This window comes from Burkholderia sp. USMB20 (assembly GCF_000949135.2).
Taxonomy (GTDB): Bacteria; Pseudomonadota; Gammaproteobacteria; order Burkholderiales; family Burkholderiaceae; genus Burkholderia.
Genome location: NZ_JTAN02000010.1, coordinates 284,500 through 341,043, shown reverse-complemented (window position 1 = coordinate 341,043; position 56,544 = coordinate 284,500). Strand labels below are relative to the sequence as shown.

General features: G+C 67.5%; 52 protein-coding genes and 3 pseudogenes (2 of these 55 cut by a window edge). 13 read left to right on the top strand and 42 right to left on the bottom strand.

Annotated elements, in window-relative coordinates:
- The 3 genes and pseudogenes from PL79_RS12780 to PL79_RS12770 all read right to left on the bottom strand — a co-directional run.
- On the bottom strand, nt 1-1,150 hold the 5' portion of the coding sequence (locus PL79_RS12780; protein ID WP_044847684.1) for an MFS transporter. It extends 98 nt beyond the left edge of the window; 1,150 of the gene's 1,248 nt are visible here — the first part of the coding sequence; its start codon is at nt 1,148-1,150; the stop codon falls past the left edge of the window.
- A 258-nt stretch (nt 1,151-1,408) separates the two neighbouring features.
- Nucleotides 1,409-1,738: an H-NS histone family protein gene (locus PL79_RS12775; RefSeq protein ID WP_044847685.1), complete on the bottom strand. Its 330-nt coding sequence runs from the start codon at nt 1,736-1,738 to the stop codon at nt 1,409-1,411.
- 366 nt (nt 1,739-2,104) lie between these two features.
- Nucleotides 2,105-2,281: pseudogene (locus tag PL79_RS12770) on the bottom strand (reverse transcriptase family protein); the annotation flags it as partial.
- 237 nt (nt 2,282-2,518) lie between these two features.
- Between PL79_RS12770 and PL79_RS12765 the strand changes: the two are divergent.
- On the top strand, nt 2,519-2,890 hold the full coding sequence (locus PL79_RS12765) for a DUF3564 family protein (protein WP_044847687.1): 372 nt from the start codon (nt 2,519-2,521) through the stop codon (nt 2,888-2,890).
- Between the two features lie 70 nt (nt 2,891-2,960).
- Here PL79_RS12765 and PL79_RS12760 read toward each other — a convergent pair whose 3' ends face one another.
- A complete protein-coding gene (locus tag PL79_RS12760) occupies nt 2,961-3,542 on the bottom strand; it encodes a hemerythrin domain-containing protein (protein WP_044847688.1) in 582 nt (193 codons plus the stop codon).
- Nucleotides 3,543-4,060: 518 nt separating this feature from the next.
- Between PL79_RS12760 and PL79_RS12755 the strand changes: the two genes are divergently transcribed.
- Nucleotides 4,061-4,675, top strand: a complete 615-nt coding sequence (locus tag PL79_RS12755; protein WP_052664811.1) for a c-type cytochrome — start codon at nt 4,061-4,063, stop codon at nt 4,673-4,675.
- A gap of 457 nt (nt 4,676-5,132) precedes the next feature.
- Here the strand turns inward: PL79_RS12755 and PL79_RS12750 are convergent, their stop codons facing one another.
- The 8 genes from PL79_RS12750 to PL79_RS12715 all read right to left on the bottom strand — a co-directional run bounded on the left by PL79_RS12750 (nt 5,133) and on the right by PL79_RS12715 (nt 11,591).
- Nucleotides 5,133-6,077 (bottom strand): dTDP-4-dehydrorhamnose reductase family protein, encoded by a 945-nt coding sequence (locus PL79_RS12750; RefSeq protein ID WP_044847689.1) that lies wholly within the window; start codon nt 6,075-6,077, stop codon nt 5,133-5,135.
- 160 nt (nt 6,078-6,237) lie between these two features.
- The gene (locus tag PL79_RS12745; RefSeq protein WP_044847690.1) at nt 6,238-6,651 is read right to left on the bottom strand and encodes a DoxX family protein; all 414 of its coding nucleotides are present in this window, start codon (nt 6,649-6,651) and stop codon (nt 6,238-6,240) included.
- Nucleotides 6,652-7,102: 451 nt separating this feature from the next.
- Nucleotides 7,103-7,951: an SDR family oxidoreductase gene (locus PL79_RS12740; protein ID WP_044847691.1), complete on the bottom strand. Its 849-nt coding sequence runs from the start codon at nt 7,949-7,951 to the stop codon at nt 7,103-7,105.
- Between the two features lie 41 nt (nt 7,952-7,992).
- Complete coding sequence (locus tag PL79_RS12735) at nt 7,993-8,826, bottom strand: oxidoreductase (protein WP_044847692.1); 834 nt, start codon at nt 8,824-8,826, stop codon at nt 7,993-7,995.
- A 112-nt stretch (nt 8,827-8,938) separates the two neighbouring features.
- Complete coding sequence (locus PL79_RS12730) at nt 8,939-9,556, bottom strand: START domain-containing protein (RefSeq protein ID WP_044847693.1); 618 nt, start codon at nt 9,554-9,556, stop codon at nt 8,939-8,941.
- A 108-nt stretch (nt 9,557-9,664) separates the two neighbouring features.
- Complete coding sequence (locus PL79_RS12725) at nt 9,665-9,853, bottom strand: hypothetical protein (protein ID WP_135801044.1); 189 nt, start codon at nt 9,851-9,853, stop codon at nt 9,665-9,667.
- 41 nt (nt 9,854-9,894) lie between these two features.
- Nucleotides 9,895-10,569: an NAD(P)H-binding protein gene (locus PL79_RS12720; protein WP_044847695.1), complete on the bottom strand. Its 675-nt coding sequence runs from the start codon at nt 10,567-10,569 to the stop codon at nt 9,895-9,897.
- Nucleotides 10,570-10,580: 11 nt separating this feature from the next.
- The gene (locus PL79_RS12715; protein ID WP_044847696.1) at nt 10,581-11,591 is read right to left on the bottom strand and encodes an AraC family transcriptional regulator; all 1,011 of its coding nucleotides are present in this window, start codon (nt 11,589-11,591) and stop codon (nt 10,581-10,583) included.
- Between the two features lie 343 nt (nt 11,592-11,934).
- Here PL79_RS12715 and PL79_RS12710 point away from each other — a divergent pair, with 343 nt between their 5' ends.
- Nucleotides 11,935-13,203, top strand: coding sequence for an alginate lyase family protein (locus PL79_RS12710; protein ID WP_207671170.1), 1,269 nt, complete (start codon nt 11,935-11,937; stop codon nt 13,201-13,203).
- Between the two features lie 225 nt (nt 13,204-13,428).
- Here PL79_RS12710 and PL79_RS12705 read toward each other — a convergent pair whose 3' ends face one another.
- From PL79_RS12705 to PL79_RS12695, 3 genes are all read right to left on the bottom strand, one after another.
- Nucleotides 13,429-14,412 carry a lysozyme inhibitor LprI family protein gene (locus PL79_RS12705; protein WP_044847697.1) on the bottom strand — a complete coding sequence of 328 codons (984 nt, stop codon included), beginning with the start codon at nt 14,410-14,412 and terminating at the stop codon, nt 13,429-13,431.
- A gap of 310 nt (nt 14,413-14,722) precedes the next feature.
- The gene (locus PL79_RS12700; RefSeq protein WP_193759839.1) at nt 14,723-15,844 is read right to left on the bottom strand and encodes a Fic family protein; all 1,122 of its coding nucleotides are present in this window, start codon (nt 15,842-15,844) and stop codon (nt 14,723-14,725) included.
- A gap of 103 nt (nt 15,845-15,947) precedes the next feature.
- Complete coding sequence (locus tag PL79_RS12695; RefSeq protein ID WP_044847698.1) at nt 15,948-16,865, bottom strand: LysR family transcriptional regulator; 918 nt, start codon at nt 16,863-16,865, stop codon at nt 15,948-15,950.
- A 126-nt stretch (nt 16,866-16,991) separates the two neighbouring features.
- Between PL79_RS12695 and PL79_RS12690 the strand changes: the two genes are divergently transcribed.
- Complete coding sequence (locus PL79_RS12690) at nt 16,992-17,717, top strand: pirin family protein (RefSeq protein WP_044847699.1); 726 nt, start codon at nt 16,992-16,994, stop codon at nt 17,715-17,717.
- 61 nt (nt 17,718-17,778) lie between these two features.
- The gene (gene wrbA / locus PL79_RS12685) at nt 17,779-18,381 is read left to right on the top strand and encodes an NAD(P)H:quinone oxidoreductase (RefSeq protein WP_044847700.1); all 603 of its coding nucleotides are present in this window, start codon (nt 17,779-17,781) and stop codon (nt 18,379-18,381) included.
- 166 nt (nt 18,382-18,547) lie between these two features.
- Here the strand turns inward: wrbA and PL79_RS12680 are convergent, their stop codons facing one another.
- From PL79_RS12680 to PL79_RS12655, 6 genes are all read right to left on the bottom strand, one after another.
- The gene (locus PL79_RS12680) at nt 18,548-18,883 is read right to left on the bottom strand and encodes a hypothetical protein (RefSeq protein WP_044847701.1); all 336 of its coding nucleotides are present in this window, start codon (nt 18,881-18,883) and stop codon (nt 18,548-18,550) included.
- Nucleotides 18,884-19,127: 244 nt separating this feature from the next.
- Nucleotides 19,128-19,862: an LrgB family protein gene (locus tag PL79_RS12675; protein WP_044847702.1), complete on the bottom strand. Its 735-nt coding sequence runs from the start codon at nt 19,860-19,862 to the stop codon at nt 19,128-19,130.
- Entirely contained in the window at nt 19,859-20,230 is a 372-nt protein-coding gene (locus tag PL79_RS12670) for a CidA/LrgA family protein (protein ID WP_044847703.1), read from the bottom strand. Before PL79_RS12670 ends, PL79_RS12675 begins: the two co-directional genes overlap by 4 nt.
- Before the next feature lie 275 nt (nt 20,231-20,505).
- Entirely contained in the window at nt 20,506-21,540 is a 1,035-nt protein-coding gene (locus PL79_RS12665; protein ID WP_044847704.1) for an alpha/beta hydrolase, read from the bottom strand.
- 67 nt (nt 21,541-21,607) lie between these two features.
- Complete coding sequence (locus PL79_RS12660) at nt 21,608-22,033, bottom strand: organic hydroperoxide resistance protein (protein WP_011880657.1); 426 nt, start codon at nt 22,031-22,033, stop codon at nt 21,608-21,610.
- Between the two features lie 228 nt (nt 22,034-22,261).
- Nucleotides 22,262-22,828, bottom strand: coding sequence for a TetR/AcrR family transcriptional regulator (locus tag PL79_RS12655; protein ID WP_044847705.1), 567 nt, complete (start codon nt 22,826-22,828; stop codon nt 22,262-22,264).
- Between the two features lie 209 nt (nt 22,829-23,037).
- On the opposite strand from PL79_RS12655, the gene PL79_RS12650 reads away from it, so the two are divergent.
- Nucleotides 23,038-24,891, top strand: a complete 1,854-nt coding sequence (locus PL79_RS12650) for an ABC transporter ATP-binding protein (protein WP_044847706.1) — start codon at nt 23,038-23,040, stop codon at nt 24,889-24,891.
- Between the two features lie 44 nt (nt 24,892-24,935).
- Here PL79_RS12650 and PL79_RS12645 read toward each other — a convergent pair whose 3' ends face one another.
- From PL79_RS12645 to PL79_RS12615, 7 genes and pseudogenes are all read right to left on the bottom strand, one after another.
- Nucleotides 24,936-26,426: an aldehyde dehydrogenase gene (locus tag PL79_RS12645; protein ID WP_044847707.1), complete on the bottom strand. Its 1,491-nt coding sequence runs from the start codon at nt 26,424-26,426 to the stop codon at nt 24,936-24,938.
- Nucleotides 26,427-26,456: 30 nt separating this feature from the next.
- On the bottom strand, nt 26,457-27,872 hold the full coding sequence (locus tag PL79_RS12640) for an amidase family protein (protein ID WP_044847708.1): 1,416 nt from the start codon (nt 27,870-27,872) through the stop codon (nt 26,457-26,459).
- Between the two features lie 46 nt (nt 27,873-27,918).
- A complete protein-coding gene (locus PL79_RS12635; RefSeq protein ID WP_052664815.1) occupies nt 27,919-28,299 on the bottom strand; it encodes a cupin domain-containing protein in 381 nt (126 codons plus the stop codon).
- Nucleotides 28,300-28,349: 50 nt separating this feature from the next.
- Nucleotides 28,350-29,642 (bottom strand): NAD(P)/FAD-dependent oxidoreductase, encoded by a 1,293-nt coding sequence (locus PL79_RS12630; RefSeq protein WP_044847717.1) that lies wholly within the window; start codon nt 29,640-29,642, stop codon nt 28,350-28,352.
- A gap of 26 nt (nt 29,643-29,668) precedes the next feature.
- Nucleotides 29,669-31,234: a DUF3138 family protein gene (locus tag PL79_RS12625; protein ID WP_044847709.1), complete on the bottom strand. Its 1,566-nt coding sequence runs from the start codon at nt 31,232-31,234 to the stop codon at nt 29,669-29,671.
- Between the two features lie 21 nt (nt 31,235-31,255).
- Nucleotides 31,256-32,188, bottom strand: a complete 933-nt coding sequence (locus tag PL79_RS12620; RefSeq protein WP_135801043.1) for an ABC transporter permease subunit — start codon at nt 32,186-32,188, stop codon at nt 31,256-31,258.
- A pseudogene (locus tag PL79_RS12615) lies at nt 32,185-33,069 on the bottom strand (ABC transporter permease subunit); the annotation flags it as partial. The pseudogene PL79_RS12615 and the gene PL79_RS12620, both read right to left, overlap by 4 nt.
- On the opposite strand from PL79_RS12615, the pseudogene PL79_RS12610 reads away from it, so the two are divergent.
- The 6 genes and pseudogenes from PL79_RS12610 to PL79_RS12585 all read left to right on the top strand — a co-directional run.
- A pseudogene (locus PL79_RS12610) lies at nt 33,061-33,699 on the top strand (TOBE domain-containing protein); the annotation flags it as partial. The pseudogenes PL79_RS12615 and PL79_RS12610 sit on opposite strands and share 9 nt — an antisense overlap.
- A 10-nt stretch (nt 33,700-33,709) precedes the next feature.
- Nucleotides 33,710-34,696 carry an ABC transporter permease subunit gene (locus PL79_RS12605; RefSeq protein ID WP_044847898.1) on the top strand — a complete coding sequence of 329 codons (987 nt, stop codon included), beginning with the start codon at nt 33,710-33,712 and terminating at the stop codon, nt 34,694-34,696.
- Nucleotides 34,693-35,532, top strand: coding sequence for an ABC transporter permease subunit (locus PL79_RS12600; RefSeq protein ID WP_044847895.1), 840 nt, complete (start codon nt 34,693-34,695; stop codon nt 35,530-35,532). Before PL79_RS12605 ends, PL79_RS12600 begins: the two co-directional genes overlap by 4 nt.
- A 102-nt stretch (nt 35,533-35,634) precedes the next feature.
- Complete coding sequence (locus PL79_RS12595) at nt 35,635-37,209, top strand: DUF3138 family protein (RefSeq protein WP_044847894.1); 1,575 nt, start codon at nt 35,635-35,637, stop codon at nt 37,207-37,209.
- Between the two features lie 112 nt (nt 37,210-37,321).
- Nucleotides 37,322-38,626, top strand: coding sequence for an NAD(P)/FAD-dependent oxidoreductase (locus PL79_RS12590; RefSeq protein WP_044847893.1), 1,305 nt, complete (start codon nt 37,322-37,324; stop codon nt 38,624-38,626).
- A gap of 25 nt (nt 38,627-38,651) precedes the next feature.
- Nucleotides 38,652-39,953 (top strand): NAD(P)/FAD-dependent oxidoreductase, encoded by a 1,302-nt coding sequence (locus PL79_RS12585; RefSeq protein ID WP_044847892.1) that lies wholly within the window; start codon nt 38,652-38,654, stop codon nt 39,951-39,953.
- Nucleotides 39,954-40,100: 147 nt separating this feature from the next.
- Here the strand turns inward: PL79_RS12585 and PL79_RS12580 are convergent, their stop codons facing one another.
- From PL79_RS12580 to PL79_RS12540, 9 genes are all read right to left on the bottom strand, one after another.
- A complete protein-coding gene (locus tag PL79_RS12580) occupies nt 40,101-40,775 on the bottom strand; it encodes a DUF799 domain-containing protein (protein WP_044847891.1) in 675 nt (224 codons plus the stop codon).
- A 10-nt stretch (nt 40,776-40,785) separates the two neighbouring features.
- Nucleotides 40,786-41,226 carry a DUF4810 domain-containing protein gene (locus PL79_RS12575; protein ID WP_044847890.1) on the bottom strand — a complete coding sequence of 147 codons (441 nt, stop codon included), beginning with the start codon at nt 41,224-41,226 and terminating at the stop codon, nt 40,786-40,788.
- Nucleotides 41,227-41,281: 55 nt separating this feature from the next.
- The gene (locus PL79_RS12570) at nt 41,282-41,953 is read right to left on the bottom strand and encodes a CsgG/HfaB family protein (RefSeq protein WP_182670311.1); all 672 of its coding nucleotides are present in this window, start codon (nt 41,951-41,953) and stop codon (nt 41,282-41,284) included.
- A gap of 451 nt (nt 41,954-42,404) precedes the next feature.
- Nucleotides 42,405-43,760, bottom strand: a complete 1,356-nt coding sequence (gor, locus tag PL79_RS12565) for a glutathione-disulfide reductase (RefSeq protein ID WP_044847889.1) — start codon at nt 43,758-43,760, stop codon at nt 42,405-42,407.
- 244 nt (nt 43,761-44,004) lie between these two features.
- Nucleotides 44,005-44,229, bottom strand: coding sequence for a hypothetical protein (locus PL79_RS12560; RefSeq protein WP_014895816.1), 225 nt, complete (start codon nt 44,227-44,229; stop codon nt 44,005-44,007).
- 375 nt (nt 44,230-44,604) lie between these two features.
- Nucleotides 44,605-45,726, bottom strand: coding sequence for a porin (locus tag PL79_RS12555; RefSeq protein WP_044847888.1), 1,122 nt, complete (start codon nt 45,724-45,726; stop codon nt 44,605-44,607).
- A gap of 360 nt (nt 45,727-46,086) precedes the next feature.
- Entirely contained in the window at nt 46,087-46,878 is a 792-nt protein-coding gene (locus PL79_RS12550) for a YoaK family protein (protein WP_044847887.1), read from the bottom strand.
- Nucleotides 46,879-46,936: 58 nt separating this feature from the next.
- Nucleotides 46,937-47,464 carry a chromate transporter gene (locus PL79_RS12545; protein WP_044847886.1) on the bottom strand — a complete coding sequence of 176 codons (528 nt, stop codon included), beginning with the start codon at nt 47,462-47,464 and terminating at the stop codon, nt 46,937-46,939.
- Nucleotides 47,461-48,075, bottom strand: a complete 615-nt coding sequence (locus PL79_RS12540) for a chromate transporter (protein ID WP_044847885.1) — start codon at nt 48,073-48,075, stop codon at nt 47,461-47,463. Before PL79_RS12540 ends, PL79_RS12545 begins: the two co-directional genes overlap by 4 nt.
- A gap of 96 nt (nt 48,076-48,171) precedes the next feature.
- On the opposite strand from PL79_RS12540, the gene PL79_RS12535 reads away from it, so the two are divergent.
- Nucleotides 48,172-49,056: a transcriptional regulator GcvA gene (locus PL79_RS12535; protein WP_044847884.1), complete on the top strand. Its 885-nt coding sequence runs from the start codon at nt 48,172-48,174 to the stop codon at nt 49,054-49,056.
- A gap of 635 nt (nt 49,057-49,691) precedes the next feature.
- Here PL79_RS12535 and PL79_RS12530 read toward each other — a convergent pair.
- From PL79_RS12530 to flgJ, 5 genes are all read right to left on the bottom strand, one after another.
- Nucleotides 49,692-50,999: a solute carrier family 23 protein gene (locus PL79_RS12530; RefSeq protein ID WP_044847883.1), complete on the bottom strand. Its 1,308-nt coding sequence runs from the start codon at nt 50,997-50,999 to the stop codon at nt 49,692-49,694.
- A 233-nt stretch (nt 51,000-51,232) separates the two neighbouring features.
- Nucleotides 51,233-52,471, bottom strand: a complete 1,239-nt coding sequence (gene flgL / locus PL79_RS12525; protein WP_044847882.1) for a flagellar hook-associated protein FlgL — start codon at nt 52,469-52,471, stop codon at nt 51,233-51,235.
- A gap of 23 nt (nt 52,472-52,494) precedes the next feature.
- Nucleotides 52,495-54,477, bottom strand: coding sequence for a flagellar hook-associated protein FlgK (flgK, locus tag PL79_RS12520; RefSeq protein WP_044847881.1), 1,983 nt, complete (start codon nt 54,475-54,477; stop codon nt 52,495-52,497).
- A gap of 192 nt (nt 54,478-54,669) precedes the next feature.
- A complete protein-coding gene (locus PL79_RS12515; protein WP_044847880.1) occupies nt 54,670-55,425 on the bottom strand; it encodes a flagellar brake protein in 756 nt (251 codons plus the stop codon).
- Between the two features lie 233 nt (nt 55,426-55,658).
- Nucleotides 55,659-56,544, bottom strand: the 3' portion of a protein-coding gene (gene flgJ / locus PL79_RS12510; RefSeq protein WP_044847879.1) for a flagellar assembly peptidoglycan hydrolase FlgJ. 113 nt of this gene lie beyond the right edge of the window; the window shows 886 of its 999 coding nt (coding positions 114-999); the start codon falls outside the window, past its right edge; its stop codon occupies nt 55,659-55,661.

The window sequence follows — 56,544 nt, the reverse complement described above, 5'->3', positions numbered from 1 at the left end:
ACGAGTAGCGCGCGGCCAGCGCGCCGACCGCCACCGGCCCGAAGCCGCCGACCGCACGGCCGATATTCCACAGCACGTTTTGCGCGGTCGCGCGCGCGGCGGTCGGATAGCCTTCGGACATCAGCGTGCCGTAGCCGCCGACCATCCCGTTGACGAACATCCCCATCAGCGCGCCGGCCCACAGCATCGCCGTCGGGTCCGACAGGCGCGCGTAGGCGATGACCGTCACGACCGAACCGAGCTGGTACAGCAGGAACGTCGGCTTGCGGCCGATGCGATCGGCGAGTTGCCCGAAGGTCCAGACGCCGATCATCATCCCGACGACGGTCACCGCGGTCCACAGCCCCGACTTCGTCAGCGAGAAGCCCATCTGTTTCGACAGGAAGGTCGGCAGCCAGATCATGATCCCGTAGTAGCCGAAGTTCTGGACCGAGCACAGGATCACGATGCCGAGGCTCGTGCGCGCGGTGCGCGCGTCGGCGACGAGCATCCGGAACGCGTTGGCGCGCGGCCGCGTCGCGCGCCGCACGAAGACTTCCGGCTCGTGCAGCCGGTTGCGGAGCACCCACGCGAGCAGCGCGGGCAACACGCCGACCACGAACATCCCGCGCCAGCCGATATGGAGCAGCAGCAGCGGCGTCAGCAGCGCGGCCAGCAGCACGCCGGCCTGCCAACCGAGCGCGACGTAGCACGACACGCGCGCCCGCTTGCTCGCCGGCCACGCTTCGGCCGCGAGCGCCATGCCGATGCCGAATTCGCCGCCGAGGCCGATGCCCGCGATGGTGCGATACACGAGCAGGTCCCGGAAGCCCTGCGCGAACGCGCACAGGCCGGTGAAGACCGCGAACAGCATGATCGTCCAGGTCAGCACGCGCACGCGGCCGTAGCGGTCGCTCAGGGTACCGAACAAAATGCCGCCCGCGACGGCGCCGATCAGCGTCCACGTGACGAGCGCGCCGCCCTGCCCGGGCGTCAGCTGCAACGCCGCGGTGATCGCCGGCAGCATGAAGCCGAGGATCAGCAGGTCGAAGCCGTCCATCGCGTAGCCGATCGCCGAGCCGGCCAGCGCCTTCCACGCGTACGCCCCGACCTGCCCGCCGCGCGGCGCCGCCGGATCGTCGAGCGCCGAAGATTTCATGTTTGCTGCCATGGTGTCCCGCCGGAAATGTCCGGGCGACATTCTAAAGCCTGTTCCCGCGCATGACGGGCCCGTGCACGGTCGCACGCAGAAAGCGCCGCGCTGCCCGCTTCCGGGAACGGAAGCGGGCAGCGGCGGTAATAAATTTGAAAGATGTTGAAGCCGGCGATCCCGCAGTCAGGCCGGGACACCGAAAGAACGGGATGAAGCGGGAGTGGTGAGGCCGGCGCGGGTCGAACGGCACCGGCGCGGTGCCGGCGCGGTGCTGACTCAGCCCTGATCGTCCCCGGGCCACCAGGTTTTGGCCTCGCGGTCGACGAGCAGCGTATCGAGATCCCGGCCTTCGAGCCATTTGGGTCGCGGGCCGCGGCCCGACCACGAGCGGCCGGTCGTCGGATCGTAATACTTGGCAGGCGCCTTGCGTTTCCGCTGGACGATGTAGCCGAGGGCGCTCAGCACTTCCTGCTGCGAGATGCCCAACAGCTGGACCTGCTCCCTGAATGCCGCGAGTGCGGCTTGCTTCTCCTTCTGCTTGGCTTCCGACAGCTTGATGTTCAGGTCCCGAAGTTGTGCTTCGAGTTCCTGCAGAGCCTGGGTCATGTATTCATCCTCTTTGGGCATGTTTTTATTCAAAAAACCTCCGATGGCAGAACCTATCACGAAGTTCCGCCAATCTGTGTTGCGATGTGTGAATCGTTTGCCGGCGTCTGTCAGGGTTTCGAAGTGTGCCGAACGCAACACCATCGTCGAAAACCGCATGACATCGGCACGCAACACCTGGCGCGCCGCGTTCGAACGCGCGGCGAGCCTTCGGCGGCGACCTCCTCGCCGCCTGGCGCCGCACCCTGGCACAGGCGCGGCATGGCGCGAATGATAGCAGTGCGCATCCGTCATGTTCGAGGACTTTTGCGGTCCGGCGCACACTCGCCGGCCTTGGCCCGCGAGCCTCGACGCCGGCACGGCGTTTCACGTGCCGAAGCGGCACCCGTCCCGCGCGATCCGCGCATGCAGCTTCGCACCGCGCGCGGCGTTCGGCGCGCTCGCGTGGGCGACGCGTCCGGCCAGATGTCCGCGGAAATCCGGATGCGCGGCGCGGTTCCGCGACGCCGGCCCGTGGCGGATGCAGTTGGTCAGGATCAGGCGGCAGCCGCCGCGACGCTTGTCGTAGCCCGCGTACGCGCAGTGATGCAGCGGCGAGTCGCTGCCGCTCGCACTCCTTCGCATGCGCGCCACGACGGAAGTCGTCGAGCCGGCGATCGTCGATGGCCGTCATGCCGCTTGACCGGTTGACGTGCGTCAAGGCCGGGCGCACGGCCAAACCTAGACTGGACCCATGCCCTCTCACCGGATGTCGGCAGTCACTCATCACAGGAATCCACCATGCGCATTACCGTTCATCTCGACACGTTCGCGCATGCCGGCCCGTCGGCGTATGCGATCGTCTGGCTTGATTTCGACGAGCAAAAGTGGTCGTGTGAAGGCCACTACGCGATGGCAATGCCCTCATGGGGGACGCTTGCCCGGACCGGCGACGGCATCCGGCTTGCCGTGCCCGATGCCAGCCGTCCGCTCATCGTCCTTGACGGCTTCGCGTCCGGCAATGCCAAAGCACCGAGTGTCGGCGCATCCGGCATGGCACGCTGGTACCCGCATGCCCATCACGCGCCGGATGCCGGTCGCTGGCGCGTGCAATGTCTCGATACCGAGCAGGCCGAACCCGAGCACCGGCTGTTTGCAGACGACGCACGCTGAGCGCGTCGCACACACGGAGCCGGCATCCTGGCTCGGTCGAGAGCCTCGGCCGAGACTGACGCGCGAACCGCTAATCTTCCGTTTCCGGAATCGCGTTGACGATCATCGAGAACAGCTTGCCGAGATCGGCTTCGAGCTTGACCCCGTCGAATGGATCGCGATTGGCTCCGAAGGCGAGATCAAGTTCCGCCCAGTCCTCGTTTGACAGCAAACGTCTCGCGGCCGGCAAAATCAGCGTCTCCTCGGTAAACCGGTGATCCGAATAGAACTCGGCATATTCATCCACCAGCGCCACCAGTGCCGCTAATGCGGGCGCCCCCTTCAACTCGTACCGGGTCAGCGCGTGTTCGAGATTGGTCAACATCCCGTCACCTCGCGCGTGCTGAGTCTCCAGTTCGTCGATCACGCCGTCGAATTCGGAAGCCACATCCCGCAATGGTGCAAACAGGTAGCGCTCCTCTTTCGGATGATGTATCTGCTCGGGGTACTCTCGAATGTAATAGAGCATCGCCCGGAACACCATGAGACCCGGAACGGGCTTGCCACCCGCAAGCAGATGGACATAGCGCCGCATGCCCTCGACGACGGCAGACAGCCGCTCGTGCTCACGGAGGATGACGGTGATCGCGGCCCGTGGCCCCAACGACGACATACCAGACCTCACGGAAACAGGCGGAATGCACTGGCGATCGTTCGATCGACTCGCTTGCTCGGCGAGCCCGTCAGCCAGTGCCCACAATTTCCATCTTGGTCGGCTGCGGCTCGACATCAAAGTGTGCCGACGCGACGGCTTTGAGGGAGATCAAAGAGTGTGCCGGCCCGGCAACGCGCGAAGTCGGCATGCGTCGGCCGATTCGAACAGGCGCCCTGCCGACCGAATCGCTCGTGCTTGTCATCGATCCGGCACCTGGTTTTCGAGGTCCGGATGCGCTCTGCCGTCAGCGCGATCGTGCAAAGATGGGCCACAGCGATGGACCAGCGAGACACCCACGGCGAGCGTCGAAATACACTCGTATTTGACTTCAATCAAGATGCCCGTCTCCGGCGCTCTCACACTGTATTCAGTATCGCTACGCAAGTATGAGCCCGCCAGGGAAGACATCGATACCAACGCAAGCGACCGATACCGGCTGTTTGGCTGTACCGCGGTTCGACTGGAAGCAAAGAAAGATGAACAAGATATTTTTCTTGCCAATGTCACTGCTACCGATCGTCATCGCGATCGGCAGCGTCCCGTCGCATGCACGCGCCGAGGACGGGGAGCAACTGGCTCGGCAGGTCTGTGCCACTTGCCACGGTGCACGGGGACACAGCGAATCACCCATGTTCCCGCGCCTAAGCGCTCAGACACCGGAATATCTCACTGTGCAGCTCAAGGGCTTCCGCGAGCACACGCGGGGCGAGACGCATGCGCGCGAGTATATGTGGGGCATTGCGTCGCGGCTCGACGATACGACGATTGCATCGCTTGCCGCCTATTACTCGCATCAGGAACCGGTGCATGGCAAGGCAGGCAACGCCGCGCTGATGGCAAGGGGGAAGGATATTTTCGAGCATGGCGTACCGCACCGGGGGACCCCGGCATGCGCGTCGTGCCATGGCCCGCAGGGCCAGGGTGCCGGCGCGTTCCCGCGGCTTGCCGGACAACACGTGAACTATCTGCTTCGGCAGATCGAGTTCTTCAAGAACGAGACACGTGCCAATTCCCCCGTCATGACAGCCGTTGCTCATACGCTGGATGCCGACGACGCCAATGCGGTCGCCACATGGCTCGAATCGCAGTAGGGTCGTCAGCGCGAAATCCTCCGCACGTCGCCGGCACTGCTGAATCGATCCACGATTGCGTCCGCAACCCACAGTTGCGGATGCAACCACGATGACAGGTGACACGATCGATCCCGATTCAGCCGGGCTCGTCCCGAGCCACGGCGCATGGAACGTGTCGAGATCGATATGGATGACGTAACGTTTCGCTTCGTCCGGCAACGCGGCCAGAAAGCAGTCGGCCGGGAACGGGCACGCACGAGGTCGCGCGCGCGATCGCATCCGATACGAAGACACGCGACGATCGGCTCTCGCTTGCTCGCGTGATTTTTCGAATGCGCCAGGGTATCGGCGAACCGGACGGGCCGCCTCGCGGCCCGGACGCTTCCCGCCAAACGGGAATGTTGCGCAGTGTAACGTCCAGCCGCGCCCCGGCGCCGACCGCTGCCACACGTTGCGGCATTGCGGCGCGCCGCGCTTACGGCAGCGGCAGCGCGTCACGCAACACGGCTTGCAGCCCCGTCGCGAACGGCGTCGCATGATCGATCCCGAGTGCACGCACGCGCGATGCATCCAGATGGCAGTCGTACGGACGCGGCGTCGCATCGGCCGGCGTGTCGATCCGCGCGAGCGCGGCGTCGATGCCGAGCGCGGCCGCGATCCGTTGCGCGATGTCGTACTTCGTCATCGGTTCCTCACCCGACCAATGACGGATACCTGTGACCGGCGAGCCCGCGAGCTGGCGCAGCGTCAGGTCGCGGATCACGTCCGCCACGTCCGGCGTGTAGGTCGGATAGCGGATCGCCCACGCGTCCATGCCGACCGCATCCGCGCCCGCTCGCGCGGACGCGACGATCGCCGGCACGAGGCTCGTGACGGCCGACTCGCGCCAGTCGACGATCGGGCCGTAGAGCAACGGCAGGCGCAGCACGCAGGCAAGCGGCGACGCGGCGAGCAACGCGGCCTCGCCTTCCAGCTTGGTGCGGCCGTAGATGTTCAGCGGGTTCGGCACGGCATCCTCGCGGTACGGTGCGGCCTTGCCGTCGAACACGTAGTCGGTGGAGATGCCGAGCGTCCACGCGCCGTAGCGCGCGGCGAGCGCGCCGATGCGGGCCGGCGCGTCGACGTTGATCGCGCGCGCGGCCGCGGGGTCGCGTTCGCAGACGTCCGGGCGGCGCTCGGCCGCGCAGATGATCACGGCGGCCGGGCGGCGCGTGTCGAACAGACGTTCGAGTGCCGGCTGATCGAGCACGTCGAGTCGGACGATGTTGTCCGGCGGCAATGCGAGGCGCCGTGCGCCCGCGGTGTCCGGATTCCGGATGGTTGCGACGAGCGTCAGCGACGCTTCGCGGGACAACGATGCGGCAACCGCACGGCCGAGGAGGCCGGACGCGCCGATGAGAAGGATGGTCGGGTGCGACACGGTAGCCAACGATGAAAGCGGACGAGGGGCCCCAATCTATACGAGAACCGGCAACCGATGTCGATTTCGCGCGCACCTCGACGACGCGCGGATGATGAAACACGGGCCCGGTGCGCTTCCACGCACCGGGCCCGTCGTGCAGCACGAATTCTCGCGCCGCTTACTTCCGGTCGAACGAATACCGCCCCGGCCCGCTCACCGCGAGCAACAGCAGCCCGCCGATGATGCTGATGTTCTTGTAGAAGTTGATCATCGCGAGGTACTGGTCCATGCCCTGCAGCGCCCAGTAGCGATGCCCGATCAACGCGGTCGCGAGCGTATAGACCGCGAACACCAGCGCGAGCGGACGCGTATAGAACCCGACCGCGATCAGCGCACCGCCGACCAGCTCGACCGCCACCGCGATCACCGCCGACAGCTCCGGCGACGGCGCACCCGTCGACGCCATGTACGCGACCGTGCCCGAGAAGCCGTTCAGCTTCTGCCAGCCGAACAGCACGAACAGGATCATCAGCAGCACGCGAGCCGCCAGCAGCAGCTCGTCCTTCTTCGACTCCAGCGAAACGTAACGCATAGCAATCACCTTGATTTGACGGTTTGACGCATTCGGTGCCGACGTCCGCCGCAACGGCGAACCCACGGATCGACAACGAACCCGCCTCGCACGATCGAACCGCGGGCCGGCCGGCCCGCTGCCGAAGAATCCGTCCGGTCGCGCCGTCGTGGCGCGCTGCGGAGCGGTTCTGGCGAAGCACGGGTGCAGTCTACTGTCTCACCGGAAATCATCAATCCGTCACAACAAGATTGGCTGTCTCAATTTAGTGGACAATTGTCACGTAACAAACGCGTCATAGGCGGCCGGCGGGGCATCGCACACGAAAGGGCTATCGCGGCTTTCCCTTCCATGCAAAGGCAGCTGGCGATCGGCGGTGGGCCGGCCAGCGCAGCTTCGAGGCCCCCTCGGCCCGCGAATACGCCGAACGGCACCCGCCGGACATGCCGATGGCATCGGCCACGGCACGACCTCAGGTGACGATGGCCTGGCGGATCGAGACGCCCTGGGCCGCATTCGATACGGCCTCCCATTGCTCCCACTCGGCCAGTCGCGCCGCATAGGCCGCGCGCACGACGGGCATGCCCTCGGTGCCCAGGAACAGACGCAACGGCGGCTGGTCCGTATCGACCACCTGCAGCACGGCCTGCGCCGTGGCCTGCGGTTCGCCGAATTCCATGGCCGCACCCCGCGCGAACGCTTGCTGACGCAGCGCGGCGTAGGCCTCCAGCCCCTCGGAGATCTTCAGGGACGCGGGACTCGCGAAGTCGGTCGCGTACGCACCGGGCTCGATCAGCGTCACTTTGATGCCGAAGTTGGCGACTTCCTGCGCCAGGCTGTCGTGCAGGGCTTCCAGCGCCCACTTGGAGGCGTTGTAGAAGCCGGAAATGGGACCGGCCACGATGCCCGCTACGCTGGAGACGCCCAGGATATGCCCGCTGCCCTGGCTCCGCAGGACAGGCAGCGCCGCCTGGATGACGCGCAGCGCGCCAAAGAAATTCGTCTCGAATTCGGCTTTCACGTCGTCGACCGTGGCTTCTTCGATGGCGCCGACCAACGCGTAGCCGGCGTTGTTCAGCACCACGTCGAGTCGCCCGAAATGCTGGTGCGCCTGCGTGACTGCGTCCGCAACCTGCTGCGCATCGGTCACGTCCAGGGCCAGGGGAAGTACGCGGTCGCCATGGCGCTCCGCAAGCACGTCCAGTGAGCCGGCGTTGCGGGCCGTTGCAGCCACCCTGTCGCCGCGCGCCAGCGCGGCTTCTGCCCAGATGCGCCCGAATCCGCGCGCAGCGCCCGTGATGAACCAGACTTTCGATGTCATATCGCATACCTCCATGTTGGGGAAAAAAGCCGTACGGTCTGTCAGCGCGTCTGACTGAGGATGATGCGGTCGAACATGCGGTCGCCCAGCCAGACGCGCATGCGGATCAGCATCTTGGCGAACTTGCCGGCCGCATAGCGCGTGCGCGGCTTGCGACTGGAGACGGCCTTGGAGACCACATCCGCGATCACGCGCGGATCGCTACCGGTGCCGTGTCCGTAGGTGTTCTTGATCGACTTGGCCACCATCTGCACCAGCCGGCCATACGGGCCGCTGGCCGAGCGCTTGACGATGCTGTCGGTGGCGGCATCACCGAAGCCCGTCTCGATCACGCCGGGTTCGACGATCACGACCTTGATGCCAAACTCGGCCACTTCCAGGCGCAGGCAGTCCGACCAGCCTTCCAGTGCGTGTTTGGTCGCGTGGTACCAGGCCCCCAGGATGCTGTACATCTTGCCGCCCATCGAGGTGATGTTGACGATGTATCCCGAGCGCCTGGCCCGCATGGCCGGCAGCAGGAGTTGCGTGAGCCGCGCGGCGCCGAACAGGTTGACCTCGAACTGGTAGCGCGCCTCGTCGATGCCGATTTCCTCGACCGGCCCATACAGGCCGAAACCCGCGTTGTTGACCAGCACGTCCACCCCGCCCGTCCGGGACAGGATGAACTTGACGCCATCGACGATCTCGTCGTCCCTGGAGAGGTCCATGCGCAGCGGCTCGGCGCCGAGTCGCGCCAGGTCGTCCATCTTGTCGACACTGCGTGCAGCGACATAGACCTGATAGCCGTCCTTGATCAGACGCTGCGCAATGGCCTTGCCCATGCCTGACGATGCGCCGGTGACCAGGGCCGTTTTTCTCTTTCCTGTGGTGGACATGTCGCACCTCGTTTTGTTGAATTGCCGCTAGCTTTTCAGGAAAAGCAGGCCGCTTGCCTCGCGTCATGTGCCAAACGGCTTGCGATCCGCGCCGCCGCACGGGGCGCGATGTTCATCGGCCGGCCTCCTGCACACGGCTGCGCAGTGCCTTGAGCGTCCCGTACGGCGTGTCCACCACTGTCCGGTTGGCCAGCCAGTCGGGAATGGCGCCGCCGGGGGATGCATGCATCTGATAGGTGACTTTCACACCCTCCGCGTCGGGCACCAGCTTCCACTGACCTTTGGCCTGCGGAATCCGCACCTTGCCCTCGCGCAACGGCAGGTAGTCGGGGACCGCCTCCACGCGCACGGTGACCGCGCCGTCGCCGGCCTTCGTGTAGGTGAAGTGGTAGATGCCGTCGCGGTTGGAAACCGGCCAGGGCGCCTTGTTGTCGAGGTAATGGAACTGCTCGGTGTCGGTGGCCTTGAGCAGTTCGGAAGCGGCCACGTCGGGCATCCATTGACGGTAGGCATCGGCGTCACGCAGCACCTTGACGACGTCATCGGGGGTAGCCCGGATCTGCACCTCGCCGCGAAATTCGCGCAGCGGCGATCCGTCGACGTTGCGCACGTAGACCCTGATGCCATCGGCCTGCCTGGCGAGCGACCAGCCGTCCTGCGCGAAGGTCGTCTGGCTGGCCAGCAGCCCAATCAGCAGGGCGGCGGAAAGAAGATTGCGTCGGGCGATCATCGCGAAACCTCATGGAGTGAAGATGCCTTCACCATAGAGGGCCACGCTGCGCAGCGAACTCGCCACGCGCGCCAGAGGGATGGCGATCGGCGCCAGCCTGAACGTGGCTCAGCGCAATTTCGTTCGCGCCTGTGCAACCTGGGCTGCAAGGCCGTGGCGTTGCAAGACCGACCGGATGGCAGGCAATTGCGCGACGACAGCCTCGTAGCCCAGGCGCCGTGCCGTTTCCCGGCCCTCGGCATCGCCCACGCCCGCGGGCGCGATCGGCGGAGCGATCAGCACGTCGATCGCCAGCATCAAAGGCAGGCCTGCGCGCAGCCGACGCGTTCCCATCTCGCTCAATTCTGCGCGGCGCCGAGCCGGGCCAGCTCGGCAGAAGGCAGGACCACCACGCCCCGGGACGTGGGAACGGTTCGTACCAGCGCCTGGGCAACGGCCTCGGCGTGTACGGGCTTGTAGGCGCCGGGCAGGATCGGCGCGAGCAGTCTGGCGACGGGGATCGCGATGATCTCGCCGTACCGCGTGGCCTGGCCCAGGCCGTCCCGGTAGTCCAGCAGCAGCGAAGGTTGCGCGATGACCAGCGCCGTGAAGGGCATGGCCCTGAGCGCATCTTCCAGTTCGCCCTTGACGCGGGTATAGAACATGGACGACCGGGCATTCGCCCCTGCTGCGCTGACCAGCCCCACGCGCCGCGCGCCCGCCGCAAATGCGGCCTGCGCCACGGCCAGGTTGGCATCGAAGTCCACCGCTCGGAAGGCCGCCTTGCTGCCCGCCACCTTGATCGTGGTGCCCATGGACAGGTACACCTCGTCGACCTGCGCCAGCGTGGGCAAGCGGCCGAAATCCACCTGGTGGACCTGGAGCCTGGGGTCGTGCACAGCCAGCGGGCGGCGGCTCAGCGCATGGACCTCCGAGACAGTCCGGTCGGCCAGCAGGGCCTTCAGCATCAGGCCGCCCACGAGTCCGGTGGCACCTGCCAGCAGCACTTTGCGTTGTTTCTCTTGCAGGGTCATGAGTGTCGTTCTCAGTTCAGGCGCATGGCATTGCGCGCGGTATCCGGCGTCTGCCCGGTCCATTCCAGGAAGGCGCGGTAAAAGGAGTTGGGATCTTCGAAACCGAGCAGGAAGGCGATTTCGCCGGCAGTCATCGTCGTGCTCCCGAGGTAGTGGCGGGCAAGACTTTCCCGGGTGGTGTTCACCAGCGAGCGGAAATTCTCCCCTTCGTCTTCGAGGCGGCGCTGTAGCGTGCGCTTGCTCAGCCCCAGGCGCTCGGCGGCTTTCTCGATGGTGGCCGTGTTGCCGGGCAGCAGCTCCAGCAGCACCGCACGCACGCGCTCGGCCATCGTGGCTGTGGCGTCCAGTTCGCTGAGCCGACGGCGCAGTTCGGGCTCGAACACGCGCCACATGCCTTCGTTCACGGTCAGGAACGGGCGCAGGGCATCGGCGGCGCCAAAGGTAATGGCCGGACGCTCGCCACGTTGAACGGGCACGCCGAAGAAGCGCTGGTAGCGCGGCGCACAGCTGGCGGGCGGAAGCTGTGGCAGGGCCACCCGCAATGCCTGCACGGGCTCGCGTGTGGCCAGGCGAGCCAGCCGCAGGAAGAACGCGACCTCGGCCACCTGCAGCGAACAGGGCAACTCGGTCTGCACCGACAACCAGCGCGGCGACACCGTCAGCGATCCGGCCTCATCCACGTCGACCTCGAGCCTCATGGGCGCCACAAGTTGCTTGTATTTGGCCAGGCGCTGCACCGCCTGCATCAGGTTGGCACTGCACAGGGCGGCGAACAGCGGCGGATCGAATACCTCGGCCGAGACCATCTCGACGAGGCGCAACGGAAACATGGGGTCGTTCGCTTCCAGCTCCAGCGCGCGCCAGAAGCGGAAGTACTCGTCCGTGTCGAGCCCGCGATCTGCGCGATGAAACAGGTCTTCAGGCAGACGCGCCCTGCGCAGCACGTGGTCGGGCTGCACGCCGAAGTCCTTCAGCAGCGTGCGCCATGCGATATCCAGAGAGAAAGTGAGGTTACGTGCCATGGGTGTGCACCAAAAGTCGATGATGGCCGGACCTGGTCCGGTGTGCGGTAACAGCTTAGCTGTTGAACCGCGATCGGATACATGCAATGCGCGCCAAATCGATCGCAAGATGTGACATTCGAGGGGGGCGGCAGTTGCACAAGAGATAGCGGGCGGGCGCAAGGCATGCGAAGAATCCAAACGATTCTTTACGGCATGCTTACTGTCAACCGTCGCGTCGCGATGACCGTTCATACTCGGCAAGGCGGCTTTCTCCCGGCGGCCCGTTCATCGTGCGACGGTCCCGGTTCGAATCCATGCCGATTCTTTTTCGGCAAGACCGCGCGACCATTATCGGAGCCATATGGCATTTCGTCCGTCCTTGCGAACAGCAGCCACCATTCCCGTTCTTTGCGTGGTGATGCTGGGCGCGTGCGCCGCCGTGGCGCAGCACCCCACCGACGCGACCGTTTCATCTCGGTCGCCCACCGGCACGCAACTGAAGACCGTGCCCGGCGCCCGGATGGCCGGCGCGCCTTTTGTGCACCCCGGCCTGCTGCATACGGAGAGCGATTTCGCGCGCATGCGCGAGAACGTCGCCGCGCGGCGGCAGCCCTGGTTCGACGGCTGGCAACGCCTGGTTGCCAATCGGCATGCTTCGCTCGACTGGAAGCCGAATCCGCAGCCGGCCATCTATCGCGGCCGAAACCCCGACCACCCGGAAAATTACGCGACGCTCTTCAATGATGCCGCCGCGGCCTACGCGCTTGCACTTCGGTGGAAGATCACCGGCGACGACGCCTACGCGCAACACGCGATAGGAGTCCTGAACGCGTGGTCGCGCACGCTGACGACGATCGGCGGCAGTTCCGACAAGTTCCTGGCTTCCGGTATTTACGGCTACCAGTTGGCGAACGCGGGCGAAATCCTGCGCACCTCTCCCCTGTGGCGCGCCGACGACTTCCGGCGCTTCCAGTCGATGATGCTCGGCGTGTTCTATCCGATGAACCACGACTTCCTGGTTCGGCACAACGGCGCAAGGATCGACCACTACTGGGCCAACTGGGATCTCGCCAACATGGCGTCCATGCTGGCGATCGGGATCCTGACCGATCGCCACGACATCTACGCCGAAGCGGTCGACTATTTCAGGCATGGCGCCGGCAACGGCTCGATCGAACACGTGGTGTGGAAGTTGTATCCGGACGGGCTGGGTCAGCTGCAGGAAAGCGGGCGCGACCAGGGGCATGCCATGCTCGATATTGCGCTGCTCGGGGCGTTCTGCCAGATGGCCTGGAGCCAGGGAGACGATCTTTACGGATATGACGACAACCGGTTCCTGCGCGCAGCGGAATACGCCGCTCGATACAACCTCGGGAGGGACGTGCCTTACACGCAATACACGAACAGCGACGTCACGCAGCCCGTCATCTCGCCGAATTCGCGCGGCAACGAGCGCCCTGTATGGGCACTCGTCTATAACCACTACGTCGTGCTGAAAGGGCTCTCCGCGCCGGACGTCGAGGCCTTTGCCCGCAAGGTCGCGCCGGAAGGCGGCGGTGGCGACTATGGTCCCAACAGCGGCGGCTTCGATCAACTGGGATATGGCACGCTGACGTATACGCTCGAATGACGGGCAGCTGTCAGCGATCAGCGAATCGTGGACGCACGGTTCGCCGCCGAATTTGCCCCACCCCGAGACAGCGAGGTAGATCGCTTCCGGTGCGGACATCTTGCCAGATGCCGCTCGCATCACGGCCGAGCTTGAAGACAGTCGCCAGGATGGCCGGCCGTCGATCGCGAAGAGCGTTGGCCCAAGACCAGGGCCTCGTCACGCCCGGCGCATCCGCCCGCCGGATCACATCAAATCGATCGGCAGCGTCTTGTCGAGATTGTCGTGCCAGGCGCGAATGGTCTTCGGCACGGTCTTTTTCCACGCCGGCACGTTCGAGTAGTAGCGCATGCGCACCTTGTCATGGGCATCGAACACGAGCAGCCCGATCCACAATTCTGTGTCCCGGCGCATCACGATCGCGGCGTTCGTCGTCGCGATGCCGCGCACCCAGTACGACTTCACGTCGGCGTTCAGGCCGTCAAGATCCTGCTCGTCCGCGCTGGTGTTGATCGTATCGACGAGCGTCTGATAGTCGGCGCCGAGCAGCGTGTGCGCGATCGCGTTCTGGTGCGCGTCGGCCAGCACCTTCAGCGTCACGAGGTCAGCCGCCTGGCTCGCCTGCGCCTTCGACGCCGTCACGTACTCGCCGGAATACACGACGCCCGCACCGGCGCCGCAATCGGCATCGCCGCCCTGCTGCGCGACCTGGACGCGGCCGCCCTTGCGGCTGAAATCGAGCCGGCATCGATCGTGGCGAAACGTGCCGCGCTCGCCGTGCAGGTCGATATCGCCGCCGAGTCCGCCGGTATTCGCGCCATTGTTGCCGCTCAGTTCGAAGTGCAGACGCGGTGCCGTGCCGGTGAACGTCAGCACGCCGCCGAGCGACGGGTTGTCGCTGTCGCGATACCACGTCTGTTGCCAGCGGTCGGCCGCAAGCGGCGCGCCGTTCAGGCTCGCGAGCCGCTCGCGATAGCGATCGCCGAGGCACGATGCATCGTTGCCGCAACGATCGCGCTGCTTGAGCCATTTCAACTGCGCCGCCTTCAGCGCGGCGGTATCGCCGCCTTTCGCGAGCGTCTTCTTCCACGCCGCCGCCAGCTGGCCGTCGAGCGACGACAGCCCGGCGTCCGCGCAGATCGTCTTCTCGGTCGGCGAAGCGGCTTTCGCGCAGTCGAAGCCGGCCGCATGCGCGGCCATCGGCGCGATCGTCAGTATTGCCAACATCATGGCGGCTCGCGGGCTCACGCTCCACGCATGCCGGCCGCGAAGCGCGGCTTGCCCTCGCTCGCCGGCGCGAGCATTCGATCGGTTCTGGGTTGTCATGGCCTGGATCGTCGCTGGTTCGCGGGCCTGTAGAAACGCCATGCCCGCAACGTTCGAGGTAAAAATGCCCGGCGCGGCATGCGGCACTCGCCCCGCCCGCCGAAGCGTAACCCGAACCGGGCGCGCCATCCACACCGATCACGCGCACGATGCCTCGGCCTTGCCTGTTTGCGCCGTGATGGCGACGCGTGAACGCCGGCAGCGCGAGCAGGCGTCAGCCGTCGAATGGCACCAGTTCGTAACTCGTGCTCCGGCCACCGGACGACGAGCGATGCAGCACACCGCGCGCGACGAGTTGCTCGATATCGCGAAGCGCCGTGTCTTGCGAGCACTTCGCGAGGGCGGCCCACTTGCTGGTCGTCAGCTTCCCTTCGAAACCATCGAGCAGGCGATTCATCACCTTGACCTGACGTTCGTTCATCGCGAGGCCCGCACATCGCTGCCAGAAGCGCGCCTTGATCAGGACCGCATCGAGCGTCGTGTGCGCGTGATCGACGGCCCGACCCAGCGCATCCAGAAACCACGCGAGCCATGCCGTGACGTCCAGCGAACCGCGCTGCGTGCGCTCCAGCACGTCGTAATACGCATTGCGCTCGCGCTGGATTTGCGCCGACAGGCTATAGAAGCGCTGCGGGCTCCGATCAGCGCGCGCCAGAACCAGATCCCCAAGCGCGCGTGCGATACGGCCGTTGCCGTCGTCGAACGGGTGGAGCGTGACGAACCACAGGTGGGCCAGGCCGGCCCGGATCAGCAAGGGCTCGACCGGCGTCGCATTGAACCACCGCAGGAAGCGCTCGATCTCGTTCGGCAGGCGCGCGGCAGGCGGCGCTTCGAAATACACGCGTTGCCGGCCGATCGGCCCGGACGCCACCTGCATCGGCCCGCTCGCATCCGTACGCCACGCGCCGACGGTGATCCGCGACATCCCGGAATAGCCGGTCGGAAAAAGCGCCGCATGCCACCCGCGCAGCCGGGCTTCGGTCACCACCTCCGCCGAACGGGCCGTCGCGTCCAGCACCATGTCGACCACGCCCTCGACATGGCGATCAACCGGCGCCAGCGCCCCAATATCGACGCCGAGCCGGCGCGCAATCGATGATCGGACCGATGCGACGTTCAGGTTGTCGCCCTCGATGGCGCTGGTCTTGACGACATCCTCCGTCAATGCGGCCAGGCTGGCCTCATCGCGCAGTGCGAGGCCGACATCCGCCAGTCTCCCGGCCAGCGCACCTTGCGCACGGCTGACATCGACCAGTGACGTCGCGAGTGCCGGGAGGTCGAAGCGCCAGGCGGGCCAGTCGGACGACTGCCAGATGAAGGTGTAATCTCCGCTCATGATGCGGAGATTATCCCACCGATTCACCGCATGACTCAACAATCTCCGCAAATCCTGCGGAGATTACGCTTCGATTCACCGCACGCGCCGCACGCCCGCGCCTCTACCGCCGCCGGTCCGCGCCGCCGTTCGCCGCCGGCACGGCCTTCCCCAGCCGCTCGGCCAGAAACCCGATGAACGTCCGCAGCGTGACGAATCCTTCCCGGTGCTGCGGAAACACCGCGTTCAGCGTGATCGGCGGCGGCGCGTACGCGTCGAGCACCGGCACGAGCGCGCCGCTGTCGAGCGCCGCGCCGACGATGAAATGCGGCAGCAGCGCGATGCCGAGCCCCGCGATCGCCGCGTCGCGCACGACTTCGCCGTTGTTCGCGACGAGCGGCCCCTGCACGTCGAAGGTGCGCGCCACCCCGTCGACCCGGAATTCCCAGCCGACGCGCCGCTCGCGCCCGTACATCAGGCACGTATGGCCGGCGAGGTCGGCCGGCGTCGCGGGCGCGCCGTGCCGCTTCAGGTAAGCCGGGCTCGCGCACGCGATCATCTGCCACGCGCCGAGCGCTCGCGCGATCAGCGTCGAATCCTCGAGCGTGCCGATCCGCAGCACGAGATCGAAGCCCTCGCCGATCAGGTCGACCCGCCGGTCGGTCAGGTCGACGTTCAGCCGCACGGCCGGATGCGCGGACAGGAATTCCGCGATCAGCGGCGACACGTGCGTGATCCCGAACGACAGCGGCGCGCTGATCTTCAGCGAGCCGTGCAGCTCGGTGCTGCGCACCGACATCGCCTGCTCGGCGTCGGCGACCTCGGCGAGGATCCGCTGCGCGCGCGCATAGAACTCCTGCCCCGATTCCGTGACCGCGAGATTGCGCGTGTTGCGATGCAGCAGACGCACGCCGAGCGACGCCTCGAGCGCCATCGTGCGCCGGCTCACGAACTGCTTGGACAGCATCAGCTGGTCGGCCGCCGCCGTGAAGCTGCCTGCATCGACGGTCGCGACGAAGATCCTCAGGTCGTTGAGTTCCATATTGTCCACTCCATAGCGACAGTCATTATCTCCACGGCCATTTATTTGTCAAATAGATTGACCTAAGATTCATCTCAACGAACGGCCGGGCCCACTTCCGAGGTCCGGCGACATCCAGGAAAAATCATGATCGAGACTCGTGCAGCAAACCAACGTGGCCGTGCCGAGCATGGCTGGCTCAGCTCCCGTCACACGTTTTCTTTCGCGAACTACTACGATCCTAAGCAAGTCGGCTTCTCCGACCTGCTGGTGATCAACGACGACCGCGTCGCGCCGGGCCGCGGCTTCGGCACGCACCCGCACCGCGACATGGAAATCCTGTCGTACGTGCTCGACGGTGCGCTGGAGCACAAGGATTCGATGGGCACCGGGTCGGTGATCGTGCCGGGCGACGTCCAGTTGATGAGCGCGGGTACCGGCGTGCGTCACAGCGAGTTCAACCACTCGCACGAGACGCCCGTCCACTTCCTGCAGATCTGGGTCGGACCGTCCGAGAAGGGTGCCGAGCCGCGCTATCAGCAGACGAACATCGCGGAAGCCGACAAGCGCGGCAAGCTCACGCCGATCGTGTCGCCCGACGGCAACGGCGGTTCGCTGAAGATCCGCCAGGACACGCGGATCTACGCGGGCCTGTTCGACGGCGACGAGCGCGCCACGCTCGAACTGGCACCGGGCCGCTTCGCCTACGTGCATGTCGCACGCGGCAGCGTGACGGTCAACGGCGTGACGCTCGGCGAAGGCGACGGCGCGCGCATCCGCGACGAACAGGCGCTGACGTTCGCCGACGGCAAGGATGCCGAAGTGCTGGTATTCGACCTGCGTCCGGTCGAAGTGACGGCCGAGTGGGCATGACGCCTGCTTGGAACCTCGGGCCCCGCTGAAGGCGGGGCCTTCTTAATCGGAGATTCGCAACATGGCCAAGGTACTCGTTCTTTACTACTCGTCCTACGGGCACGTCGAAACGATGGCGCAGCACGTCGCGGAAGGCGCGCAATCGGTGCCCGGCGTCGAGGTCACGCTCAAGCGCGTGCCGGAAACCATTCCCGCCGACCAGGCGAAGGCGATCGGCGTCAAGGTCGACCAGGCCGCCCCCGTCGCCACCGTGGACGAACTCGCGGGCTACGACGCGATCATCTTCGGCACGCCGACCCGCTTCGGCAACATGGCCGGCCAGATGCGCACGTTCCTCGACCAGACCGGCGGCCTGTGGATGAAGGGCGCGCTCGTCGGCAAGATCGGCAGCGTGTTCGCGTCGACCGGCACGCAGCACGGCGGCCAGGAAACCACCATCACGTCGTTCCACACGACGCTGCTGCACCACGGGATGGTGATCGTCGGCGTGCCCTATGCGTGCAGCGGGCTCGTCAACATGAACGAGATCACGGGCGGCACGCCGTACGGCGCGACCACGCTCGCGGGCGCGGACGGCAGCCGTCAGCCGAGCGCGAACGAACTCGACATCGCCCGCTACCAGGGCAAGCACGTCGCGGAACTCGCCGCGAAGCTCGCGTCGTAACGCGAACGAATGCCGCGCGTGCCGGGAAGCCCCGGGGCCGCGGCGCGTGGCGCTTGCGCGGCACACACACGAGCGAACGGCGCCGGTCGAACCCGGCGCCGTTTTTCATTGAACCAACGTCGGCCCTTGCCGGCCGCCTGCGGCCGTTTGCAGCCGTTTGCGGCCGTTACTGGCCCGATGCAGGCGCGGCCGGCGCCGGCGCCGCCTTCGTCGCGGGCGCCTTCTCCACCGCGTTCTGCGGATAGTTGCTCTGGTCGTTGGTGAGCCGGTAGCCGGTGCCCGTGCCGATCGCCTTCAGGTCCTTCGCGTGACGCGCGCGCGCTGCCTTGCGGGCAGCTTTCTTCTGCGCCTTGTCGAGTTGCTTCTGCGTCGGTGCGGATGCCGGATTCTCAATGGGCGCGGACGCCGGATCCTGCGCATATGCCGCCGGCGCCGCGGTCAACAGCAGACCGAACGACGCCGTTACTGCCACTGCCACCGAAACCACGCGAGACTTCGTCATGACCGGTTCTCCTTGTCGATTGTTGGATGTGGGTCGAACGCCGGCCCGCACGCGACGGACGTCGGCGTGCCGCCACGGCGCCGATGCAACGTTAGCCGATCGCTGCACAAATGTCCGTGCCGGTTCCTGAATTCTCCCGATAACGGCCACGATACATCCGCGGCAGGCGCCCGGCGGGCCGGCGCGGGGGGCTCGGCCATCAGGGAAACCGATAGCATCGCGCGCCGCCGCTGCCCTGCGCCGCTCAGATCCAGCGCGACAGCACCGGCAGCAGGATCGGCACGACGAATGCGGTCAGCACGCCGTTCAGCCCCATCCCGAGGCCCGCGAACGCGCCGGTCTCCTCGCTGACCTGGAACGCGCGCGCGGTGCCGATCCCGTGCGACGCGACGCCGAGCGCGAAACCGCGCACGGCCGGCTCCTCGATGCGCAGCGCGTTCAGGATCGCGCGAGCGCACACGGCGCCGAAGATGCCGGTCGAGATCACCAGCACGGCGGTCAGCGACGGAATCCCGCCGATTTCCTGCGCGACGGCCATCGCGATCGGCGTGGTCGCGGATTTCGGTGCGAGCGACGCGATCGTCTGGTGCGACGCGCCGAACAGCGCGGCGATGCCGACCGCCGACACGATCGCCGTCAGCGAGCCCGCCAGCAGCCCGACGAGCAGCGGCACCGCGGCGCGCCGCAGCTTCGACCACTGGCGGTACAGCGGCAGCGCCAGCGCGACGGTCGCCGGGCCGAGCAGGAAGTGGACGAACTGCGCGCCCTCGAAATACGTCGGATACGGCGTGTGCGTGATCGTCAGCAGCACGACGATCAGCGCGACCGCGATCAGCACCGGGTTCGCGAGCGGGTTGAAGCGCGTCCGTGCATAGATGGCCTGCGCAATCAGGTACGCGATCAGCGTGATCGTCAGGCCGAGCAGCGGGGTCGCGGCGAGGTAGACCCAGATCGCGCCGAGTTTCGGGAAGGCCGTCATTGCGTGCCCTCCGCCGCGCCGTCCGCGCGCCGCTGGCGCCGCAGCAACGCGCGCGTGACGAGCGCCGTCACGGCGATCGCGAGCGACGTGCTCACCGCCAGCGCGACGACGACCGCCAGCGCATCGCCGCGCACGCGGTCGGCCGACACCATGATGCCGACGCCGGCCGGCACGAACAGCAGCGACAGATGGCGCAGCAGCTCGAGCGCGGTCGGCTCGATCGCGTCGGCCACCCGCGGGCGCAGCATCACGAAACCGAACAGCAGCAGCATGCCGATCACGGGGCCCGGCACCGGCAGGCCGAACAGGTAGGACACCCCTTCCCCGAGACACTGGAAGGTCAGCAAGACCGCGAACGCCTGCAGCATGAAGCGCTTCTCCCGAACGTGGCCGCGTGACCGTGCAGCCGATGGGCCGGCGGCATGCGACGCCGGCGTGGACGATACGCGCGATCGTACCAACAATGCGCGCGGCGGGCACCGCGGGCCAACACGCGATCGGGATCGGCATCGGGCCGCTTCGATCCGGCCGCCGGGGTCGCGTTTCGACGGCCCTGCAGCCCCGCTCCCCATGCGAAAGCGGCGGACCCGAGCCCGCCGCTTCGCCGTTCGCATTCGAACCCGTTCGAATGCCGCCCGCAGCCCTACTTCAGGCGCGTCGCGATTTCGTTGGCCATCGCCTTCATCGCCGCCTTGGTCGGCGCATCCTCGGCCAGCGCGTTCAGCAAACCGAAGTCGTGAATCGTGCCGTCGTAGCGCGTCGTCGTCGCATCGACGCCGGCTGCGTCGAGCTTGCGGCCGTACGCTTCGCCTTCGTCGCGCAGCACGTCGAACTGCGCGACCTGGATCAGCGCGGGCGGCAATCCCTTCAACTGCGCGGTGCTCGCACGCAGCGGCGATGCGTAGATCTCGTTGCGTTGCGCTTCGTTCTTCGTATAGGCGTCCCAGAACCACTTCATCATCGGCCGGGTCAGGAAGTGCCCCTGCTGATACGCGTTGTACGAACCGGTATTGAAGTCGTGGTCCGTCACGGGCCACAACAGGCCCTGGAAGCGGATCGCCGGGCCGTCCTTGTCCTTCGCCATCAGCGCCACGACGGCCGCCATGTTCCCGCCGACGCTGTTGCCGACCACCGCGAGGCGGCTGCCGTCGACGCCGATTTCCGCGCCATGCGCGGCGACCCACTTCGTCGCCGCATACGCCTGGTTGATCGCGACCGGGTAATGCGCTTCCGGCGACGGCGTGTAGTTCACGAACACCGCGACGGCGCCCGATTGCACCACCAGATCGCGCACCAGGCGTTCATGCGTCGGGAAGTCGCCGAGAATCCAGCCGCCTCCATGGAAGAACATGAACACCGGCGGCGTGCCCGCCACTCCTTGCGGACGCACGATCGTGATCGGCACCGACAGGCCGTCCTGCTCGATCGTGCGGTTCGATACGTCGATGCCGGACAGGTCGACCTTCGCGCCGCGCTGGGCATCGACCAGCACCTGACGCGCCTTCGCGGGGCTCAGCGTTTCGAGGCCCGGCCCCTTCTGGCCGTTCAGCACGGCGAGCAACCCGCTGGTCGCCGTATCGGGACGGACGCCGTCGCTGCCGGCGGCAAAGGCGGCGGGGGCGGTGAACAACGCGGCCGCAACGGCAGCGGCGATCAGCAGCGGCTTGACGATCTTCATGATGAGACTCCTTGGCTCAACCGGTGAATGCAATGAATGACGACGGATTACTTCGTAGTACGTGCGATCAGACGAGCGTCAGCGTGACGTCGATGTTGCCGCGCGTCGCGTTCGAGTACGGGCAGACGATGTGCGCGCGGTCGATCAGCGTTTGCGCGGTTTCACGGTCGAGGCCCGGCAGCGAGATCTTCAGTTCGACTTCGATGCCGAAGCCGTTCGGGATCGCGCCGATGCCGACGCTGCCTTCGATCGCGGCGTCCGCGGGGATCGCGATCTTGTCGCGGGCCGCGACGAACTTCATCGCACCGATGAAGCACGCGCTGTAGCCGGCCGCGAAAAGTTGTTCAGGGTTCGCGCCGGCGCCGCCCGCACCGCCGAGTTCGCGCGGCGTGGTCAGCTTCAGGTCGAGACCGCTTTCGGGCACCGTGGCACGGCCGTCACGGCCGCCGGTGGCTTTTGCATGAGCGCGGTACAGCACTTTTTCGATCGACATGACAGACTCCTTTTCAATGATGATGAGTGAGTGAAACAGCCTTCCAACCCGGGATCGCGCGCGACGGCCTGGCCGTCGGCATCGCGTTTGTTTATCTACTCATAGATAGACACATATCCCCAAAAAATGCGGATGATCGAATCCATCCGCCCGATTATCTATCTACTACGAGATAGATAACTAACCCCAACAAAAGGCGGCGAACCGCCTGACTGCCTGCCCCGTCCGTCAGGACCGGGTTTTCCAGACGGCCTCGACATCCTCGAGACGCGCCCGCGTATGAAACAGCCGACTGGCCAGCACGCTGCCCTGGAACGCCGCGTACAACGTGCGCGCCGCCGTTTCCGGCGTGCCGCTGAACTGCAGCGTGCGCTCCTTCGCGCCCTGCGCCAGCAACTCGGCGAGCCAGTTCTCGTTGGCCTTGAAAAAGGCCTGAACCGCCTGCCGCACGCCCTCCGGCAACGATTCGATGTCCGCCGCGAGCATGCCGCACAGACAGATCTGATTGCCGTCGCCGAGCGTTCTGCCGAACAGCTTCGTGTAGAGGCTCAGCTTGACGTCGGCCGGCAATGCCGGATCGATCGCACGCATCGCCGCAAGTACTTCGTCGCTGTACGCCGCCACCGCTTCCAGAACGAGATCGTCTTTCGACGGGAAGTAGTAGTGGATGCTCGACGTCTTCACGCCAACCAGATCGGACAGGTCTCGATAGCTGAAGCCGTTGTAACCGCGCAGCATCATCAGCGTGATCGCGTGGTCGAGAATCTGTTCGCGGACGGTCGTCTTCGTTTCCATGGATCGAACTTTATCTACTCGTAGATAGATAGTCAAGGCTTTTTTGTGGGGCGCGATGAAAGGCCCGGCGGGTCCCGGGTGCCGGCTCGCGTGGCGCCGTGCCGCCGCGATTGCTTACAACCGTCCTGCGGCGCGGACGAATCGATGCGACACTCGCAGCCGGGCGCCGCCGTAACTCGACTCGCCTGATCGTACAAGGAGAAGGTGCAATGTTTTCGTGGTTTGAACGGCGCTTGCCGACATTCCCGCTCGAGGATCCCGTCACGCCGCCGAAGGGGTTCTTTTCGTTCGTCTGGGCGTGCACGACAGGCGCGCGCGGCTGGATCCTGCTGATCGCGCTGACGTCGGCCGCGCTCGCCGCCTACGAGGCCGCGCTCTTCGCGATGATGGGACGTGTCGTCGACTGGCTGTCCGCGTCGACGCCGGCCGACTTCGGCGGCCGCCATTTCGGCACGCTCGCCGGCTTCGCGGCGATCCTCGCGGGCAGCGCGCTGCTGATCTCGCTGCATACGATGGTCAAGCACCAGGTGCTCGCGATCAACTTCCCGATGCGGCTGCGCTGGCTGTTTCACCGGCTGATGCTCGACCAGAGCCTGTCGTTCTACGCGAACGAGTTCGCCGGGCGCGTGACGACCAAGATCATGCAGACCGCGCTCGCGGTGCGCGATGCGCTGTTCATGTCGGTCGACGTCGTGATTGGCGTCGCCGCGTACCTGATCGGCATTCTCGCGCTCGCGGCCAGCTTCGACTGGCGGCTGATGATTCCGCTCGTGCTGTGGGCGCTCGGCTATGGCGCCGCCTGTGCGTTCTTCGTGCCGCGCCTCGGGCGCGTCGGCAGCCAGCAGGCGGATGCACGTGCGCTGATGACGGGCCGCATCACCGACGCCTATTCGAACATCACGACCGTGAAGCTGTTCTCGCACACGCGCCGGGAAGCCGATCACGCGCGGCGCGCGATGGAGGCGTTCAAGGCGACCGGCGATGCGCAGATGCGGCTCGTCAGCGCGTTCGAGATCGTCAACCATCTGCTGTCGACGCTGCTGCTGGTCGGCTCGAGCGGTCTCGCGCTCTACCTGTGGCTGCACGGCGAGGCGAGCGCGGGCGTGGTCGCGGCCGTGATCGCGATGGCGTTGCGGCTGTCGAGCTATTCGCACTGGATCATGTGGGAGATGACCGAGCTGTTCGAGAACGTCGGCACGATCCAGGACGGCATCAACACGCTGACGAAGGTGCGCAGCGTGGTCGACGCGCCCGACGCGAAGGCGCTCGCCGTGCAGCTCGGCGGCATCGTGTTCGACAACGTGCGCTTCGCGCACGAGGACAACGACACGCCGGTGTTCGACGGCCTGAACCTGACGATCCGGCCGGGCGAGCGGATCGGCCTGATCGGCCGATCGGGCGCCGGCAAGTCGACGCTCGTGAACCTGCTGCTGCGCTTCTACGACGTGGATGGCGGCGCGATCCGGATCGACGGGCAGGACATCGCGCACGTGACGCAGGACAGCCTGCGCGCGGCGATCGGGATGGTCACGCAGGATACCTCGCTGCTGCACCGGACGATGCGCGAGAACCTCCTGTACGGCCGCCCCGACGCGACCGAGCGCGAGATGCACGACGCGGCCGTGCGCGCGGAAGCGTCCGACTTCATCGGCCGGCTGCGCGACCGGCACGGGCGCAGCGGCTACGACGTCGAGGTCGGCGAGCGCGGCGTGAAGCTGTCGGGCGGCCAGCGGCAGCGCGTCGCGATCGCGCGCGTGATACTCAAGGACGCGCCGATCCTCGTGCTCGACGAAGCGACCAGCGCGCTCGACTCCGAGGTCGAGGTCGCGATCCAGCGCAGCCTCGACGGCCTGATGAGCGGCAAGACGGTGATCGCGATCGCGCACCGGCTGTCGACGATCGCCGCGATGGACCGGCTGATCGTGCTCGACGAAGGACGCATCGTCGAGGAAGGCACGCATCTGCAGCTGCTGCAGGCTGGCGGCATCTATGCGGCGCTGTGGGCACACCAGAGCGGCGGGTTCCTCGGCGAGACGGCGGAAGCGGAAGGGGCGGCGCAGTAACGCGTGCGCGGCAGGCAGGCAAACGCCCGCCTGCCGCGCCTGCGTCACAACCGCACAATCGTCGATTTCAGCTCGGTGTATTTGTCGAGCGCGTGCAGCGACTTGTCGCGACCGTTACCCGACTGCTTGTAACCGCCGAACGGGAAGTTCATGTCGTCGCTGCCGTCGCCGTAGCAGTTGACCCAGACGGTGCCGGCGCGCAGGCGCCGCGCAACCGTGTGCGCCGTCGTGTAGTCCGCCGACCACACGGCCGCCGCGAGCCCGTATTCGGTGTCGTTGGCGATGCGTATGGCCGTCTCGACATCGTCGAACGCAATCACCGACAGCACCGGCCCGAAGATTTCCTCGCGCGCGATCGTCGCATGCGCGTCGACGTCGAACACGGTCGGCTCGACATAAAACCCGCCCGTCTCCTCTCGCACGCGCGCACCGCCCGTCACCAGGCGCCCCTCCTCGCGTCCGATGCCGATATAGCGCATCACGCGTTCGAGCTGCACGCGATCGACGATCGCACCCATCGCCACCGCGGGATCGAGCGGATGCCCGGGCGCGAAGCGCCGCGACGCGGCGACCACCTTGTCGACGAACGCATCCTTGATGTCGCGATGCACGAGCAAGCGCGAACCCGCCGTGCACACTTCCCCCATGTTGAAGAAGATCGCATCGGCGGCCGCCTGCGCGGCGCGATCGAGATCGGGGCAATCGGGCAGCACGATGTTCGGCGACTTGCCGCCCAGTTCGAGCCACACGCGCTTCAGGTTCGACTGCGCGGCACACGCCATGATCTGCTGCCCGGTGCGCGCCGAACCGGTGAACGCGATGCAGTCGACGTCGCGATGCAGCGCCAGCAGGCGACCCGGCTCGGCGCCGCCGGGCACGACACTGAAGACGCCGGGCGGGATGCCGGCCTCGTAGGCGAGCTGCGCGACGCGGATCGCGGTCAGCGGCGATTTCTCGGACGGCTTGAGCACCACGCTGTTGCCGGCCGCGAGCGCCGGCGCGAATTTCCACGCGGCCATCAGGAGCGGGAAATTCCACGGCACGACCGCCGCGACGACGCCGATCGGCTCGCGCGTGACGAGTCCGACGAGATGACGATCGGCGGGAACGACCTCGCCACCAACCTTGTCGATGGCCTCGGCATACCAGTCGACGCAGTGCGCGGCAGCCGGCACGTCGATGGCCGTGGTGTCGGCGATCGGCTTGCCGGTGTCGAGTGTCTCGAGCAGCGCGAGTTCGTCGCGATGCTCGCGCATCAGCATCGCCCAGCGCTGCAGCACGGCCTTGCGGGCACGCGGATTCATGCCGGCCCACGCCTGCGCGTCGAACGCGCGGCGGGCGGCCGCCACGGCCGCATCGACGTCGTCGACGCCGCAGTCGGCCACGTGCGCGAGCACGCGGCCGTCGATCGGGCTCACGCACGCGAAGGTTGCCCCGCTGTGCGCGTGGCGCGTGTCGCCGTCGATGAACGCGCGCCCTTCGATCGTCAGCACGGCAGCGCGGGCCTGCCAGTCTTCGAATGTGAATGGATTCATGGGTGTCCCCTTCCCGTCAGCGGTTGGCCATCACGATCCGGTCACCGGATCGATCGGCGTGAACGTACCGGCGCGCGCCTCGATCGCCGCGCCGGCGGCGAGGCACAGCGCCTCCTGGAAACGGCCTGCGACGAGCTGCACGCCCGTCGGCACGCCGCCGCGCACGCCGGTCGGCACCGACAGCCCCGGCAGCCCGAGCAGCGCGGTCGCCAGCAGCGGCCCCTGCATGTCGACGATGTGGCGCATCGCGTCGTCGCCGTTCTGGTCCGCATCGATCGCGAACGGCTGCGCGCACGACACCGGCATCAGCAGCAACGGGTAACGCGCGAAGAACTGCTGCCAGTCGCGCAGCAGCGCGGTCCGCCGCGCCAGGCCGTTCATGTAACCGGCCAGGTCGAGCGGCGCCGCGAGGTTGCGCTGGCTCGCGAACGCGGTCCGGATCGCCGCGTCGCCGTGCTGCATGATCACGTCGCCGAGCCCGCTGCGCGCTTCGTTGGTCACGAGGTCCAGCCACAGCACGCACGCTTCGGCGATTCGCGGCGGTTCCGCTTCCTCGACGATGCAGCCAGCCTCTTCCAGCCAGCGCGCGGCCTGCCGGACCGCATCGACGACCACCGGATCGGACCGCACGCCCGGCAGTGCGGGACACACGGCGACCCGTGCGGGAAACGTCACGTCGCGACCGGCCGGTGCGACCGGCATCCACCATGCGTCGCGTGCGTCGCCCGCCGCCATCGCGTCGAGCGCGAGGCGCAGGTCGCCGACCGTGCGCGCCAGCGGCCCCTGGACGGACGCGAGCTGCACGGCGAGCGTGCGGTCCTTCGATTGCGTCGGGTTGTAGGCGGGAACGCGGCCGGTGCTCGGCCGCAGACCCGCGACGCCGCATGCGTAGGCCGGGTAGCGAATCGAGCCGCCGAGATCGTTGCCGTGCGCGATTGCGCCGATGCCGGCGGCGACCGCCGCGGCCGCGCCGCCGCTGGAGCCGCCTGGCGTCAGCGACGGATTCCACGGATTCGACGTGCGGCCGTGCAGGTCGTTGTCGGTGAACCACCGATACGAAAACGCCGGCGCGTTGCTGCGCCCGATCACGATCGCGCCCGCGTTGCGCAGGTTCGCGGTCACCGGGCTGTCCTCTTGCGCGACCAGGCCCGCAAACGCACGCACGCCGTTCGTCGTCGCGCGGCCGGCCGTATCGACGTTGATCTTCACCGTCACCGGCACGCCGTGCAGCGGGCCGACGGGCGCGCCGCGCGCGATCGCGGCATCGGCGTCGGACGCCGCCTGCAACGCGCTGTCGGCCAGCACGTCGACGATCGCGTTGATGACGGGGTTCACCTGCTCGAGCCGCTGCAGGCAGCTGTGCACGAGTTCCGTCGACGACACGTCGCGCCGCGCGACGCAAGCGGCCATCTCGGCCGCGCTCAGCCGCCACAATTCCTGGGTCATGGGATGCTCCTCGTTGATGATCGGATCGGGTGGATTCGGCCTTGCGCTACGCACGCGACGGCTCGGCCCGCGGCGCATGCGACGCGTAGATCTTCCGGCATGTCTCGACGACCTCCCAGGTGCCGCGAAAGCCCGGCGGAATCACGAAGCGGTCGCCGGTACGCAGCACGCGTTCGCCGCCCTCGGCATCGCGCACGATCGCGACGCCGCTCAGCATCTCGCAGTACTCCGACTCGTCGTAGTCGATCGTCCAGCGTCCGGGCGTGCATTCCCAGATCCCGCAACTGAAATGCCCGCACGGGCTGATGTAGTGATGCGAAAGTGTCTGCATCGGATTGCCGTCGAGCAGCAGTCCGGCCGGCACGCGGCTTTGCGTGAGCCTGGCCGGCGCCTGCAGCAGGTCGACTAGACGGGTGACGTCGGTCATGAATGCCTCCAGCGTATGAGTGAGTGGTTCGAAACGATTCGTCGCGCGCGTCAAAGCAGGTCCATCGTCCGGTGCCACGCCATCGCGAGCGCCAGCATCGGCGTGCGCAGCGCGCGGCCGCCCGGAAAGTCGCGATGGCGAATCCGGCCGAACAGGTCGAAGCGCGCGGCCTGCGCGTCGATCGCTTCGGCGATCAGCCGCCCCGCGAGGCCGGTCACGTTCACGCCGTGTCCGGAGAAACCCTGCGCGAAATACACGGTGGGCTCGAGCCGCCCGAAATGCGGCGCACGGTTCATCGTCGCGTCGATCAGGCCGCCCCATGCGTAGTCGATCCGCACGTCGGCCAGCTGCGGGAACGTCTTCAGCATGTCGCGCCGCATCGCCGTCGCGAGATCGCGCGGCGTGCGCGTCGAGCTGCTCGCCTTGCCGCCCCACAGCAACCGCCGGTCGCGCGTCAGCCGGAAATAGTCGAGCGCCGAATTGCAGTCGCTGATCGCCGCGTCGGCCGGCATCGTCTCGGCCGCCCGCGCTTCGCCGAGCGGCTCCGTCGCAATCAGGTAGGTCGCCACCGGGATGATCTTGCGTGCCAGGCCGGGCGCGAGCCGCCCCAGGTATGCATTGCCGGCCAGCACGACGTAGCGGGCGTCCACGTGCCCGCGCGCGCACCTGACGCGGTGGTATGGCGCGGCTCGATCGAGCGCGAGCGCGGGCGTGTCCTCGTGGATCGTCACGCCGGCCGCGCATGCCGCGCGCGCGAGGCCGAGCGTGTAGTTCAGCGGATGCAGGTGGCCGCTGCCTTCGTGACGCAGGCCGCCGACATAACGATCGGATGCGACGAAGCGCGGCATGTCCGCGCGCTCGACGATGTCGTAGCCGCGATAGCCGAAGCGGCTCGCCGCGGTGTCGCGCCATTTGCGGAGCGCGTCGATGTGGCGCGTCTTGTTCGCGGCCGTGAGATAGCCGAGGGTCAGGTCGCAGTCGATGCCATACCGCTCGACCCGCTGCCGGACGATATCGACCGATTCGAGCCCCATCGCCCATATCTGCCGCACGTCGTGTTCCGGCAGATGGGCCGAGAACGTATCGATGTCGCATGAGTACCCGGCGATCAACTGGCCGCCGTTTCGGCCGCTGGCGCCCCAGCCGATTCGCGACGCCTCGACGAGCACGACCGAATGGCCGCGCTCGGCGAGATCGAGCGCCGCGGACAGGCCGGTGAGCCCGCCGCCGATCACGCACACGTCGGCGGAAACGGCACCGTCGAGCGACGGATGGCGGGTCCGGTCGTTGGCGGTATCTGCGTAGTAGGACTGAGCATGTTGCTGGTATTCAAACTTGAGCATGAGTGACATTCGCGTGCGGCGTCGCGTCAGAACGCGTAGATGAGTTGGGTCGCGAGCAGGTCGTTCGACTTCGCGTACGACCCGTCGTGACGCAGGAATACCTTGTTGCTCGCCCAGTCGTGCCGGTACTCGACCTTGACCGTCACCTGCTGGGTCGGATAGAACAGCAGGTCGAATGCGGCCGCCTGCCGCGTCGCGCCCTTGCACTCGAAGCCGACGCCGCCGTTCGCCTTCGACATCGCGAGGCAGTCCGCATCGATGCCGAAGCCGTTGTACGGGTCCATTCCGTTGCCGTTCAGGCCGATCGACGATCCGCCGCCGCCGTTCCTGCGATTGACGAGCAGGTCGTAGCGCAACGTCGCGCCCATGCGACCGACCACCGGCACGTTGAACTTGCGATGTGCGAGCAGCGACAACCCGAACCACTGCGCCAACCCGCCGTTGAACGCGCCGTGCTGTTGCTGGCCGTAATCGAGCTCGGCGTTGTACTGCGCGTCGGCGAGCGTGTAGGTCGCATCGGCTTCCGCAAAGAAGAACGCGCCATAGGCACTCGGCGCATTGCCGCCCACGCCGTAGTGCACGTTGCCGGTGGCCGGGTCGATCGCGCTCGGCAGCGTCTGGCGGCCGATGTTGATCGACCCGCCGATGTCGAGCGCGCTGCCGCGCAGGTAGTCGACGCGCGCGGTGAAGGTCGGCACCTTGTTGCTCGTCGTGATCGGGTCGCCGAGCGCGTTCACGCCGGTCTGCGTGACCGCGCCGGCGCTGCGGAACTGTTCGTTGCCGACGAAGAACTTCCACGCCCACTGGCCGCTCGGGCTCAGGTAGTTGATGCCCGCGCCGATCGACGAACCCGGATCCGAGAAGTCGTACAGCAGGTTGTGCGTGAGCGTGAGCATCTGGTTCGACTGCTGGTACTCGTAGCCGCCGAAGCCGAGCACCAGCCCGCCGACGAACGCGGTCGTGCCCGACAGGGGCACCGTAACGACCGCCGTATTCACGATGTCGAGCCCGCTCGCGCCGCTGCCCGTCATCATCGACAGGCCGGCGCCGCGGTTCGGCATCAGCGTGATTTCAGCGGACGGTGCGCTCGGCCCGACACCGAACGTCTTCTTGATGTCGAGGAATACGTCGCCGAACGTGCTGTTGTAGTACGTGTAGGCATTCTCGTGGTTCGCGAACTGGAACGACGACGTGCCGGCGCCGCGGTTGTATACATAGGTCGGATCGAGATAGCCGGTCACCGACAGGCCCGCGATCGGCCCGGTACGCGCGGCGTCGGTCAGCGAGTCGACCTTCAGTTGCTGGTTCGCGACCTGCTGGCGGATCTCGGTCACGTCGTCGTTGGTCAGCACGGCCGGCGCCTGCCCGTAGCCGGACGCCGACGGGTCGGCCGCGGACGCACCCGCCGCCACGGTGGACGACACCGGAGCAGCCGCCGGTTTCGCGGCCAGTTGTGATTGCAGCGCGCTCATCTGCCGCTGCAGCACGGCGATCTGCTGCTGCAGCGTCCTGATCTGGTCGGCGCTCGAACTCGCGGCCGCCAACCCCGGCAACGCGCCGGCGACCAGCGCGCAAAGCATCTTCTTTTTCATCCAGCGTCTCCTTGTCGTTGTTCACTTCACGGGATGCGGTGCGGGGTCGTGCCGCGCGTGCGCGGCCGACGGACGAGCGGGCGGCGACGCGGACGGCGCAGCCGGCGTGTCCGGCGCGGCGGCCGCGTGCCATGCACGCGCCTCGCGAGCCTGCCGCCCTTCGCGAGCCAGCATCGAGCGGTTCACGACGACGACGCCGATCGTCACGACCGCGATGAACACCGTCGCGAGCGCGTTCATCCTCGGGTTGAGTCCGAGCCGAACGCGCGAGAACACGACGAGCGGCAGCGTCGTCGAACCGGGGCCCGACAGGAAGGCGGAAAGAACGACGTCGTCGATCGACACGGTGAATGCGAGCAGCCAGCCCGACACCAGCGCCTGCGCGATCAGCGGCAGCGTGATCACGAAGAACACCTTCAACGGCCGCGCGCCGAGATCGAGCGCGGCTTCCTCGATCGAGCGGTCGAGCTCCTTCACGCGCGACTGCACGATCACCGCGACGAACGAAAGGCACAGCATCACGTGGCCGATCCAGATCGTCAGCCAACCGCGCCCCGCGGGCCAGCCGAAGGTTTGCTGCATCGCGACGAACAGCAGCAGGAGCGAGATGCCCTGGATCACTTCGGGAATCACCAGCGGCGCGTTGATCATCGCCGCATAGAGCGTGAAACCGCGAAAGCGCCCCATGCGGGCCAGCACGAAGCCCGCCCACGTGCCGATCGCGACCGACGCGGTCGCCGTCAGCAGCGCGATCTTCAGCGACAGCCATGCGGCCGTCAGCAGTTCGCCGTCGTGCAGCAGCGCGCCGTACCAGCGCCACGAGAAACCGGACCACACCGTCACCAGCTTCGACGCGTTGAACGAGTACACGACCAGGCTGATGATCGGGATGTACAGGAACAGGAAGCCCGCACCCAGCACGCCGGCGGACCACATGCGATTCGCGCGGGTCATGAGCGCCCCTCCGCTTCGGCCTGGCTGTAGTGGAGCAGCGCCATCGGCACGAGCAGCAGCGCCACCATCGTCACCGTCACCGCGGACGCCATCGGCCAGTCCATGTTGTTGAAGAACTCGTCCCACATCACGCGGCCGAGCATCAGCGTGTTCGCGCCGCCGAGCAGTTCCGGAATCACGTATTCGCCGACGGCCGGAATGAACACGAGCAGGCTGCCCGCGACGATCCCGTTTCTCGACAGCGGCAGCGTGATGCGCCAGAACGCCGACCACGGTGTCGCGCCGAGATCGTGCGCGGCCTCGAGCAGCGTGAGGTCCATCTTCACGAGATGCGCATAGAGCGGCATCACCATGAACGGCAGGTACGAATAGACCATCCCGATGTAGACGCCCGCATCGGTGTGATAGAGGCGCAGCGGCGTGTGGATGATGCCGAGCGCCGCCAGCGCGTGATTCAGCAGGCCGTCGTCCTTCATGATCCCGACCCACGCGTAGACGCGAATCAGGAACGACGTCCAGAACGGCAGCAGCACGGCCATCATCAGCAGGTTTCGGCGTGCCGGCGCCGCGCGAGCGATGCAGTACGCGATCGGATAGCCGGCGAGCACGCACATCAGCGTCGACGCGGCGGCCATCTTCAGCGAACTGACGTAGGTGTTCAGATACAGGTCGTCCTGCAGCAGCAACGCGTAATGCTTCAGCGACAGCACGACCCGTAACGTGCCGGCTTCGAGGCGTGCGAGCGCGGTGTATGGCGGGATGCCGAGCATCTGGTCCGCGAAGCTGATCTTCAGCACCAGCACGAACGGCAGCGCGAAGAAGATCACGAGCCACAGGAACGGCACGCCGATCGCGACGCCGCGGCCCGACGGCAGCGCCCGAAGCTGCTGCTGCTCGACGAGCCGATGTCCGCGCTCGACAAGAAGATCCGCCAGAAGACCCAGCTCGAACTGGTGAACATCATCGAGAAGGTCGACGTGACCTGCGTGATGGTCACGCACGACCAGGAAGAGGCGATGACGATGGCGAGCCGCCTCGCGGTGATGAGCGAAGGCAAGATCGTGCAGATCGGCACGCCGGGCGAAGTGTACGAATACCCGAACAGCCGCTTCTCGGCCGAGTTCATCGGCTCGACGAACCTGTTCGAAGGCCGCGTGGTCGAGGACGAACCCGATCACATCTTCGTCGAAAGCGACGACCTCGAGGCACGCATGTACGTGAGCCACGGCGTGACCGGCCCGCTCGGGATGCCGGTGGGCATCTCGGTGCGGCCGGAGCGCGTGCACGTATCGCGCGAGAAGCCGGGCTCGCATCACAACTGGGCGCGCGGCGTGGTGACCGACATCGCGTACATGGGCGCCTACTCGCTGTATCACGTGCGTTTGCCGAGCGGCAAGACGGTCGTGTCGAACCTGTCGAGCTCGCACCTGATGCACGACAGCGCGCCGGCGTGGAACGACGACGTGTTCGTGTCGTGGTCGCCGGCCAGCGGCGTCGTGCTGACGCAGTGAGGACGACATGATGAGAACTTCCGCCTCCACGCCGTCCGCGCCGGTTTCGACCGGTGCCGCCGCAACGACACAGGCTTCGAAGCGCCGCAGCCGCTTCGCCGCGCTGTCGCGCTTCCTGCCGTCGGGCCGCGGCGTCGCGATCGGCGTGCCGTTCCTGTGGCTCGTGATCTTCTTCGCGCTGCCGTTCGTGCTGGTGTTCAAGATCAGCTTCGCCGACCAGGTGATGGGGATCCCGCCGTACACGTCGCTCGTCGAGATCAAGGACGGCGTCGTGCACTTCGCGCTGCAGCTGTCGCACTACGCGTTCCTGCTGCAGGACGACCTGTACATCGCGACCTATCTCAGCTCGCTGAAGATGGCCGCCGTGTCGACGCTGCTGTGCCTGCTGATCGGCTTCCCGATGGCGTACTACATCGCACGCTCGGAGCCGGGCCGGCGCAACGTGCTGATGATGGCCGTGATGCTGCCGTTCTGGACGTCGTTCCTGATCCGCGTGTACGCATGGATCGGAATCCTGAAGGATGACGGCCTCCTGAACCACACGCTGATCGCACTCGGCATCATCCACACGCCGCTGCGCCTCTATCACAGCGACGCGGGCGTCTACATCGGGATGGTCTATTCGTACCTGCCGTTCATGGTGATGCCGCTCTACGCGCACCTCGTGAAGATGGACCTCACGCTGCTCGAGGCCGCCTACGACCTCGGCGCGAAGCCGTGGGTCGCGTTCACGCGCATCACGCTGCCGCTGTCGAAGAACGGGATCATCGCCGGCAGCCTGCTGGTGTTCATCCCGGCAGTCGGCGAGTACGTGATTCCGGAACTGCTCGGCGGCGCCGACACGCTGATGATCGGCCGCGTGATGTGGGATGAATTCTTCAACAACATGGACTGGCCGATGGCGTCCGCGGTGACGGTCGCGATGGTGCTGCTGTTGCTGGTGCCGATGGCGCTGTTCCAGTACTACCAGGTCAAGGAACTGGAGGAAGCGAAATGATCAAGCCGAGCAAACCGCTGTCGACGGGCGTCCTCGCCTTCGGCTTCCTGTTCCTGTACATCCCGATCATCAGCCTGGTCGTGTACTCGTTCAACGAGTCGAAGCTGGTGACGGTGTGGTCGGGCTTCTCGCTGAAGTGGTACGCGGCGCTGTGGCAGGACGACGAGCTGCTCACCGCCGCGTGGCTGTCGCTGAAGATCGGCCTCCTGACCGCCACCGCGTCGGTCGTGATCGGCACGTGGGCGGGCTTCGTGCTCGCGCGCTTCGGCCGCTTCAAGGGCTTCACGCTGTACACGGGGATGATCAACGCGCCGCTGGTGATTCCGGAGGTGATCCAGGGGATCTCGCTGCTGCTGCTGTTCGTTGCGCTGGAGCAGATGTTCGGCTGGCCGAAGGGCCGCGGGATGGTGACGATCTGGATCGGCCACGTGATGCTGTGCGTGTCGTACGTGGCGATCATCGTGCAGTCGCGCGTGAAGGAGATGAACAAGTCGCTGGAGGAAGCCGCGCTCGACCTGGGTGCGACGCCGCTGAAGGTGTTCTTCGTGGTGACGCTGCCGCTGATCTCGCAGGCGCTGCTGTCGGGCTGGCTGCTGTCGTTCACGCTGTCGATCGACGACCTGGTGCTGTCGGCGTTCCTGTCGGGGCCGGGCTCGACCACGCTGCCGCTGGTGGTGTTCTCGCGCGTGCGGCTCGGGCTGAACCCGGAAATGAACGCACTGGCAACGCTGTTCATCACCGCGGTGACGATCGGCGTGATCGTCGTGAACCAGATGATGATCGCGCGCGAACGGCGCCGGGTGGCCGACATGAAGGCGGCGTTCGCGGCGGCCTGACGCCCCGCTTCCCTTTTCATCGATAACAAGACCCGCGCGCCGCGAGACGCGGCGCGCAGGCCGATCACAGATTGACCAAGCGCACGACAAGGAGAATCCGCAATGAAGAAGAAACTGATCTGCCTGCTGGTGGCCGGCGCGTTGCCCGGCATCGCGCTGGCCGACTCGACCTCCGCCGAAATCAAGGCCTTGCAGGCGCAGGTCGCCGCGCTGCAGAAGCAGATGAAGGCCATGCAGGCGCAGCTCGCCGCGAAGCCGGGCGGCACCCCGGTCGCGCAGGCCGGCGCGACGACCGCGGCTAAGCCGGTGATCGTGGCCGCCGACCCGTCGTCGCCGGACTACGGCAAGGCTCAAGCCACGCTGACCAACGACGAAGTCAGTGAAATGAAGCAGCAGATCGCGAACCAGCAGCTGAAGGTCGACTCGCTGACGGACGCGGCCAACACCGGGCCGCTCGCGGGCCTGTCGGTCACCGGCTACATCGACCCGACCTACATCTACAACCGCGCGGCCGGCACGTCGTCGTTCCTGTTCGCGAACCACGAGAACGCGTACAACTACTTCAACAGCACGTTCGGCGATCTCTACCTCGACATCAAGAAGACCTTCGGCGTCGGCCCGATGGCGCCGTCGGCAGAGATCACGCTGATGCCGAACCGCGGCAACGGCATCACGCTGCTGCAGAACTCGCGCGGCTCGATCACCGACAACCTGCTGAACACCGCGGTCGTCAACGTACCGATCACCGCCGAGACGACACTCGTCGCCGGCCTGATCCCGAGCTTCGGCGGCTACGAGGTGCAGCAGTCGAACCAGATGCTCACGCTCACGCACAACCTGCTGTACGATTTCTCGGATCCGGGCAGCTACGTCGGTATCGGCGCGAACTACACGAAGGGCGCCTGGGCGTGGAAGTTCTTCCTCGGCAACGAGCAGTACCGCACGTACGGTTCGGTCACGCAGACGGGCACCAACGCACTCGGCGATCCGATCTCCACCAGCAACAAGGTGCCGACCTTCACCGCGCGCGCGGACTACACGTGGTCGAGCGCGCTCGACATCGGCGGTTCGTTCAACATCGGGCGGCAGACGCTGGCGAGCGCGATCGACGACCAGGGCAACGTCCACTACGGCCCGGGCGGCGCGGCACCGAGCGCGTACGGTTCGTTCTTCTTCGGCGAACTCGACGCGACCTACACGCTCGCCGACATTCAGTACAACGCCGAAGTCGACTACGGCCGGCAGCAGCATGCGGCGTTCAACGGCGGGCTCGCGCAGTGGTACGGCCTGTCGCTGCTCGCGCACCGCAAGTTCAACGCGCCGGTGGTCGGCCGCATGGGCGTGACGCTGCGCTACGACCTGCTCGCCAACTCGAAGAACGGCGGCGGCGGCGGCGGCATCGCGCTGAACGGCAACGGGATGGATCCGAGCAACGGCTTCGGCGTCGACGCGGACTGCCTCGCGCAGTCGAAGGCCGGCGGCGGCCTGGGCTTCGAGTGCAAGGGCGCGGTGCGCCAGGACGTCGCGCTCGACCTGCTGTTCTATCCGACCCAGCAGATCACCGTGAAGGTCGAATACCGGCACGACTGGGCGAACAACAAGGTGTTCCTGCGCAACGACGGTTCGTACGGCAAGTCCAACGACCTGCTCGCGACGCAGTTCATCTATTCGTTCTGATGCGGGCCGCGCGGGACGCCGTGCCGCGCGCATGGCGTCCCGCATCGTTTCACCCGGCCGGATCGCGGTGCGTCGCGCACCGGCGCCGGCCGTCTTCGACGGAGTCGGTTTGATGACGCAGTCTTTCACCCGCCGCGCCGACGCGCTCGCGCGCGACTCGTACTACGAAGCAACCGCCACGCGCCCCGTGGCCGACGACCCCGTGCTCGAGGAAGCGATCGACGTCGACGTGTGCGTGATCGGCGCGGGCTTCGCGGGCCTGTCGACGGCGCTCGATTGCCGTGCGCGCGGGCTGTCGGTCGCCGTGATCGATGCGCATCGGCCCGGCTGGGGCGCATCGGGCCGCAACGGCGGACAGGCGATCACGGGTTTCGCGAAAGACGAGGTGATCGAGCAGCAGCTCGGCGCGGCCGGCGCACGCGCCGCGTGGTCGCTGTCGCTCGACGGCGTCGCGCTGATCGCCGAGCGGATCGCGCGCCACGGCATCGACTGCGACTTCACGCGCGGCTACCTGACGGTCGCGACCAAGCCGCGCCGCATCGACGACCTTCGCGCCTGGATGGATGCCGCGCGCTCGCGCTGGGGCCATCCGTCGCTGTCGTGGCTCGACACCGGCGAAATCCGCGCGCGCATCGCGTCGCCGCGCTATCTGGCGGGCGTCTACGATCCGCTGTCGGGCCACCTGCATCCGCTCAAGTATTGCCTCGGCCTCGCCGAGGCCGCGCGCCGCGAAGGTGTCGCGCTCCACGCGCACACGCCCGCGCTCGACGTCGTGCGCGGCGCCCGGCCGGTCGTGCGCACGCCGTCGGGCGAGGTGCGCTGCCGCTTCGTCGTGTCGTGCTGCAACGCGGGCCCCGGCGGCATCCTGCCGGCCGCGACCGCCGCGCGCATCGCGCCGATCGCGTCGTACATCATCGCGACCGAACCGCTCGGCCGCGCGCGCGCCGACGCGCTGATCGCGCAGCGCGAAGCCGTGTGCGACAACAACTTCTTCCTCGACTACTTCCGGCTGTCGGCCGACCACCGGATGCTGTTCGGCGGCCGCGCGAACTCCGCGGGCGCGTCGCCCGACACGCTCGCCGACACGATCCGGCAGCGCATGGTCGGCGTGTTCCCGCAGCTCGCCGACGTGCGCGTCGACCACGCGTGGGGCGGCTTCGTCGACGTCACGCGCAACCGCGCGCCGGACTTCGGCGCGCTCGATCCGAACTTCTTCTACGTCCATGGCTTCAGCGGGCACGGCGTCGCGCTGACCGGCATCGCCGGACGCGCGATCGCCGGCGCGATCGCGGGCGACACGCGCGCGTTCGACCTGTTCGCGCAGCTGCGCCACCGGCGCTTTCCCGGCGGCGACGCATGGCGGCAGCCCGCGCTCGAACTCGGGATGCTGTACCACCGCGTACGCGAGCTGTTCTGAGCCCCCTTCATTCGTTTTCCTGATCATGCAGACATTCGCCAACCAGCCGCACGTCGCGTCGTACTACGCGGCGACCGCCAACGATACGACCCGCCATGCGCCGCTCGCCGGCGCGACCGACGCCGACGTGTGCGTGATCGGCGCGGGCCTCACCGGCTTGTCCGCCGCGCTCAACCTCGCCGAGCGCGGCCATTCGGTGACCGTGCTCGAGGCGTCGCGGGTCGGATGGGCGGCGAGCGGGCGCAACGGCGGCCAGCTGATCGGCGGCTTTGCATGCGACATCGACACGTTCGGCAACTTCATGCCGGAAGGCGACGTGAAGCGGATCTGGGACATGGGGCTCGAAACGCTGTCGCTCGTGAAGTCGCGCATCGCGAAGCACGACATCGACTGCGCGCTCGTGCCCGGCTACCTGACCGCCGCGAACACCGAGCGCGACGCGGATGCGCTGAAACGCTGGCGCGACGAGGCCGCGAAGCGCTTCGGTTACGACCGCTTGCATTTCGTCGAAGCGGACGAACTCGGCGACTACGTGCAATCGGCGCGCTATCGCGGCGGCCTGTACGACCCCGACAGCGGCCACCTGCATCCGCTGAACTACACGCTCGGGCTCGCGCGCGCGGCCGCCGACGCGGGCGTGCGGATCCACGAGGACAGCTGCGTGACGCGCGTGCGCGACGTGTCGGGCGGCCACGTCGTCGAGACCGGCCAGGGAGAGGTGCGCGCGCGCTTCGTGGTGCTCGCGTGCAACACGTACGTCGGCACGCTCGCGCCCGCGCTGTCGAAGAAGATCATGCCGGTCGGCACCTACGTGATCGCGACCGAGCCGCTCGGCGCGGCGCGCGCCGCCGCGCTGATGCCCGCGCGCGCGGCGGTCTGCGACAGCCGCTTCGTGCTCGACTATTTCCGGCCGGCGCCCGACACGCGGCTCGTGTGGGGCGGCAAGGTCAGCTATTCGACGCGGCCGCCGCGCAATCTCGCCGACGCGATGCGCGCGGACATGCTGAAGACGTTCCCGCAGCTCGCGGACGTGAAGGTCGACTACGCATGGGGCGGCTTCGTCGACATCACGATGAACCGCGCGCCGCACTTCGGGCGCGTCGCGCCGACGCTGTATTTCGCGCAGGGTTTCTCGGGGCACGGCGTGAACACGACCGCGCTCGCGGGCAAGCTGATCGCCGAGGCGATCGACGGCCAGGCGAGCCGCTTCGACCTGTTCGGCAAGATCCGGCATCGCGACTTCCCCGGCGGCGCGACGCTGCGCACGCCGGCGCTGGTGCTCGCGATGAGCTGGTACCGGCTGCTCGACGCGTTCGGCATGCATTGAGCGGCGGCGCCGGCACGACGCACGCGACGTACCGGCCACGCAAAACGGCCGCGCAAGCGCGGCCGTTTCATCGAATCTCGCGGCTTCGGCACGGCATGCAGGCGACCTTGCCTGCCCGACGCGCCGAAGCCGTGGTCCGCGCGCCGGTCAGTCGGTCCCGTACTTCGGCGAACGCGGCCCGTACAGCAGCCCGTTCGGCGGCCCCGCGGACAGCAGCCTGCTGCTCGTCAAACCGGCCACATCGTGCGCTTCGTCGGTCAGCGAATGCGCGACCTGCTTGACGGCCGCCTGCACCAGCATGCCGACGACCCCGAACGCGTTGACGCTCATGTTGTTGCCGACTTCCTTGCCGGTCGCACGGCCCTCGCCCTGCCACAGCACGTCGCCGGTCTTCAGGTCGACGAGCTTCGCCGACGCCGCGACCACCGTCGTGCTGTCCACCACCTGGTAGACGGAGCCGTATTGCGTGATCTTCGCGTACAGCGCGGCGTCCGCGCCGAAGATTTCGCGCAGCTTCGCCGGCGACGTGCCCTGGATTTCCGCGGCGTTCGTGAGGCCGTTCTGCTTGAACGTCTCGTCCATCACCGCGACCGGCACCACGTAGTAGCCCGACTCGGCCAGCGGCTGCGTCATCTGCGACAGCACGCCGTAGGTCGCGCCGACATCGGTCGTCTCGTTGAGCGGCGGCAGCACGAGGATCGAGCGCGGCTGGCTCTTCTTGAAGGCCGTGTAGTCGGGGCGTTTGACGGGCTGCGCGCACGCGCTCAACAGCGCGACGATCGACAGCACGGACAGCAGCTTGAATGAAAGTGTCTTGATCATGGCAGGCACGTCACTGTTTGGCGGGAGTCGGATCGGCATTCTTCTGGCCGGCGATCGTCTGGCCGGCAGCCGACGGATTCGCGGCCTTCGCGGCCTTCGCATCGCCGGCTTTCTTCTTCATCAGGAAATCCATGAACGACGCGGATTCCGGAAAGAGCGCCTTCTCGGCCTGGAATTCCTGCCCGGCCTGCTGTTCGCTGCCGACGCTCGCGTAGAGCATCCCGAGATGCGCATGGAAGCCCGGCGGCGGCGTCTTGCCCTTCGCGCGGATCTCCTGCAGCGCTTTTTCGAGCGCGTCGATCTGCTCCTGCGGGGACTTCTGCCCCTTGAAGTATTCGTACACCTGCGGCTGATAGCCGTTCCATTGATAGAGCGGCGGCGTGGTCGGCGCCGCGCAGCCCGCGAGCAGCATGACGGCCGCCGTCGCCGGCAGCCAGATTCCCCGTTTCATGGTCTTGTCTCTTCTGGTTGATGAATGATTCGTCGCGCCGAACTGCGCACGGCGCCTATTGCGGCACCTTCAGCGTGCCCGCGTCGACCTGGTCGACGAGATGATTCACGGCCTCCTGGATCGCGAGGTCCAGCACCTTGCCGTTGAGCGTCGAGTCGTAACCGGCCGTGCCGCCGAAGCCGATCACTTCGCGGTTCGACAGGCTGAACTCGCCCGCGCCCTGGCTCGACGCGACGACTTCCGACGTCGTCGTGTCGACGATGTTCAGGTTGACCTTCGCGTACGCGACTTGCGTCTTGCCGCGGCCGAGAATGCCGAACAGCTGGTGATCGCCGACGTCCTTGCGGCCGAACTCGGTCACGTCGCCGGTCACGACGTAGTTCGCGCCCTTCACCGCCTGCGCCTTCTTCATGAAGCCCGCTTCCTGCTTGATCTCGTCGAGGTTCTCGCGATCGAGCACGTTGAAGCGGCGGCTCTGCTGCAGGCGCGTAACGAGGATCGTCTTCGCCTGTCCGCCGAGGCGGTCGATGCCGTCCGAGAAGATGCCGCGCATGTAGCTCGAGCGGTTGTCGAACTTGCCGACCGCGATCGCGACGGGCTTGCCCGCGTACGGCTTCTGCGCGCTGCTCACGGCCGGCACGTCGAGCGTGCGCGACGATTCGGTCGCGCAGCCGGACAGCGCCGCGACGAGCGCCGCTGCCACGAGAACGGTGCGTCGTGTCTGAATGTTCACTGCGGGTCTCCTTACGTGAAAAGATTGCCCGGAACGGGCTCGCCGGCTTGCCGACAAACCGGCGGTCGATGCGATGATCGAAGCGGCCGGGGCGCGCATCGGCGCGCGCGCGACTTCATCGCCCGGACGGCGATGGAGATGGCGGCATGCGAAGGGAAAGTGCGCGCAACGGACGTGTTGCGGCGAGACGCGAACGCGCGGCGCATGGATCGACGACCCCGCTTGCGCCGGCTACCGCGTGATTCTGGTTACTGCGCTGTTGATCGCGCATGATCGGCCCCGTATATGATTTTGGCCGATCATACCAAGTCTGATTATCGAGACGGGATTTCTTTAGAAGAATTGACGATCTTTACAAATCGCCGCGGATCCATGGTGCGTCACACGCCAGCGGAGCGTGCGCGGGACGCCCGCGCCGGCCCGCGAGCCGGCGCGCCGCTGGCGGTCAGTCGGCCGCCGTCTGCCGCATCGTCACGAACTCCTCGGCCGCGGTCGGGTGAATGCCGATCGTGTCGTCGAATTGCGCCTTCGTCGCGCCCGCGCGAATCGCGATCGCGATGCCCTGGATGATCTCGCCCGCGTCGCGGCCGACCATGTGCGCGCCGATCACGCGCTGGCTGTCGCGCGCGACCACCAGCTTCATCAGCGTGCGCTCGTTGCGGCCCGACAGCGTGTGGCGCAGCGCCTTGAAGGACGTGCGGTAGATGTCGACTTCGCCGTGCACGCGACGCGCATCGGCCTCGGTCAGGCCGACCGTCGCGACCTCCGGCTGGCTGAACACGGCCGACGGGACGTAATCGTGATCGGCCGCGACGCGCGCGCCGCCGAACAGCGTGCGCGCGAGCAGCGCGCCGTCGCGCGTCGCCACCGGCGTGAGCTGCGGCCGCGACGTGACGTCGCCGAGCGCATGGATCGAAGGCACCGACGTCGCCGAATACGCATCGACCGCGATCGCGCCGCGCGCGTCGAGCATCACACCGGCGCGCTCGAGGCCGAGCCCTTCGACGTTCGGCACGCGGCCGGTCGCATAGAGCACCGCGTCGTACGGCCCGTGCTGCGCGTCGCCGACGTGCACGGAGAGCGTGCCGTCGTCCGCGCGCGCGATCGACTCGACCACTGCGCGCGCGTGGATCGCGACGCCCTGCTTCGTCATTTCGTCGGTGAGGAACTGGCGCACGTCGTCGTCGAAGCCGCGCAGGATCTTCTCGCCGCGATAGAACAGGTCGACCTGGCTGCCGAAGCCGTTGAAGATGCCGGCGAACTCGACCGCGATATAGCCGCCGCCGACCACCGCGATGCGCTTGGGGCACGCCGGGAGCGACAGGGCCTCGCGCGACGTGATCGCATGCTCGATGCCGGGACGGTGCGGCAGCGCCGGCCGCGAGCCGGTCGCGATCGCGATGTGGCGCGCGCGGATCGTGCGCTCGCCGATCGCGACCGTATGCGCGTCGACGAGGGTCGCGCGTCCTGCGTGCATCGCGACGCCGGATTGCCGCAGCAGGTCGATGTAGATGTCGCTGAGCCGGTTGATCTCGCGATCCTTCGCGGCGATCAGCGCGGACCAGTCGAGCGTGCCGGCGCCGAAGGTCCAGCCGAAGCCCTTCGCATCCTCGAGTTCGTGCGGATAGTGCGATGCGTAGACGAGCAGCTTCTTCGGGATGCAGCCGCGCAGCACGCAGGTGCCGCCGATCTGCTCCTGTTCCGCTATGCCGACGCGCGCGCCGTATGACGCCGCCATCCGGGCGAGCCTCACGCCGCCGGAGCCGGCCCCGATGACGAACAGGTCGTAGTCGAAATCCATCGCAAGCCCTCATCGCAGTTCGGATGACGGCACGATAGCAAGATTCGGGAATTCGTGCGGAACGTGGCGGCGCAGGACGCGCGCGCCATAAAAAACGGCGAGAGACGTCGCCTCTCGCCGGTCAAACCGGCTGCCGGGTGTGCCATGCGTCACCGATCGACCACATGCCCGGCCTGCCGGCCGCGCGGCACCGGTCCGCCCGGATGCGCGAACGGCGCACCCGCGGCGGGACCAGCCGCCTTGCTCAGGCCTGCGACGTGTCGCTGCCGTCCGTCGCCTGCGTGTCGTCTGCCTGCTGCGGCTGCTCTTCCTTCTTCTCGAGCATGCCTTCGATCGCCTCGGCGCCCTTGAAGCCGGCGACGGCCGCCGCCGCCTTGGTCAGCAGGCCCGCATCCGGATCGACCTTCTCGGCTGCCTCGACGGCTGCCACTGCGCCAGCGATTTCACCCACGGTGTTCAGGATACCCATCGTCATCCCCTTTCAAGAAAATCGTGAGCGCATCGTCCCACGAAAAAAAACCGGCGGACCGTGTTTGTCATCACCGGATACACAAGTTACGCACCAGGCCGGCCGCACGCGAAACGCGCGCCGGAACGACGCCCGCGCGTGCGTTTCGGCACGCGGCGGACCCTGCACGCAGCGTAGCGGAATCGCTTCGCGCGCACTGTCAAAGTATGTTCTGGAATGCCGACGGAACCCTTACGGGCGGCGTGTTCCCGATGGAGCAATCGCTGAATGGTCGTCTGCGCGCAGGAAGGCGCGTGGCGAAAAAAAAGAGGCTCCTTCCTGGAGCCTCTTCGATGCGCGCCGAACCGGGGCCGGCGCACGCGTTGACGATTTTCGTCAGAAGATATTGCGCAGGCCGATCGCGATGCCGGTCTGGTTGCTGCGACCCGGCAGCTCGACGTTCGCCGCGCCGTTCGTCTTGTTGAAGTCGACCGTGCCGTAGACTTCCGTGCGCTTGCTGAGCGCGTATTCGGCGATGCCGACGATCGCGTAGCGGTTGCCGCTCGCGAGCGTGCCGTTCGCGGTCATCGCGTTGCGCATGTGGTCGTAGTAGAACGCGCCCGTCAGCGTCAGCGGCGTGCTGACCTGCCAGCTCACGCCCGCGAACGGACCGTCGTCGATCCGGCCCGTGCCCTTCGCGACCGGGATCGACTGCTGCGCGAGCAGGCTGTCGACGAAACCGGTGTCGTCCTTCGAGCGCAGGTAGCCCGCATAGATCTTCGCCTTGCTGAACGCATACACGACGTTCGCGTGGTAGATCGTCTGCTTGCGTGCGGAGTTGTCGCTGTTCTGCTGCGCGCCGGCCGCGATGCTGAGCGGGCCCGTCACGTACGACAGCGACACGCCCCATGCATTGCCCTTGCCGAGCGAGCCCGGGATCTGGCCCGAGAAGCCGCCCGCGCCGGTCGATTCGTAGTTGGTGCCCGTCGAGTACATCGCCTTCGCGGTCAGGCCCGCGAACGTGCCCGTGTACTTGATCTGGTTGTCCGCATACAGGCCGCCGCCGAGTGCGACCGGCAGCCAGGCATTTTCGAGGTAGTTGCCGACCGTCAGCGGATCGTAGGTGTCCGACAGCAGGTCGAACAGCGGCGTCTTCTGGCGGCCGAGGGTCACCGTGCCGTACGGGCTGTCCAGGCCGACGTATGCCGCACGGTTGAACAGGCGGCCGCTGTCGGCGAATGCGCCGTTCTGCAGGTTCACGCCGCTTTCGAGCTTGAACACGGCCTTCAGGCCGCTGCCGAGGTCTTCCGTGCCGTAGATGCCGAAGCGGCTGTTGGTGATCGCGCCGTTGGACATCGACAGCAGGCCGTCGTTCTTGGCGTTCGCGTTGGTCAGGTAGCGAACGCTGACGTCGGCGACGCCCCACAGCGTGACCGAGCTTTGTGCTGCTGCGTACTGGCTGGCGAAGGCCAGCACTGCGCCCCCTGCGATGGCTGCGAGCCGGGTGGTCTGCTTCATGAGCTTTCCTTTTTGTAGGTGTCTCCATTCATGGCCGGCCGCGTGCGCAGCCGGGTGGCGATCGCGGACGCTCATGGCGCGCGCGATGTGGGCTGAATCATAAGACCAGTGCGCACGCTGAAAGAAATTGAAACGCGCGGTCGCGCGCGATTGTCGCCCTGGAACAACGTTTCCCGCGCCGGGCTTGCCTGTCGCGCGACGGATGCGGGTCGCGGCGATGGCGGGACGAAGGCTGGCGCTGTAAGGCGCGGCCGGAGCAACGGGTTGCGCTGGGGCAGCGTGGCGGATGGTGCCGCAATGAGCCGGTGATTCGGTCGCGCGGCGGACCGGCCGGCCGCATGGCGGCGGCCCCTGCGCGCGTCAGGCCGGCCGCGGCGTCCCGCCGTCGGGGTTGCTGCCGTTACTGCCGTTACTGCCGTTGCTGCCGCGAACTTCGGCGCCCCCGTTGCCGGCCGCCCCATCGCCACTGTCGCGCCCACCGCCCGCGCGCCGCCGCGCCCGCCGCACGATCTCCGCGAACGCACCGGCGAGCAACAACACGGCGCCCCACAGCGCGACGTCCGGCACGAGCCGCGTCACGAGGCCGCCGACCACCGCGCCGGCCAGGAAGCAGAAGCTGATCGTCGCAAGCAGCGCCGAATCGTGCAGCGCGCCCGCGTCGTAGCGGGGAATCAGCCCGACGAACAGCTTCTGCGCGGCGCGCCGCAGGTTGCCGGTCGTCATCACCGACGTGTACGACAGTTCCTCGAGATGAGTAAACGACAGCGTCTGCAGCGTCGCGACGAACGAGATCCCCGGAATCAGCCACGCGCTCGACGCGCCGACGAGCCCGCTCGCGGCGACGCCGAGAAACGCGATCTCGACGATCAGGCTCGCGAACGCGGTGTGCCGCATCCAGCCGCGCTGCGCGGCGAGACCGAGCAGGTGCGCGACGAACACCGCGACCACGAAACCGCCGAGCGGCGGCACGTGATGCAGCGCGGCCGCCCATTCGCCGGCCGACACGTTGATGCCGAGCAGCGCGACGTTGCCGGTCATCGTGTTCGCGAACACGTGGCCGTGACCGACGTACGTGTACGCGTCGAGATAGCCGCCGGACAGCGTGAGCAGCGCGGCGACGGTGAGATTGCGGCTGGCGCCGTCGAGATCCATCAAGCCTCCCGTGAAGAGTCGCGCCAGTATCGCGCACGGGACGCCGGTTGTGCGCCGCTCACTGGCCGATGCCGGTGAGCCCGATCAGCGCGCCGGCCGCGAGCAGCCACAGCGGATGGATACGCGTGCGCCACGCGAGCACCGCGCATGCGGCGGTGATGCCCCACTGGATCGCGGTGCGGTTCGACGCTTCCGAGATCAGCACCGCGCTGGCCGCGACGAGTCCGGCCGTGACCGGCATCAGCCCCTGTTGCACGTAGCGGCGCCACGGCCGGTCGCGAAAGCGTTCCCACGCGTGCAGCGCGAGCACCGTGACGATCGACGACGGCCCGAACTTCGCGATCGATGCGACCAGCAGCCCGGCCCAGCCGGCCACATGCCAGCCGACCAGCGGCACGATCATCATGTTCGGCCCCGGCGCGGCCTGCGCGAGCGCGAACAGCGCTGTGAACGCGTGCGCGCTCATCCAGTGGTGCACGTCGACGACCTGCCGCTGCATCTCCGGCAGGATCGTGTTGCCGCCGCCGAATGCGAGCAGCGACAGCTGGCTGAAGATCGTCGCGATCGCGATCAGCGTGTCGTTCATGACCGGCCTCCGTCGCGCACGGTCGCGCGCTGCGGTGCCGGCGTCTCGCGGCGCCGCGACGCGAGCCAGATGCTCACGGGCGTCAGCACCAGCATCGCGCTCAGGAGCGGGATGCGCAGCACCGCGATCGCGGCGAATGCGAGGGCCGCGATGCCGGCCGCGGTGCGCGGCGCGTGCAGCAGCGGCTTCGCGACCTTCACGGCCATCGCGACGAGCAGGCCCGCTGCCGCGGCGGCGAGCCCGCCGAACAGGTGCTGCACGCGCGGATCGCCCTGCGTCTTCGCATACAGCACACCGAGCCCGACGACCACGAGCGTCGGGCCCGCGATCAGCCCGAGAATGCCGGCGAACGCGCCCGCGACGCCGCGAAAGCGCATGCCGACGGCGACCGACAGGTTGATCACGTTGCCGCCCGGCAGGAACTGGCACAGCCCGAGCAGATCGGTGAATTCGTCGGCGGTGAGCCATTTGCGGTCGTCGACGATCGTGCGCCGCGCGAACGGCAGCGCGCCGCCGAACGACATCAGGCCGAGCGACAGGAAGCCGGTGAACAGCTCGGCGAGGCCGACACGAGGTGGGGACGCGGCAGGCGGCGGAGAAACGGATTGCATGGGGCTCTTCATCAAACGATGCCCCGAGGTTACCGCCGTGCGGCACGCCGGCAAAACGATTTTATCGGCGCGTCCTTGTGATCTAGAATCACAAGCATGGCACGCGATCTCCCGCCCTTTTCCGCGCTTCGGGCCTTTGAAGCAGCGGCACGACATGAAAGCTTCAGCGCCGCCGGCGACGAGCTGCATGTGACTCATGGTGCCATCAGCCGGCAGATCGCCGGGTTCGAGGCGTGGCTCGGCAAGCCGGTGTTCCACCGCTACGGCAAGCGCGTGAAGCTCACCGACGAAGGCCGCCGCTATCTGGATACCGTCCGCGCCGCGTTCGACAGCATCGCGCTCGCCACCGAGCAGTTGCGCAACACCGGGGCCGCGCGCGTGCTGCGCATCAATGCGCTGCCGACCTTCGCGATGAAATGGCTGCTGCCGCGCCTGTCGCGGTTCCAGCGCGACGTGCCGAACGTCGAGCTGAAGCTGTCCACGTCGAACGCGCCGCTCGATGCGCTCGACGGTTTCGACGTCGCGATCCGCCGCGGCCCCGGCCACTGGCCGAACTGCACGAGCGGCCACTTCCTCGACGAAAGCGTGATTCCGGTCTGCAGCCCCGCGCTGCTCAAGCGCGCGCCGATCGCCCGCGCGGACGATCTCGCGCGGCACGTGCTGCTGCATTCGGACACGCGGCCGGAAGGCTGGCGCGACTGGTTCGCGGCGGCCGGCGTGACGATGAAGGGGCGCAAGCGGCAGTCGTTCGACCACTTCTACCTGGCGCTGCAGGCGGCCGTCGACGGGCTGGGCGTCGCGCTCGGCCCGCTGCCGCTGATCGACGACGAGCTCGCGAGCGGGCGTCTCGTGATGCCGCTCGACGGGCCGCGCATCGCGACACGCAGCTACTGGTGGATCGCGCCGGGCACGCCGGCCGACGATCCGCTGGTCGCGCAGTTCTGCGCGTGGCTGGAAGCGCTGGGGAATGCGAACGGATGACGCGCGCCGCGTCGCCGCTACCCGATCGAAACGACGCGGCGTGCCACCTCACGTCCCCGTCCGCGTTGCAGGAATGAAACCGATCCGCGCGCAACGCCCGCGATTCCCCTGCGGAATCGATGTCGCGCGCCCCTGCGTTTCCCCGTCGTGCGCGCCACCGCACGTAAGGCCTGGCATGCGGCCGACCGGCCCACCGCCGCACGTTTCAGCGCTGAAACATTTTCGCGTGCGCCACCTTGCACCGGCGTCACGCGGCCCCCGCCGAGCCCCTGTCTGCGCGAAAGTCCGCGTGCTGGCCCGTTGCTTGCTGATGCAGCCGTGCAGACGACGAACCCTGCACGGGCGAACGACCCGATGCAGGTGACAAACATTCATCCAGCGGGTCGGGGGAAATCATGTCGAAACTCATATCGGCCGTCACACGGCTGCTGTCCTGCATCACTGCCGCTGTTGCGCACCCGCTGATGCCGACGGCGCGACTTCGCACCGTCGAGATCCGCTGCGCCGACACGGTCCGCAACAGCACACGACGTCACGACACCGCGATCCGGTAAGCGAAATCCGCAGCCCCGGCGCGCGCGCGCTACGACGATCATCCGCGCCGTTCGCGCGGGCATTGCCGCCGGCGCCGCGGCTCACACCACCGGCCCCGGCTCCTTTTCCTTGCGCAGGATCGCGTACAGGATGATCGCGCCGAAAGTCGCGGTGCCGATCCCGCCGAGCCCGAAGCCGCCGATCTTCAGCGAGAAGTCGCCGGCGCCGAGCACCAGCGTGACGGCCGCGACGATCAGGTTGCGGTTGTCGGAGAAGTCGACCTTGTTGACGACCCAGATCCGCGCGCCCGTCACCGCGATCAGCCCGAACACGACGATCGACACGCCGCCGAGCACCGGGCCCGGAATCGTCTGGATCACCGCGCCGAACTTCGGCGAGAAGCCCAGCCCGATCGCGATCAGCGCGGCGACCGCGAACACGAGCGTCGAATAGATCCGCGTGACGGCCATCACGCCGATGTTCTCCGCATAGGTGGTCACGCCGGTGCCGCCGACGCTGCCCGACACGATCGTCGCGAGCCCGTCGCCGATGAACGCACGACCGACGTAGCGATCGAGGTTGGTGCCCGTCATCGCGCTGACGGCCTTGATGTGGCCGAGGTTCTCCGCGACCAGGATCACCGCGACCGGCGCGAGCATCAGCATCGCGTGCGGATCGAACACCGGCGCGCGGAAGCTCGGCACGCCGAACCACGCGGCATGCGCGACGATCGCGAAATCGACCGGCTTGCCGAGGCCCATCCCGTTGGTCGCGATCGCATAGATCACGTAGGCGATCACCAGCCCGACGAGGATCAGCAGGCGCTGCATCATCCCGCGCGCGAACACCGCGACGCCGCCGACGCACAGCACCGTGACGAGCGCCATCACCGAGTCGAAGGTCGATGCCGACACGCCCTTGACCGCGATCGGCGCGAGGTTCAGCCCGATCACCGCGACCACCGCGCCGGTGACGACGGGCGGCATCAGCGTCTCGATCCAGCGCGTGCCGATGGCCTGCACCAGCGCGCCGAGCGCGACGTACACGACGCCGCACGCGACGATCCCGCCGAGCGCGACCGGGATGTTCGGGTTCGGGCCGCTGCCGCCGTAGCCCGTCACCGCGATCACGAGGCCGATGAACGCGAAGCTCGAGCCGAGGTAGCTCGGCACGCGGCCGCCGACCAGCACGAAGAACAGCAGCGTGCCGATACCCGACATGAAGATGCACAGGTTCGGGTCGAAGCCCATCAGCAGCGGTGCGAGCACGGTCGAGCCGAACATCGCGACGACGTGCTGCACGCCCATCGCGACCATCTGCGGCCACGCGAGGCGTTCGTCGGGGCCGACCACGCGCGAGACCGCGCCGGTCGGTTGCACCCGCCAGCGCGGGAAGTAGGAATCGGACATGGGGAAAGGGCTCCTGTCGTACGCCGGCTGCGGGACGGTGCGCCGGTCTGGAATCTGGCGCGAGTTTACGGAGCGGAAATGGGGCTGGCAAGCGCGAACCGCCGGGGCGGCGGGCGTGCCTGCCGGGCGGGCATCGGCGCGGGAATCGGCGCTGCGCGACCGCATCGGCGGCGGCCGGCCGGCGCACCGCCCGATGTGAGCGGGCGCTCACATCGCAGCGGACGCCACGCGGATCACGGATTGATGTACTGGAACAGCGACATGTTCTGCAGCTGCGCGTAGGCCTTCTGCGCGCCGCTCAGCGCGTTCTGCACCTGCAGGTACTGGCTGATGGTCGTGACCATGTTGGCGCTCGTCAGGTCCGACAGGTTGCTGGTCGTCTGCAGCGCCGCGGTCTGGTTGACGGTCTGCATCGCCTTGACCTCCTGCTCGCGGCCGCCGACCGACGCCAGCACGGTCGTGACGTTGCGCATCGAGTTGCCGATCTTCGTCGCGGCCGTGCTCAGCGTGTTCGACAGCGCGGCGGTCGCCGTCGGATTGCCGGCGACGGGCGTCTTCAACGCCGTGATCATCGAATCGAGCGTCGAGAACACGTCGACCCCGCTCGCCTGCGGTGCGGGCGTGACCGAAAAGGTGTCGGTGGGCGACGGCGTGCCCGACACGGCGACCTTCATCCCGTTGCCGAGCGCGATCGCGGCGCCCGACGTATAGGCCTGCGCGGGCCCGGGCGTCGGGGGCGAAATCGAGTTGTCGGTCACCGTGTAGGTCGGCGCGGCCGCGGTGCCGCCGAAGGTGATCGTGAACTGATGGCCGTTGGTCGCGGCCGACGGATCCGTCACCGTGACGTTGCCGATGGTGGCCGTGCCGGTGTTGGCCGCGCCGGCCGCCTGGACGGGCGAGTTGCCCAGCGCCTGCACCGACATGAACACCGAGAGGCCCGAGTCGCCCTGCGGCACGCTGCGCGAATCGTCGATCTGCACGGTGCGCGTGCCCGTATCGCCGACATAGCTGATGCTGCCGGCGGCGTCCTTCGTGAACGGCGCCGTAGAATTCTGGTAGCCGGCGAACAGGTAGTTGCCCGCGCCGTCGGTCGAGTTCGCGAGCGACACCAGCTGGTCGCGGTAGCCCTCGAGCTGCGCCGCGAGCGCTGCGCGGTTATTGTCGGCGAGCGAACCGTCGCCGGCGCGCACGATCGTCGACTGGACGCTGCCGAGTACGTTGCCGACGCTCTGCAGCGCCTGGTCCTCGGCCTGCAGCGACGCGAGCGCCGTGCTCTGGTTCGCCGCGTACTGCGACAGCGTGGCCGACGTCATCGACAGCTGCACGGCCTGCGCCGCGCCCAACGGGTTGTCGGCCGGCGTCGACAGGCTCACGCCGCTCGAGATCTGCTGGTAGAGCTGCGCGAGCTGGGCCTGCTGATCGTTCATCTGGCCGACGTTCAGCTGGTAGAACTGGGTCGTGGAAATCCGCATCGTTTCTATCCTCTCGAATCCGCTCAGCTGAACAGGCCCAGCACGGTCTGAAACAGCGAAGCCGCCGTCTGGATCACCTTCGCGTTCGCCTGGTAGAGCTGCTGGTACTGCATCAGGTTCGCGGCTTCCTCGTTCTGGTTCACGCCCGACACCGACTGCTGCGCGGACGTGATCTGGCCGACCAGCGCCGTCTGGGCGGTACTCGACGACTTGAGCTGGCTCGCCGCGTTGCCGATGTTGTTCACGTAGTTCGCATAGGCACCCGTGAGCGTCGTCGTGCCGCCGCCGAGGGTCTTCGCGTTGACGAGCCGCGACAGCGCGAGCGCGTTGCTGCCGTCGCTCGTGCCGCCCGCGTACGGCCCGATCGTGAACGAATCGCCGTCCGACGGCGTGCCAGACAGCGTGACGGTCACGCCGTTCAGCGCACCGGCGGCCGTGCCCGACATCGTCATCGCCGCGCCGGTCGACGGGTCGTACGGCACGGGGTCGGTCGGATTGCTGATCGTCACCGACGTCGGCGGCGTGCCCGGGATCGTCACCGTGGTACCGACCGGGAAGCCCGACAGCGACTGCGTCGCCGCGTCGTAGGTCAGCTTGGTCGACGGCACCTGATAGCCGGAGCTCACCCCGCTCAGCGCGATCTTGCCGGTGCCGATGTTGGTGCTCGACGCCGACGTGACGACCGGCGACGCGGCCGCGATCGCCGAGCCGCTCGTCGTCGCGAGGCCGAAGCCCGTCAGCGCGCCGCGCGTCGGCAGCACGGTGAACTGGTCGCCGGCATTCATCGCGCCGGACGAGAACGAGAAGTTCAGCCCGCCGAGCGAGACCGGCATCGGCCCCGCCTTCTGGTCGACCACCGACCCGCTCGCGCGGTCGGTCAGCGTGTAGTTCGTGCCGTCATACGACAGCGTGTAGTCGCTCGTCGTCGGCTGCGACGCGTTGGCGAACGAGACGGACAGCGCCGCGTTGCCGGTATTGCCCTGGTTCGAATAGACGGTCGGGTTCGCCACCGTGAACAGGTTGCCGCCCGGATTGCCCGCCAGGTCGACGCCGAGCGCGTTCTGCCCGTTGACCTGCGCGGCGAAGCTGGTCGCGAGCGCGCCGAGCTGCGCCTGCGCGGGATCGAGCGTCTGGCTGCGGAACGCGAGCAGGCCGCCAAGCGTGCCGCCCGACAGCGACGCATCGGGCAGCGCCTGGTTCGGCCCCGGCGGGTTCGCGCCGGCGATGCCCTGCGACACGACGGTCAGCTCGCTCGGATCGGACGACGACGTGACGGTCGCGAGCTGGTAGCTCTTGTCGGCAAGAACGAGCGGCTGGCCGCCCGCGAGGAACACGCTGTAGCCGCTGTCGTTGCGCACCACCTGCACGCCGGCGAGGCTCGACAGGTTCGACACCGCGAGGTCGCGCTGGTCCATCAGCTGGTTCGGCGGCTGCCCCTGGCTGCTCGCTGCCGAGATCTGCTGGTTCAGCTGCGCGATCTGCTTGGTGTACGTGTTGATCTGCGACACGGTGTCGGTGAGCTGCGTATTCACGCTCTGGCGCAGCGCGTCGTACTGCTGGCCGGCCGCGTTGAGCTGGTTCGCGAGGATTTGCGCGTTGCTGACCGCGGTCTGCCGTACCGACGGATCGGACGCGTTGTTCGCGACGTTCTGCAGCCCGGTGAAATAGCCCGTGATCCCGGTCGAGATGCCGGCCGTCGGGCTGCCGACGTAATTGTTCAGCTGCGCGACGAGCGAATACCACGTCGACAGCGAGCCGCCCTGCGACTGCGCGCTGTTCAGCTGGTCGCTCAGGTACTGGCTGTACTGCCGCTGCACGGTGACGGTATTCACGCCCTGCGGCATGTAGCCGCTCGCCGTGTACTGACCGCTCGCCTCGGCATAGACCGGGCGCTCGACCGAATAGCCGGGCGTCGCGGCGTTGCTGATGTTCTGGCCGGTCGTCGTGAGGCCCCAGAGCGCGGCATTGAGGCCGCTGACACCGAGGTTCATGAGTGAGTTGGACATGCGCGATCCTGATGAGCCGGCCGCGCTGCGGCCGCCGGGTTGCGTGACTCCCGGTATAACGGCCGCGGATCGGAAAAATTGAGGGAAAAATGCGTGCGCGACGCGCGAATGCGCGTCGTCCGGCGAGCGGCCCGGCGCACGCTGCCGGCGCCGGTGCGAAAGCGGCCCAGAACCGGGCCGCGAGCGGATGCGTCAGGCCCGCGCGAGCGAGCGGCGCTTCATCTCGAGCTGCGTGATCAGGCGCTGCAGCGTGTTCTCCGCGCTGCCCGGCAGCGACATGAAGCGAAAGCCGAGCTGGTAGCGGCGCGAGCCGTTCGGCATCTGGGTCGAACGCTGCGACACGAGCTGCAGGTCGAGCGACAGCTTGCCGTGGCCGTTCAGCTCGAGCTCGACGCCCGGCAGCAGCGTGCCGACATCGAGCGCCTCGACGCGCTCGTCGGCGGTCCGCAGGCCGACGCCGCCGAGCGACAGGTTATGCACCTCGAACATGAAGCCCTCGCCGTCCGGCAACCGGCCGCGGCACAGGAACGGATCGACGATCGGTGCATCGACGCGGAAATACTCGCGGCGCTGGATGCACATCAGCACGTCGGGGAAATCGGCGACGAACGCGGGCAGCCCCTCGTAGCGCGTCTCGCGCGGCGTATTCGTGGTGAATTCGACGCGCACGCCTTCCGGCGCGGCCGCGAAGGTGCAATGCGACGCGCCGAGGATGCCGGCGTTCTGCTCGGACAGCGCGCCCCAGTCGAACGTGAACGTGCGCGCGCCGACGTCGACCTCGAGCAGGCGCGTGACGAGCTGGCCGCCCGGGTACTGGACGGTCAGGAAGTCGCCCCGGTTCACGAGGTTGCGCAGTTGCACGCCGATCTCCAGCGGATTGCGGCGGGCGTAGTCGGGCCCGGAATGGCCCGCATCCAGGCTCGGATCGGTCGACGTTTCGATATTCATGGCTAGCCGGTTTTCTTTTCAGGGCGCCCGGGCGACCGGTGCGCAGTAAAACCGGGCCAGAACATGGCCCGGTTACAGGTCTCTCACACTTAGCGGCAGTGCTCACCGAAAGTTTAGATCGAAACGCCGGTATTTTTCGCGCAAACGTTGAAAACCGCGCGCGGCGGGATGCCGGGCACGGTTCGTAAGATTGTAAAAACGGCGGCAGGCGGGGCCGTTGCGGCCCTGCCCCGTCAGCCGATCTGCTGCATGATCGAGATCAGCTTCTTCGCGTAATTCGGGTCGGTCGCGTAACCGGCCTTCTGCATTCCGTGCGCGAAACCCTCGACGCTGCGGCTCGCGCTGAGCACGCCCGCATAGCGCGGGTTGTTCTTCAGCAGGTTCGCGTAGTCGGTCATCGCGTGCTCGTACGAGTCGTACGCGCGGAATTTCGCGACGACGCGGCGCGGCGTGCCGTTCACGTATTCGGTCGTCAGCGCCGACACCGTGCGGCCCGTCCAGCCCTTGTTCGCCTTGATGCCGAACACGTTGTAGCTCGTCGAGCCGTCGCTCGCGCGGATCTCGCGCTTGCCCCAGCCCGATTCGAGCGCGGCCTGGCCGACGATGAAGCGCGCCGGGATGCCGGTGGTCGCGCTCGCCGCCTGCGCCGGGCCGGCGAGCCGGTCGACGAACGCGTCGGCGTCCTGCACGCCGCTCGCGCCCTTCAGCGGCGGCGTCAGTGCGCTGCCGGCCGTGTAGCCGCGCGAGCCGGCGAGCCCGCCGTTGTTCGCCGCGTTCGCGTAGGCCCGCGCCATCGCGTTCATCGCGGCGAGGCTGCCTTCGTTGCCCGACGTGCCCGAGCCGGCCGCACCCAGGCCCGCCGCAGCGAGCCCGGCCGCGCCCGCGTCGGCCGCCGTGTCGCTGCCCGTGCCCTGCCCCGCGTTGCGCAGCAGCTGCTTCATCAGCGCGTCGGCCACGCCGATCCCGCGCTTCGACATCTGCTGCGCGAGCTGCTGGTCGAGCATCGACGTGTACATCTTCGACGTGTGCGAATCGAGCAGCCCGCCGTCGGGCGACGCGTCGCGCATGCTCTTGAGCATCATCTGCGTGAACATCGCGTCGAACTGGCCCGCGACCGCC

Excerpts from the sequence above, each read along its gene's own strand:
- PL79_RS12775 (WP_044847685.1), bottom strand. The coding sequence starts at position 1,738 with ATGACCCAGGCTCTGCAGGAACTCGAAGCACAACTTCGGGACCTGAAC.
- PL79_RS12765 (WP_044847687.1), top strand. The coding sequence starts at position 2,519 with ATGCGCATTACCGTTCATCTCGACACGTTCGCGCATGCCGGCCCGTCG.
- PL79_RS12760 (WP_044847688.1), bottom strand. The coding sequence starts at position 3,542 with ATGTCGTCGTTGGGGCCACGGGCCGCGATCACCGTCATCCTCCGTGAG.
- PL79_RS12755 (WP_052664811.1), top strand. The coding sequence starts at position 4,061 with ATGAACAAGATATTTTTCTTGCCAATGTCACTGCTACCGATCGTCATC.
- PL79_RS12745 (WP_044847690.1), bottom strand. The coding sequence starts at position 6,651 with ATGCGTTACGTTTCGCTGGAGTCGAAGAAGGACGAGCTGCTGCTGGCG.
- PL79_RS12740 (WP_044847691.1), bottom strand. The coding sequence starts at position 7,951 with ATGACATCGAAAGTCTGGTTCATCACGGGCGCTGCGCGCGGATTCGGG.
- PL79_RS12735 (WP_044847692.1), bottom strand. The coding sequence starts at position 8,826 with ATGTCCACCACAGGAAAGAGAAAAACGGCCCTGGTCACCGGCGCATCG.
- PL79_RS12730 (WP_044847693.1), bottom strand. The coding sequence starts at position 9,556 with ATGATCGCCCGACGCAATCTTCTTTCCGCCGCCCTGCTGATTGGGCTG.
- PL79_RS12725 (WP_135801044.1), bottom strand. The coding sequence starts at position 9,853 with ATGCTGGCGATCGACGTGCTGATCGCTCCGCCGATCGCGCCCGCGGGC.
- PL79_RS12720 (WP_044847695.1), bottom strand. The coding sequence starts at position 10,569 with ATGACCCTGCAAGAGAAACAACGCAAAGTGCTGCTGGCAGGTGCCACC.
- PL79_RS12715 (WP_044847696.1), bottom strand. The coding sequence starts at position 11,591 with ATGGCACGTAACCTCACTTTCTCTCTGGATATCGCATGGCGCACGCTG.
- PL79_RS12710 (WP_207671170.1), top strand. The coding sequence starts at position 11,935 with ATGGCATTTCGTCCGTCCTTGCGAACAGCAGCCACCATTCCCGTTCTT.
- PL79_RS12705 (WP_044847697.1), bottom strand. The coding sequence starts at position 14,412 with ATGATGTTGGCAATACTGACGATCGCGCCGATGGCCGCGCATGCGGCC.
- PL79_RS12700 (WP_193759839.1), bottom strand. The coding sequence starts at position 15,844 with ATGAGCGGAGATTACACCTTCATCTGGCAGTCGTCCGACTGGCCCGCC.
- PL79_RS12695 (WP_044847698.1), bottom strand. The coding sequence starts at position 16,865 with ATGGAACTCAACGACCTGAGGATCTTCGTCGCGACCGTCGATGCAGGC.
- PL79_RS12690 (WP_044847699.1), top strand. The coding sequence starts at position 16,992 with ATGATCGAGACTCGTGCAGCAAACCAACGTGGCCGTGCCGAGCATGGC.
- wrbA (WP_044847700.1), top strand. The coding sequence starts at position 17,779 with ATGGCCAAGGTACTCGTTCTTTACTACTCGTCCTACGGGCACGTCGAA.
- PL79_RS12680 (WP_044847701.1), bottom strand. The coding sequence starts at position 18,883 with ATGACGAAGTCTCGCGTGGTTTCGGTGGCAGTGGCAGTAACGGCGTCG.
- PL79_RS12675 (WP_044847702.1), bottom strand. The coding sequence starts at position 19,862 with ATGACGGCCTTCCCGAAACTCGGCGCGATCTGGGTCTACCTCGCCGCG.
- PL79_RS12670 (WP_044847703.1), bottom strand. The coding sequence starts at position 20,230 with ATGCTGCAGGCGTTCGCGGTCTTGCTGACCTTCCAGTGTCTCGGGGAA.
- PL79_RS12665 (WP_044847704.1), bottom strand. The coding sequence starts at position 21,540 with ATGAAGATCGTCAAGCCGCTGCTGATCGCCGCTGCCGTTGCGGCCGCG.
- PL79_RS12660 (WP_011880657.1), bottom strand. The coding sequence starts at position 22,033 with ATGTCGATCGAAAAAGTGCTGTACCGCGCTCATGCAAAAGCCACCGGC.
- PL79_RS12655 (WP_044847705.1), bottom strand. The coding sequence starts at position 22,828 with ATGGAAACGAAGACGACCGTCCGCGAACAGATTCTCGACCACGCGATC.
- PL79_RS12650 (WP_044847706.1), top strand. The coding sequence starts at position 23,038 with ATGTTTTCGTGGTTTGAACGGCGCTTGCCGACATTCCCGCTCGAGGAT.
- PL79_RS12645 (WP_044847707.1), bottom strand. The coding sequence starts at position 26,426 with ATGAATCCATTCACATTCGAAGACTGGCAGGCCCGCGCTGCCGTGCTG.
- PL79_RS12640 (WP_044847708.1), bottom strand. The coding sequence starts at position 27,872 with ATGACCCAGGAATTGTGGCGGCTGAGCGCGGCCGAGATGGCCGCTTGC.
- PL79_RS12635 (WP_052664815.1), bottom strand. The coding sequence starts at position 28,299 with ATGACCGACGTCACCCGTCTAGTCGACCTGCTGCAGGCGCCGGCCAGG.
- PL79_RS12630 (WP_044847717.1), bottom strand. The coding sequence starts at position 29,642 with ATGCTCAAGTTTGAATACCAGCAACATGCTCAGTCCTACTACGCAGAT.
- PL79_RS12625 (WP_044847709.1), bottom strand. The coding sequence starts at position 31,234 with ATGAAAAAGAAGATGCTTTGCGCGCTGGTCGCCGGCGCGTTGCCGGGG.
- PL79_RS12620 (WP_135801043.1), bottom strand. The coding sequence starts at position 32,188 with ATGACCCGCGCGAATCGCATGTGGTCCGCCGGCGTGCTGGGTGCGGGC.
- PL79_RS12605 (WP_044847898.1), top strand. The coding sequence starts at position 33,710 with ATGAGAACTTCCGCCTCCACGCCGTCCGCGCCGGTTTCGACCGGTGCC.
- PL79_RS12600 (WP_044847895.1), top strand. The coding sequence starts at position 34,693 with ATGATCAAGCCGAGCAAACCGCTGTCGACGGGCGTCCTCGCCTTCGGC.
- PL79_RS12595 (WP_044847894.1), top strand. The coding sequence starts at position 35,635 with ATGAAGAAGAAACTGATCTGCCTGCTGGTGGCCGGCGCGTTGCCCGGC.
- PL79_RS12590 (WP_044847893.1), top strand. The coding sequence starts at position 37,322 with ATGACGCAGTCTTTCACCCGCCGCGCCGACGCGCTCGCGCGCGACTCG.
- PL79_RS12585 (WP_044847892.1), top strand. The coding sequence starts at position 38,652 with ATGCAGACATTCGCCAACCAGCCGCACGTCGCGTCGTACTACGCGGCG.
- PL79_RS12580 (WP_044847891.1), bottom strand. The coding sequence starts at position 40,775 with ATGATCAAGACACTTTCATTCAAGCTGCTGTCCGTGCTGTCGATCGTC.
- PL79_RS12575 (WP_044847890.1), bottom strand. The coding sequence starts at position 41,226 with ATGAAACGGGGAATCTGGCTGCCGGCGACGGCGGCCGTCATGCTGCTC.
- gor (WP_044847889.1), bottom strand. The coding sequence starts at position 43,760 with ATGGATTTCGACTACGACCTGTTCGTCATCGGGGCCGGCTCCGGCGGC.
- PL79_RS12560 (WP_014895816.1), bottom strand. The coding sequence starts at position 44,229 with ATGGGTATCCTGAACACCGTGGGTGAAATCGCTGGCGCAGTGGCAGCC.
- PL79_RS12555 (WP_044847888.1), bottom strand. The coding sequence starts at position 45,726 with ATGAAGCAGACCACCCGGCTCGCAGCCATCGCAGGGGGCGCAGTGCTG.
- PL79_RS12550 (WP_044847887.1), bottom strand. The coding sequence starts at position 46,878 with ATGGATCTCGACGGCGCCAGCCGCAATCTCACCGTCGCCGCGCTGCTC.
- PL79_RS12545 (WP_044847886.1), bottom strand. The coding sequence starts at position 47,464 with ATGAACGACACGCTGATCGCGATCGCGACGATCTTCAGCCAGCTGTCG.
- PL79_RS12540 (WP_044847885.1), bottom strand. The coding sequence starts at position 48,075 with ATGCAATCCGTTTCTCCGCCGCCTGCCGCGTCCCCACCTCGTGTCGGC.
- PL79_RS12535 (WP_044847884.1), top strand. The coding sequence starts at position 48,172 with ATGGCACGCGATCTCCCGCCCTTTTCCGCGCTTCGGGCCTTTGAAGCA.
- PL79_RS12530 (WP_044847883.1), bottom strand. The coding sequence starts at position 50,999 with ATGTCCGATTCCTACTTCCCGCGCTGGCGGGTGCAACCGACCGGCGCG.
- flgL (WP_044847882.1), bottom strand. The coding sequence starts at position 52,471 with ATGCGGATTTCCACGACCCAGTTCTACCAGCTGAACGTCGGCCAGATG.
- flgK (WP_044847881.1), bottom strand. The coding sequence starts at position 54,477 with ATGTCCAACTCACTCATGAACCTCGGTGTCAGCGGCCTCAATGCCGCG.
- PL79_RS12515 (WP_044847880.1), bottom strand. The coding sequence starts at position 55,425 with ATGAATATCGAAACGTCGACCGATCCGAGCCTGGATGCGGGCCATTCC.